The sequence below is a fragment of the Lacrimispora indolis DSM 755 genome (assembly GCF_000526995.1).
GTDB classification, from domain to species: Bacteria; Bacillota; Clostridia; order Lachnospirales; family Lachnospiraceae; genus Lacrimispora; species Lacrimispora indolis.
The window spans coordinates 519,043-576,713 of the sequence record NZ_AZUI01000001.1 but is presented as its reverse complement, the minus strand read 5'-3'; the positions used below and the strand labels follow the sequence as shown (position 1 = coordinate 576,713).

At 46.6% G+C, this 57,671-nt stretch carries 49 protein-coding genes (2 of these 49 only partly in view); 44 read left to right on the top strand and 5 right to left on the bottom strand.

Going from position 1 to position 57,671, the window contains the following annotated elements; all coding sequences use genetic code 11:
- The 10 genes from K401_RS0102745 to fsa form a co-directional block, all read left to right on the top strand.
- Nucleotides 1-2,623: the 3' portion of an alpha-mannosidase gene (locus K401_RS0102745; RefSeq protein ID WP_024291535.1), read on the top strand. The gene continues 518 nt to the left of window position 1, outside the view; only the last 2,623 of its 3,141 coding nucleotides appear in the window; its start codon lies off the left edge, out of view; it ends in the stop codon at nucleotides 2,621-2,623.
- A 209-nt stretch (nucleotides 2,624-2,832) separates the two neighbouring features.
- Nucleotides 2,833-3,528, top strand: coding sequence for a FadR/GntR family transcriptional regulator (locus K401_RS0102740; RefSeq protein WP_024291534.1), 696 nt, complete (start codon nucleotides 2,833-2,835; stop codon nucleotides 3,526-3,528).
- Nucleotides 3,529-3,883: 355 nt separating this feature from the next.
- A complete protein-coding gene (locus K401_RS0102735) occupies nucleotides 3,884-4,873 on the top strand; it encodes a sugar ABC transporter substrate-binding protein (RefSeq protein ID WP_024291533.1) in 990 nt (329 codons plus the stop codon).
- 51 nt (nucleotides 4,874-4,924) lie between these two features.
- Entirely contained in the window at nucleotides 4,925-6,433 is a 1,509-nt protein-coding gene (locus tag K401_RS0102730; protein ID WP_024291532.1) for a sugar ABC transporter ATP-binding protein, read from the top strand.
- Nucleotides 6,427-7,434: an ABC transporter permease gene (locus K401_RS0102725; protein WP_024291531.1), complete on the top strand. Its 1,008-nt coding sequence runs from the start codon at nucleotides 6,427-6,429 to the stop codon at nucleotides 7,432-7,434. The genes K401_RS0102730 and K401_RS0102725 overlap by 7 nt, the downstream gene beginning before the upstream one ends.
- Before the next feature lie 34 nt (nucleotides 7,435-7,468).
- Nucleotides 7,469-8,281 carry a transketolase gene (locus K401_RS0102720; protein ID WP_024291530.1) on the top strand — a complete coding sequence of 271 codons (813 nt, stop codon included), beginning with the start codon at nucleotides 7,469-7,471 and terminating at the stop codon, nucleotides 8,279-8,281.
- A gap of 4 nt (nucleotides 8,282-8,285) precedes the next feature.
- Nucleotides 8,286-9,221 (top strand): transketolase family protein, encoded by a 936-nt coding sequence (locus K401_RS0102715; protein ID WP_024291529.1) that lies wholly within the window; start codon nucleotides 8,286-8,288, stop codon nucleotides 9,219-9,221.
- Entirely contained in the window at nucleotides 9,218-9,856 is a 639-nt protein-coding gene (locus tag K401_RS0102710) for an RpiB/LacA/LacB family sugar-phosphate isomerase (RefSeq protein ID WP_024291528.1), read from the top strand. The genes K401_RS0102715 and K401_RS0102710 overlap by 4 nt, the downstream gene beginning before the upstream one ends.
- Before the next feature lie 10 nt (nucleotides 9,857-9,866).
- On the top strand, nucleotides 9,867-10,241 hold the full coding sequence (locus tag K401_RS0102705) for a VOC family protein (protein ID WP_024291527.1): 375 nt from the start codon (nucleotides 9,867-9,869) through the stop codon (nucleotides 10,239-10,241).
- A 33-nt stretch (nucleotides 10,242-10,274) separates the two neighbouring features.
- The gene (gene fsa / locus K401_RS0102700; RefSeq protein WP_024291526.1) at nucleotides 10,275-10,928 is read left to right on the top strand and encodes a fructose-6-phosphate aldolase; all 654 of its coding nucleotides are present in this window, start codon (nucleotides 10,275-10,277) and stop codon (nucleotides 10,926-10,928) included.
- A gap of 128 nt (nucleotides 10,929-11,056) precedes the next feature.
- Here fsa and K401_RS0102695 read toward each other — a convergent pair whose 3' ends face one another.
- Nucleotides 11,057-11,617 carry a cyclase family protein gene (locus K401_RS0102695; RefSeq protein ID WP_024291525.1) on the bottom strand — a complete coding sequence of 187 codons (561 nt, stop codon included), beginning with the start codon at nucleotides 11,615-11,617 and terminating at the stop codon, nucleotides 11,057-11,059.
- A 382-nt stretch (nucleotides 11,618-11,999) separates the two neighbouring features.
- Here K401_RS0102695 and K401_RS0102690 point away from each other — a divergent pair, with 382 nt between their 5' ends.
- The 31 genes from K401_RS0102690 to K401_RS0102525 all read left to right on the top strand — a co-directional run bounded on the left by K401_RS0102690 (nucleotide 12,000) and on the right by K401_RS0102525 (nucleotide 48,678).
- Nucleotides 12,000-12,263 carry a type II toxin-antitoxin system RelB/DinJ family antitoxin gene (locus K401_RS0102690; protein WP_024291524.1) on the top strand — a complete coding sequence of 88 codons (264 nt, stop codon included), beginning with the start codon at nucleotides 12,000-12,002 and terminating at the stop codon, nucleotides 12,261-12,263.
- Nucleotides 12,260-12,523 carry a Txe/YoeB family addiction module toxin gene (locus K401_RS0102685; RefSeq protein ID WP_024291523.1) on the top strand — a complete coding sequence of 88 codons (264 nt, stop codon included), beginning with the start codon at nucleotides 12,260-12,262 and terminating at the stop codon, nucleotides 12,521-12,523. The genes K401_RS0102690 and K401_RS0102685 overlap by 4 nt, the downstream gene beginning before the upstream one ends.
- Nucleotides 12,524-12,710: 187 nt before the next feature.
- Complete coding sequence (locus K401_RS0102680; protein WP_024291522.1) at nucleotides 12,711-13,727, top strand: LacI family DNA-binding transcriptional regulator; 1,017 nt, start codon at nucleotides 12,711-12,713, stop codon at nucleotides 13,725-13,727.
- 285 nt (nucleotides 13,728-14,012) lie between these two features.
- Nucleotides 14,013-15,326 carry an ABC transporter substrate-binding protein gene (locus K401_RS0102675; protein WP_024291521.1) on the top strand — a complete coding sequence of 438 codons (1,314 nt, stop codon included), beginning with the start codon at nucleotides 14,013-14,015 and terminating at the stop codon, nucleotides 15,324-15,326.
- Between the two features lie 89 nt (nucleotides 15,327-15,415).
- Entirely contained in the window at nucleotides 15,416-16,456 is a 1,041-nt protein-coding gene (locus tag K401_RS0102670; RefSeq protein WP_024291520.1) for a carbohydrate ABC transporter permease, read from the top strand.
- A 20-nt stretch (nucleotides 16,457-16,476) separates the two neighbouring features.
- Nucleotides 16,477-17,307 carry a carbohydrate ABC transporter permease gene (locus K401_RS0102665; RefSeq protein WP_438830320.1) on the top strand — a complete coding sequence of 277 codons (831 nt, stop codon included), beginning with the start codon at nucleotides 16,477-16,479 and terminating at the stop codon, nucleotides 17,305-17,307.
- 27 nt (nucleotides 17,308-17,334) lie between these two features.
- Nucleotides 17,335-19,032: a glycoside hydrolase family 13 protein gene (locus K401_RS0102660; RefSeq protein WP_024291518.1), complete on the top strand. Its 1,698-nt coding sequence runs from the start codon at nucleotides 17,335-17,337 to the stop codon at nucleotides 19,030-19,032.
- 55 nt (nucleotides 19,033-19,087) lie between these two features.
- Nucleotides 19,088-20,758: a glycoside hydrolase family 13 protein gene (locus K401_RS0102655; protein ID WP_024291517.1), complete on the top strand. Its 1,671-nt coding sequence runs from the start codon at nucleotides 19,088-19,090 to the stop codon at nucleotides 20,756-20,758.
- A 224-nt stretch (nucleotides 20,759-20,982) separates the two neighbouring features.
- Entirely contained in the window at nucleotides 20,983-21,633 is a 651-nt protein-coding gene (locus tag K401_RS0102650; protein ID WP_024291516.1) for a MarR family winged helix-turn-helix transcriptional regulator, read from the top strand.
- A gap of 134 nt (nucleotides 21,634-21,767) precedes the next feature.
- On the top strand, nucleotides 21,768-22,208 hold the full coding sequence (locus K401_RS0102645; protein ID WP_024291515.1) for a hypothetical protein: 441 nt from the start codon (nucleotides 21,768-21,770) through the stop codon (nucleotides 22,206-22,208).
- 27 nt (nucleotides 22,209-22,235) lie between these two features.
- Nucleotides 22,236-24,401 (top strand): protein translocase subunit SecDF, encoded by a 2,166-nt coding sequence (locus K401_RS0102640; protein ID WP_027352207.1) that lies wholly within the window; start codon nucleotides 22,236-22,238, stop codon nucleotides 24,399-24,401.
- Nucleotides 24,402-24,713: 312 nt separating this feature from the next.
- Nucleotides 24,714-24,869 carry a rubredoxin gene (rd, locus tag K401_RS0102635; protein ID WP_024291514.1) on the top strand — a complete coding sequence of 52 codons (156 nt, stop codon included), beginning with the start codon at nucleotides 24,714-24,716 and terminating at the stop codon, nucleotides 24,867-24,869.
- Nucleotides 24,870-24,914: 45 nt separating this feature from the next.
- A complete protein-coding gene (locus tag K401_RS0102630; RefSeq protein ID WP_024291513.1) occupies nucleotides 24,915-25,427 on the top strand; it encodes a ferritin in 513 nt (170 codons plus the stop codon).
- Between the two features lie 246 nt (nucleotides 25,428-25,673).
- Nucleotides 25,674-26,603: an AraC family transcriptional regulator gene (locus K401_RS0102625; protein WP_024291512.1), complete on the top strand. Its 930-nt coding sequence runs from the start codon at nucleotides 25,674-25,676 to the stop codon at nucleotides 26,601-26,603.
- Between the two features lie 147 nt (nucleotides 26,604-26,750).
- A complete protein-coding gene (locus K401_RS0102615; RefSeq protein ID WP_024291511.1) occupies nucleotides 26,751-28,058 on the top strand; it encodes an ABC transporter substrate-binding protein in 1,308 nt (435 codons plus the stop codon).
- Nucleotides 28,059-28,082: 24 nt separating this feature from the next.
- Nucleotides 28,083-28,976: a carbohydrate ABC transporter permease gene (locus tag K401_RS0102610; RefSeq protein WP_024291510.1), complete on the top strand. Its 894-nt coding sequence runs from the start codon at nucleotides 28,083-28,085 to the stop codon at nucleotides 28,974-28,976.
- The gene (locus tag K401_RS0102605; RefSeq protein ID WP_024291509.1) at nucleotides 28,969-29,775 is read left to right on the top strand and encodes a carbohydrate ABC transporter permease; all 807 of its coding nucleotides are present in this window, start codon (nucleotides 28,969-28,971) and stop codon (nucleotides 29,773-29,775) included. Before K401_RS0102610 ends, K401_RS0102605 begins: the two co-directional genes overlap by 8 nt.
- Before the next feature lie 191 nt (nucleotides 29,776-29,966).
- Complete coding sequence (locus tag K401_RS0102600; protein ID WP_024291508.1) at nucleotides 29,967-32,003, top strand: beta-galactosidase; 2,037 nt, start codon at nucleotides 29,967-29,969, stop codon at nucleotides 32,001-32,003.
- A gap of 219 nt (nucleotides 32,004-32,222) precedes the next feature.
- On the top strand, nucleotides 32,223-34,085 hold the full coding sequence (locus K401_RS0102595) for a sigma-54-dependent Fis family transcriptional regulator (protein WP_024291507.1): 1,863 nt from the start codon (nucleotides 32,223-32,225) through the stop codon (nucleotides 34,083-34,085).
- A gap of 187 nt (nucleotides 34,086-34,272) precedes the next feature.
- Entirely contained in the window at nucleotides 34,273-35,163 is an 891-nt protein-coding gene (gene garR / locus K401_RS0102590) for a 2-hydroxy-3-oxopropionate reductase (RefSeq protein ID WP_024291506.1), read from the top strand.
- Between the two features lie 45 nt (nucleotides 35,164-35,208).
- The gene (locus K401_RS0102585; RefSeq protein ID WP_024291505.1) at nucleotides 35,209-36,108 is read left to right on the top strand and encodes a dihydrodipicolinate synthase family protein; all 900 of its coding nucleotides are present in this window, start codon (nucleotides 35,209-35,211) and stop codon (nucleotides 36,106-36,108) included.
- Nucleotides 36,109-36,192: 84 nt separating this feature from the next.
- Nucleotides 36,193-37,335 (top strand): glycerate kinase family protein, encoded by a 1,143-nt coding sequence (locus K401_RS0102580; protein ID WP_024291504.1) that lies wholly within the window; start codon nucleotides 36,193-36,195, stop codon nucleotides 37,333-37,335.
- Nucleotides 37,336-37,384: 49 nt separating this feature from the next.
- On the top strand, nucleotides 37,385-38,239 hold the full coding sequence (locus K401_RS0102575; RefSeq protein ID WP_024291503.1) for an aldo/keto reductase: 855 nt from the start codon (nucleotides 37,385-37,387) through the stop codon (nucleotides 38,237-38,239).
- Nucleotides 38,240-38,284: 45 nt separating this feature from the next.
- Nucleotides 38,285-40,183 (top strand): PrpR N-terminal domain-containing protein, encoded by a 1,899-nt coding sequence (locus K401_RS0102570; protein WP_024291502.1) that lies wholly within the window; start codon nucleotides 38,285-38,287, stop codon nucleotides 40,181-40,183.
- Between the two features lie 190 nt (nucleotides 40,184-40,373).
- On the top strand, nucleotides 40,374-41,702 hold the full coding sequence (locus K401_RS0102560) for an enolase C-terminal domain-like protein (protein WP_024291501.1): 1,329 nt from the start codon (nucleotides 40,374-40,376) through the stop codon (nucleotides 41,700-41,702).
- Between the two features lie 137 nt (nucleotides 41,703-41,839).
- Complete coding sequence (locus tag K401_RS0102550) at nucleotides 41,840-43,198, top strand: enolase C-terminal domain-like protein (RefSeq protein ID WP_330363127.1); 1,359 nt, start codon at nucleotides 41,840-41,842, stop codon at nucleotides 43,196-43,198.
- A gap of 61 nt (nucleotides 43,199-43,259) precedes the next feature.
- Nucleotides 43,260-44,849 (top strand): ABC transporter substrate-binding protein, encoded by a 1,590-nt coding sequence (locus tag K401_RS0102545; RefSeq protein ID WP_024291499.1) that lies wholly within the window; start codon nucleotides 43,260-43,262, stop codon nucleotides 44,847-44,849.
- 37 nt (nucleotides 44,850-44,886) lie between these two features.
- Nucleotides 44,887-45,807, top strand: coding sequence for an ABC transporter permease (locus tag K401_RS0102540; protein WP_024291498.1), 921 nt, complete (start codon nucleotides 44,887-44,889; stop codon nucleotides 45,805-45,807).
- An 11-nt stretch (nucleotides 45,808-45,818) separates the two neighbouring features.
- Nucleotides 45,819-46,673 carry an ABC transporter permease gene (locus tag K401_RS0102535; RefSeq protein WP_024291497.1) on the top strand — a complete coding sequence of 285 codons (855 nt, stop codon included), beginning with the start codon at nucleotides 45,819-45,821 and terminating at the stop codon, nucleotides 46,671-46,673.
- Between the two features lie 20 nt (nucleotides 46,674-46,693).
- Nucleotides 46,694-47,665, top strand: coding sequence for an ABC transporter ATP-binding protein (locus K401_RS0102530; protein ID WP_024291496.1), 972 nt, complete (start codon nucleotides 46,694-46,696; stop codon nucleotides 47,663-47,665).
- The gene (locus K401_RS0102525) at nucleotides 47,662-48,678 is read left to right on the top strand and encodes an ABC transporter ATP-binding protein (protein ID WP_024291495.1); all 1,017 of its coding nucleotides are present in this window, start codon (nucleotides 47,662-47,664) and stop codon (nucleotides 48,676-48,678) included. Before K401_RS0102530 ends, K401_RS0102525 begins: the two co-directional genes overlap by 4 nt.
- 50 nt (nucleotides 48,679-48,728) lie before the next feature.
- Here the strand turns inward: K401_RS0102525 and K401_RS0102520 are convergent, their stop codons facing one another.
- The 4 genes from K401_RS0102520 to xdh form a co-directional block, all read right to left on the bottom strand.
- Nucleotides 48,729-49,622 carry a LysR family transcriptional regulator gene (locus K401_RS0102520; RefSeq protein WP_024291494.1) on the bottom strand — a complete coding sequence of 298 codons (894 nt, stop codon included), beginning with the start codon at nucleotides 49,620-49,622 and terminating at the stop codon, nucleotides 48,729-48,731.
- A 221-nt stretch (nucleotides 49,623-49,843) separates the two neighbouring features.
- Nucleotides 49,844-51,046, bottom strand: coding sequence for an FprA family A-type flavoprotein (locus tag K401_RS0102515; protein ID WP_024291493.1), 1,203 nt, complete (start codon nucleotides 51,044-51,046; stop codon nucleotides 49,844-49,846).
- Nucleotides 51,047-51,140: 94 nt separating this feature from the next.
- Entirely contained in the window at nucleotides 51,141-52,169 is a 1,029-nt protein-coding gene (locus K401_RS0102510) for an XdhC family protein (RefSeq protein ID WP_034620353.1), read from the bottom strand.
- Between the two features lie 112 nt (nucleotides 52,170-52,281).
- Nucleotides 52,282-54,900: a selenium-dependent xanthine dehydrogenase gene (gene xdh, locus K401_RS0102505; protein ID WP_024291491.1), complete on the bottom strand. Its 2,619-nt coding sequence runs from the start codon at nucleotides 54,898-54,900 to the stop codon at nucleotides 52,282-52,284.
- Nucleotides 54,901-55,413: 513 nt separating this feature from the next.
- Here xdh and K401_RS0102495 point away from each other — a divergent pair.
- The 3 genes from K401_RS0102495 to K401_RS0102485 form a co-directional block, all read left to right on the top strand.
- A complete protein-coding gene (locus K401_RS0102495) occupies nucleotides 55,414-55,881 on the top strand; it encodes a 2-thiouracil desulfurase family protein (RefSeq protein WP_024291490.1) in 468 nt (155 codons plus the stop codon).
- A gap of 50 nt (nucleotides 55,882-55,931) precedes the next feature.
- The gene (locus K401_RS0102490) at nucleotides 55,932-56,513 is read left to right on the top strand and encodes a hydrolase (RefSeq protein WP_024291489.1); all 582 of its coding nucleotides are present in this window, start codon (nucleotides 55,932-55,934) and stop codon (nucleotides 56,511-56,513) included.
- Between the two features lie 121 nt (nucleotides 56,514-56,634).
- Nucleotides 56,635-57,671, top strand: partial view of an aspartate kinase gene (locus tag K401_RS0102485; protein ID WP_024291488.1) — the 5' portion only. Its footprint extends 283 nt past the window's final position; only the first 1,037 of its 1,320 coding nucleotides appear in the window; its start codon is at nucleotides 56,635-56,637; the stop codon falls past the right edge of the window.

Sequence of the window (57,671 nt, the reverse complement as noted above, 5' to 3'; positions counted from 1 at the left end):
GGCCAGACTCCTTCCTGACAGTGACAGCGCTTATCTTTCCATCATTCACGCGGTCAATGAATCCTTAAACCTCCTGGATTTAAGAAAGGAGTATTCTCAGGAATATTATGAAAGCCTGAAAAGGGCCGGGAAGTACATGAGAGAAGAATTTTATGACAAATACTGCGGGAATGAGGGGGAAACGGTTTACTGCGTAGGCCATACCCATATTGACGTGGCCTGGCTGTGGACCCTTGCGGTTACGGAGGATAAGGCTGTAAGAAGCTTTTCCACGGTGCTGGAGCTGATGAAGCGTTACCCGGAATACCTTTTCATGTCAAGCCAGCCCCAGCTTTATAAGTATGTAAAGAAACATGCTCCTGAAATTTATGAGGAGATCCGGCAGCGGGTCGCGGAAGGAAGATGGGAGACGGAAGGCGGCATGTTTGTGGAAGCGGACTGCAATTTATCTTCAGGAGAATCTCTTGTGCGCCAGTTCCTTCACGGCAAGGAATTTTTCAGGGAAGAATTCGGGAAAGACAATGAGATTTTGTGGCTTCCCGATGTATTCGGATATTCCGCAGCCCTTCCCCAGATCATGAAAAAATGCGGCATCAAATATTTTATGACAACAAAGATCAGCTGGAATGAATTCAACAAAATGCCCTATGATACCTTTGAATGGGAAGGAATTGACGGGACCAGGATCCTGACTCATTTCAGCCCGAGCCGTGACTATAATAAGGCGGCTGAAGAAGGGGGTACGGAGACCGAGCATTTCACCACCTATAACGCATACATAAACCCCTCCCAAGTAAAAGGCGCCTGGGCCAGATACAGCCAGAAGTATTTAAATGATGAGGTCTTAATGTCCTTTGGCTACGGAGACGGCGGAGGCGGACCAACCAAAGACATGCTGGAAAACCAGCGGAGGCTGGAAAAGGGGATTCCAGGCTGCCCAAGGACCCAGATGACCACTTCCAGAGCATTTTTTGAAAAACTGGATCAAGAGGTGAGAGGGAAAAAATACCTGCCTTCCTGGGTGGGAGAATTGTACTTGGAATACCACAGGGGCACTTATACCTCCATGGCAAGAAATAAGAAGTACAACCGGAAATCAGAGTTTTTATTTGAGAATGCAGAATTTTACTCCATGCTTGACGGCGTATTAAACCAGAATCCCTATCCGGTCGAGGCAATTGAGGAGGCATGGGAAGTGATCTTAAGAAACCAGTTCCATGATATCCTTCCCGGATCTTCCATTAAGGAGGTCTATGAGGACTCCAAAAAGGAATATGAAGCAATTGGAGCGGTCGGAACAGAATTGGTTGGCAATGCACTTTCCAATGTGGCGGAACGTATTGCAGCCCATAAAGAGAGCCTTGTGGTATTTAACCCCAACAGCTTTGAAGGGGAAGGAGCCGTATCCTTTAAGGCTCCGGAGCATATGGAAAACCTGGCGGTAATGTCTGGAGAGCTTATGCTGCCTGCACAAAAGGCGGATGATGGTTCCTGGCTGTTTTGTGCTTCCCAGATTCCTTCTAAGGGCTACAAGACCTTTGAACTGCGGGAAGGGCGATGTGATACGGGCTTAAAGGCAGATGAGAGACATCTGGAAAATGAGCTGATCCGTGTAACCTTCCATGAGAATGGACAGATTTCTTCTATTTATGATAAGCAGAATGAACGGGAAGTGCTGAAAGAAAACAAGTGCGCCAACGTGCTTATGACTTATGAAGACAGACCTCATAACTATGATGCCTGGGATGTGAACAATTATTATGTGGAAAAATCCTGGGAGATCACCGATGTAAGCGCTATGGAACTTGTGGAAAACGGCCCGGTCCGCGCTACTTTATGTGTAAAGAGAAAATATCTGGATTCCACCATTGAACAGTATATCTCCCTGTTATACAACAGCCCTGAAATCATTATACGTAATGAAATCGACTGGAAGGAAAACCACATCTTCTTAAAGTCCATTTTCCCGGTGGATATCCATACGGACGAAGCCACCTTTGAGATCCAATATGGAAATGTAAAGAGGAAAACCCATTACAATACCATGTGGGATTATGCAAAATTCGAGGTATGCATGCATAAGTGGATCGATGTTTCCGAGGATGATTACGGAGTCAGCATGATGAATGACTGCAAGTACGGCTGCCACGTCCATAACGGAGAAATGGGCATCTCCATGCTAAAGTCAGCGACCTATCCAAACCCGGATGCTGACAAGGAACACCACAGCTTTGTATTTTCCATCTATCCCCATAAGGGCGACTGGAAAAAGGCAAAGACAATTCAAAAGGCCTATCACTTAAACAACCCTATGACAGCTCTTTTGAAAGAGACAGAGGGAGGGCAGCTGCCCGGAGAATTTTCTCTGGTAAAAGCGGATGCCGGCAACGTTGTCATTGAGGTTGTGAAGCAGTCCCGAAAAGGGAATGAAATGATTCTTCGCTTTTATGAGACAAACAACCGGCGTACCAGCGGGTATATGACCTTTGGCATGGACATTCAGAGAATTACGGAATGCAGCATGCTGGAGGAGGATGAAAACCAGGTGGATTGTCAGGACAGAACAGCTTCTTTTGTGATTCACCCTTATGAGATCAAAACATGGAAGGTTACGTTCCGGTAATCTTTTTCAGGCTGAAGCAGCAGACTTTTTCAAGTCTCTGCTTTAGCCTTTTTCAATAAATTCTTGTTGACGGATTGTCTGATGGGTATGAAAAAAATAGAAAAAATCATGTTTATGTTTGCAGTTTTCTTCAAATGTGATACAATGATTGTATGACATCATGAAATATTAATGCGAAAGATGAATATGAAGAAGAGGGAGTGAGACATATGGGAGAGGTTTCCAGGATTCCTATCGTGCAGCAGGTGGTAAACAGTATGAAGGAATATCTTGCAGCAGACGGAATAGATGTTGGACAAAAATTACCTACGGAAAAAGAATGGTGTGAGAAGCTGACTGTGGGACGCGGTACGGTCAGAGAAGCTTTCCGCATTTTAGAGGCCCGGGGACTGGTGGAGATCAAACCTGGACGGGGGGCATTCCTGGTCAGTAAAAAAGAGCTTGGACAGGAAGAACTGGCGGAATGGTTCCTTAAAAATGAAGTGGAATTAAAGGATTATATTGAGGTCCGGAGTGCCGTAGAGCCTTTATGCGCCAGGATCGTGGCAAAGCGGGCCACTGACGGGGAGCTTGAACAGATTGAACGGATCCATTTCCGGTTTATCCGGGCAGTAGAGGAAGAGGACATTGCCGGAATGGCAAAATACGATGAAAAGCTGCATCGGCAGATCGTGGAAGCCAGCAAAAACAAGATGCTGATTTTTATGAGCAAAAAGATCGACGAATGCATCCGGGATTTCCGGTTAAAAACGTTCCAGGTGCCCCAGAATGCCCGGAACGCCATAAAAGCCCATAACAATATTGTAGAAGCTTTAAAAGCACGGGACGAAGAGGTGTCAGAGCTTTATGCAAAGAGACATATCTCTCTGATCAACACGGATCTGGATGTGATCATTAAGCGGTAGGCAATCGAAAGAGCAGCAGCAGAACGAAAGGAAGGAGATCGTTCTGCTGCTGCTCTTTTGATTGGAAAAGCTGGAAAATAGAAGAGTGGTAATACAATTTTGAAAGGGGTGTGTAGGACAGTCTTTTGTTAAATTTGCATAATTTTAAAAATTCTATTGACAAAATTCGATAAAAAATGTATTATTTAGTTGCGATATTGTATGACAGCAGACAAAAATGCAAACCCGGGAAGGCAAATAAGAATGATATCATACAATGGTTTAAACATTTGTAACAAAAACTAGGGTATAAAAACAGAAACAAATTCAAAAGTATGCTACAAAAGAATGAAAAAATGTTGAGAGGTGGATTATTATGAGAAAAGTTACTGCAATTGTATTATCAGCCATGATGGCATTGTCTTTAAGCGCTTGCGGTTCTTCTGCAAAGGAAACTACTGCAGTGGAAACCACATCAGCCGTTGCAGGAGTTGAAACAACCGCGGGGAAAACAGAGGATACAAAAGAACCGATTAAAATCGGCGTTTCTGCACCGGATTTGACCAATGTGTTCTTCATCCAGATCAAGGATGCGATGCAGGCGGCCTTGACCGGACCGGAAGATGAACTGATCATTCAGGATGCAGGGGGCGACCAGAATAAGCAGATGAATGACGTAGCTGATATGATCAATCAGGGCGTTGATGTAATTTGTATCTCTGCAATCAACTCAGAAGGAGTACGTGCCACTCTGGAAGCATGTAAGGAAGCTGACATACCAGTCATCGCATTCAACACATCGGTTAAGAATCCGGAACTGGTTCAATGTACCGTTGTTTCTGATAATAAGGAAGCCGGAAAGCTGTGTGCCCAGGCTCTGGCAGACTCTTTAGGCGGAAAAGGAAAAGTAGTAGAGATTACATATAGTACCACAGAGGTTTGCTATGACCGTCAGTTAGGTTTTGAAGAGGAATTAAAGAAGTATCCTGACATTGAGATCATCCAGACCAAGGACGTGGAGAAGCCAAAGTCCGATTATTCCCAGCCGATCATGGTAGACTTTATCAACGCAAACCCGGTAATCGACGGAGTATTTACCATCAATGATCCAACAGCCCGCGGCGCCATCGCAGCCCTGAAGGAAGCCGGCCGCTTAGATGCCACCAAGGTTGTTTCCGTAGACGGTTCTGACGAAGGAAAAGGCTTTATCCGCGCCGATGAAATGGTAGCATCCGCAGCACAGGATCCGGCAGGAATCGGCACAACCTGTATCGAAACTGCTTACCGCCTTCTTTCCGGACAGACCATTGAAGAAAAGGTCGTTGTACCAATGTCTATCATTACAAAGGAGAACGTAGATCAGTAATCCGCAAAGTGCTGACCGCAGCGAAGAATGCAGAACAGGAGTGTTAAAAACATGTCAAATGAATATGTTTTTGAAATGAAAGATATTACCAAAGCGTTTGGTCGCAACGTTGTACTTGACGGAGTCAGTATTTCCATAAAGCCCGGAGAAGTCCGGGCTCTTATGGGGGAGAATGGTGCGGGAAAATCCACCCTGATGAAGATCCTGGGCGGCATTTTCAGCGCTGATTCGGGTACCATCTACATGGACGGAAAGGAAGCTTCCATAAAAACTGTAGACGATGCCCGCAGGTATGGTGTCAGTTTTATTCATCAGGAAATCACCAACATTCCTGAGATGATGATTGCAGAAAATATTTTTCTTGGCCGGGAACCGAAAAACTGTTTGAAAATGGTGGATTACCGGAAAATGAAGCACGAGGCGCAGAAAGCTCTTGATGCACTGGGGCTGGATCTGGATGCTGGAATGCTGATACGGGGGTTATCCGTGGCACAGCAGCAGATGATAGAAATTGCACGAGCGGTTAATGAGGGGGCAAAAATCCTGATTCTGGACGAACCCACAGCATCTTTGTCAAAAAGCGAGACAGACAATCTGTTTGCACAGATCGACCGTTTAAAAAAAGCCGGAGTTGCGATGATCTACATCTCTCATCGTATGGAAGAGACCTTTAAGGTCTGCGATTCGGTAACGGTACTCCGTGACGGTAAGTTTATAGGAACCAGAGATACAAAGGAAACAACAGAAAATGAATTGATCAGCATGATGGTAGGCCGTGAATTTAACAACATGTATGGTAACAAACGTGTCATCGGCGGGGACGTCATCATGGAAGTGAAACATTTAACAACCGACAAGGTATCCGATATCAGTTTTACATTGAGAAAAGGGGAAATACTTGGATTCTCAGGATTGGTAGGGGCGGGGCGTACCGAGCTGGCACTGGCAATATTCGGCATTGACACCGTCCAGTCAGGAGAGATCTGGCTGGAAGGGAAAAAACTTGCCATCAGCAGGCCAAAGGATGCAATAAACGCAGGCATAGCACTGGTGCCGGAAGAGCGTAAGGAACAGGGGCTTTTCCTTGGTCACAGCATTGCAACCAATCTGACATTCCAGGTGCTTTCTGAATTTATACATCAGTTACAAGTGGACAAGAAAAAGGAATCCAGGATCGTGGACGAGTTCAAGCAGAAGCTTTCTATTAAAATGGCCTCCATTGAACAGTCGGCAGGAGAGCTTTCCGGAGGCAATCAGCAGAAGATCGTAATATCCAAATGGCTGGCAGCAAAGCCAAAGGTACTTATTTTGGATGAGCCGACAAGAGGGATCGATGTAGGCGCAAAGGCAGAAATATATAAGCTGATGCACAGCCTTGCCGGTGAAGGCGTTTCCATAATCATGATTTCTTCAGAGCTTCCTGAAATCATCAACAACTCCAGCCGGATTGCCATCATGCGTGAAGGACGCCTGGCCGGAATTCTGGACCAGCAGGAAACAGAAGCTTCACAGGAAAAGATCATGTCATTTGCAGTGGGAGGAGAACATACAACATGTTAAGCAAGAAAAATCAATCAGAGACATTTAAGATACAAGCACCAAGCCTCTGGAACACCAATCCCTTTATGATCTGGCTGAAACGCAATATGGCGGCCATGATCGCACTGGTATTCCTGTGTATTGTTTTATCAATTACAACCGATACGTTTCTTGTTAAAAATAACCTGCTCAGCGTATTGCGCCAGGTATGCGTAAATGGTTTCATTGCATTTGGCATTACATGCGTATTGATCTGCGGCGGCATTGATTTGTCCGTAGGCTCCGTTGTAGCGGCTGCCGGCGTAATTGCCGTGCGCTGCGGCAATGCGGGACTGCCGGTCACCCTTTGCTTTCTGATCCCCCTGTTATTTGGTGCGGTCATTGGCCTTTTCAATGGATATGTTATTTCCCACACAACTCTGCCGCCATTTATCGTAACCTTATCCATGCAGATCATCGTCCGCGGTGTCAGCTACATATTAACAGGCGGTCAGCCGGCACAGTCCAATAACGAAGCATTTAACAACATGGGTGTAGGAAGCTTCCTGGGAATTCCCATTCCGGTTGTATTTGTAATCGTGGCATTTGTAATCCTTTATTTCATTATGAACCGTACCTCCTTTGGACGTCACGTCTATGCCACCGGAGGAAACAAGGAAGCAGCCAAATACGCAGGTGTTGATACCAAATGGATCCAGGTAAGGGTATTCATCATCAGCGGTGTAATGGCAGCCTTAGCCGGTGTGGTTCTGGCAGCAAGACTTTATTCCGGTCAGCCATCGGTAGGAGAAGGCTTTGAGCGTGATGCAATCGCAGCTTCCGTACTTGGCGGTACAAGCTTTAACGGCGGTATCGGTACAATGGGAGGAACCGTTATCGGTGTTCTGATCATCGGTGTTCTTAACAACGGTATGAACCTGCTTAAGATAAACAGCTATTGGCAGTTTGTAGTAAAGGGATGCGTAATCCTTGGGGCCGTATACGTGGATTACATAAAAAAGAGAGGTTCCCTGAAAAAGTAATATTACATAATTAAGACGGAGGCATAAGAACATGATGGACATTGTGGAATTAAAAAAGAAATGCAATGATATCCGCAAGGATATTATTAATATGACAGCGGATGCAGCCAGCGGCCATCCAGGCGGTTCTTTATCAGCAGTAGAGCTGATGGCGGCGCTGTTTTATACACAGATGCGGGTGGATCCAAAGGATCCGGACAACGAGGACAGGGATCGTTTCGTACTGAGCAAGGGACATGCAGCTCCCTGCTATTATGCGGTATTAGGTGAGATGGGCTTTTTCGATAAGGGGGAATTCAAAAACTTCCGCCAGCTCCACAGCATTCTTCAGGGGCATCCGGATGCAAAGAAGGTTCCGGGAATCGATGCTTCCACCGGTTCTTTAGGACAGGGAATCTCAATTGCAGTTGGCATGGCACTTGGAGCAAAGGCTCAGAACAAGGATACAAAAGTATTTACCCTTCTTGGTGACGGAGAACTGCAGGAAGGACAGGTTTGGGAGGCGTGCATGGCAGCGGCCAACTATCACCTGGACAATCTCACCATTATCATTGACAACAACGGCCTCCAGATCGACGGAGCCAATGATCAGGTTATGTCTCTCGGTGATTTATCCTCCAAATTCAAAGCATTTGGATTCAATGTACTGGAACTGCCGGACGGCAACAATTTAGAAGAAGTGCTGGCAGCTTACTCCATCAGCACCATGGAAGGAAGGCCCAAGTGCATCCTGGCACACACTGTTAAAGGAAAAGGTGTTTCCTTTATGGAAAACCAGGTAGGCTGGCACGGTAAGGCACCAAGCGAAGCAGAAAGACAGCAGGCATTAAAGGAACTGGAGGATTGATGACATGAGTGAAATGAAAGCAATTAGAGTGGCATACGGTGAGGCATTGGCTGAACTTGGCGAGGCAAATGAAAAGGTTGTTGTAATGGATGCGGATCTGGCCCATGCCACCATGACTGCCACCTTTGCAGAAAAGTTCCCGAAACGGTTTTTTAATGCGGGCATAGCAGAAGCGAATATGGTTGATATGAGTGCAGGCCTTTCTACCATGGGATATATCCCTTTTTGCAGCACCTTTGCCATATTCGGGGCAGGGCGGGCTTATGAGCAGGTAAGAAACGGCGTAGCTTATCCAAATTTCAATGTAAAGCTTGGCATGACCCATTCCGGCATCACCCTTGGGGAAGACGGGGGAAGCCATCAGGCCATTGAAGATATGGCTCTTATGCGGGTAATTCCCGGTATGACCGTTGTGGTTCCCTGTGATGCCAGGGAAACGCACCGCGCCGTAAAGGCTGTTGCAGATATGAAAGGACCGGCTTATCTTCGTCTGGCAAGACTTCCAAGCCCGGTATTTGAAGAGGATATGCCGTTTGTGATCGGAAAGGCAAACGTATTAAAAGAAGGTACGGATGCAGTGGTATTTGCCTGCGGCATCATGGTATCTACTGTGCTGGAATGTGCAAAAAAGCTTGAGGCAGAAGGAAAATCTGTTACGGTTGTCAATATGCATACCATTAAGCCTATTGACAGGGAGTGCATTTTAAAATATGCTGTTAAGTGCAGCAATGTGATCACAGTGGAGGAACACAGCATTATCGGCGGTCTTGGAGATGCCGTTGGCGAAGTTCTTCTGGAAAACAAGTGTAACGTAACTTTTAAGAAGATCGGTGTACAGGACCGATTCGGCCAGTCCGGAAAGCCGGAAGAGCTTCTGGAGGAATACGGACTGAGTGAGAAACAGGTATATAATCAAATAAAAGGAGTGTTGGAAGCATGAGAATCGCATTGATTAATGAGAACAGCCAGGCGGCTAAGAACGGATTGATTTACAACAGCTTAAAGAAGGTTGCGGATACAAAGGGCTATGAGGTGGACAACTATGGCATGTATTCTGCAGAGGACAGCAATTCCCTGACTTATGTACAGAACGGAATCCTGGCGGCTATCCTGTTAAATTCCGGTGCAGCGGATTATGTGGTTACCGGATGCGGAACCGGCGAAGGCGCCATGCTGGCATTAAACAGCTTCCCCGGCGTGATCTGCGGCCATGTGTGCGATCCAAGCGACGGCTACATGTTTGCGCAGATCAATGACGGCAATGCTATTGCAATGCCATTTGCAAAGGGCTTTGGCTGGGGAGCAGAGCTGAATCTGGAATATACATTTGAAAAGTTATTCTCCGAAGCAAGCGGACAGGGCTACCCAAGGGAGAGGGCCGTTCCGGAGCAGAGAAATAAAAAGATCTTAGATGTGGTAAGAGAGAATAACTTAAAAGACATCCTTACCTGCTTAAAGGGACTTGACCAGGAACTGGTAAAGGGCGCCGTGGGCGGCGAGAAGTTTGGAGAGCTGTTCTTTGCAAACTGCAAGGATGAAGCCATTGCAGAATACGTAAAGGGCCTGCTGGCATAGGAGGTTCCTTATGCTGAAACATAAACCATCGGGAGTTGCCCATGTGGCAATTCCCACAGATGAACCGGAAGCAACCGTAGCTTTTTATGAGAGTCTGGGCTTTACCAGACTGGTGGATGGAGGAATCAGGGGAATGCTGAAGTGTGGAACCTGTGTCATTGAATACTACCCCAGACGCCAGGACGCAAAGCCCATCGGAAACATCGATCACATTGCCTTAACCTGCGAAAATCTGGATGAAGCATATGAGGAAATCTCAGCTCAGGGACATAAGCTTTTGTCGGACGGAATAGAATCCAACCAGATGTTTGCACCTCTCACCAACCGTTTCTTTCTTTTTCAGGGTCCTAATGGGGAAAAGATTGAATTTTGCAAAGTTGGCTAATTTTGAATAAATAAAATTTTAAGGAGAATTGCCATGAGATTTTTTATCGATACAGCAAATACGGAAGAAATAAAGAAAGCAAACGACATGGGCATCATCTGCGGCGTTACCACCAATCCTTCCCTGATCGCAAAGGAAGGCCGTGACTTTGCCCAGGTCATCAAGGAAATCACTTCCATCGTAGACGGACCCATCAGCGGGGAAGTAAAGGCAACCACAGTGGATGCGGAAGGCATGATCGCAGAAGGCCGTGAAATCGCAGCGATCCATCCCAATATGGTTGTAAAGATCCCCATGACCGTGGAAGGACTGAAAGCCGTTAAGGTATTGACCGGAGAAGGAATCAAGACCAATGTGACGCTGGTGTTTTCAGCTGCCCAGGCGCTTTTGGCCGCCCGCGCAGGCGCTTCCTATGTTTCTCCGTTTTTAGGCCGTCTGGATGATATCTCCATGCCCGGCATTGATCTGATTTGTGATATCATGGATATTTTTAAAGAACATGGAATTGAAACGGAAATCATTGCTGCAAGCGTCCGCAACCCGGTCCATGTGATCGACTGCGCAAAGGCAGGGGCTGATATCGCTACAGTGCCGTACGGTGTGCTGGTGCAGATGACAAAACACCCGCTGACCGACCAGGGAATCGAGAAATTCAAGGCAGATTATAAAGCGGTATTCGGTGAGTAATCAGTTGTTTTGGGCGAAGTCTTTTCAGACTTCGCCCTTTTTGCGATTCCCATGCCCCATGGTGATCCGGTATCAGAGATCGAATGAAGTGCTTCCATTTTTGAAAAACATAAAATCTCAATCAAATTTTACCGGAACTTTGCAACGACCCGGCAGGGAAGCCCTGTCATTTCCGCATAGTTCAAAGGGTAGGTACAGGCGATAAAACGGGTGTTATGCTGGATCACCTTTTTTAAATTGCACAAATTCTCAATGATGAAAACTCCCCTGTCAGCACAATACTGGTCCTTTGGTGTGTGTTCGGCTCCTCTGCGGATGCCTGCAAAATCAATTCCGATTATGGAGATTCCCTTTTCTAAAAGCCTGTCAATCAGTTCATGGGACAGCTGGGGATGCTGGGTAAAATAGACCTTTCCGCCATATCCGTTTTTTTCCATAAATCCTGTGTAAAAGGCTACGAACATATCTGTTTCCACTTCATTCATATCAATGTCAGAGGCTTCAATATCGCGTCCGCTTACGCCGCTCACATCAAAAACAATTCCTTTCCGTTCTGTATAATCCAGGGGAAATTCTTTATTCATCACATCAAAGTGGGTTCCCAAATGTCCTGACAATGATTTTCTTTCGTTTCCCTGGGCATCAGCGATCATGTCAGGAGTGATTTTTAAAGTAATATCGATCAGCATAATGATTACCTCCTCATTCATATTTGTGGTTATCATATCATACCTTGGGGCAGGTTTCTATTGTCTTTGGGGCGTAGTGCTGTTTTTTTACCCTGCATTGATTTAAAATGAATTGCAGCTGGGGATAGAATGATAGATTATAAACATAATGTATAAAAAGATAAAATTCGTAATTATCATATTTTAATACAGTGGAAAAAGTTTGCAGCTCACATTCACTGTAACAATAAATGAATTTTATATAAACAATATTTTTCTGGGAAAAACAGAAACCTAAAAAGTTAGTCGATAATTTGTGATAAAAAACATATACTATGACAATACAATGTATTGACAATGTATTGCTATTTTCATATAATAATAGTGAAGGGAGAGTGAAATTATGGCACAGACACTTGTGAGTATACGCATGGATGAAGAACTCAAAAAGAGTATGGAACAGATTTGCTCTGAATTGGGAATAAATATGACGACGGCTTTCACTATTTTTGCAAAGAAGATGAGCCGCGAAAAAAGAATACCTTTTGATGTATCGATCGACCCTTTTTTCTCTGACAGTAACATGGCGCATTTGCGGCGGGGCGTGGAAGCTTTAAACGCTGGAAAAGGCGTGGAGCATGATATAATCGAGGCAGGGGACGAATGAGAAAAGTGTGGTTTGAAGAAGCGTGGAAAGATTATATCTACTGGCAGGCCCAGGACAAAAAGATATTAAAGCGAATTAATTCCATACTGAAGGATATTGAGAGAGGAGGCGGCTTTGAGGGCATTGGGAAGCCAGAGCCCCTTAAAGGTGACTTAAGCGGATTCTGGAGCCGCCGCATTGATCATGCAAACAGGCTTGTTTACCGGATAAGCAGCGAAGTCATAGAAATCGTATCCTGTATGGGGCACTATGAGGATTAAAGGAGAAGGCAGGAAACTGCCTTTTCTTTTTTTGTTTATAAAGCATCAATAAAACCCCACCAATATATAAAACTGATAAGGATCATGTTTATAACTTGCATAATTAAAAAAGTAGTAATAAAATAGTTTAGAGGAATTCGTAATGGTATCTGGTCATGGCCATTACTGTAAATTTAAGGAGAATGGTATGATTACAATTAAGAAAATGGCAGAAATGCTTGGAACCAGCACCACTACGGTATCAAATGTCATTCATGGAAAGACAGGTGAGGTTTCTCCTGCCATGGTGGAAAAGGTAAAGCGGCTGATAGAGGAATATGATTATGTTCCCAACATCAATGCCAGGAATCTTGCCAGAAACAAATCAGGAATCATCGGACTTGCCATGAAGACAATTCGTGAGAAGTACGATAATTTTATGACGGATCCCTTTGCTGGGGAACTGACCGGTGCTGTTGAAAGCTTTGTCCGGGCAAAGGGATACTTTACCATGCTGTACATCTCCTCCGATATTACGGAGATCATAAATTCCGTTGCCAGCTGGAATGCAGACGGCCTTATATTGATGGGAATGCAGACAGAGGATGCCATTCTTCTGAAACAAAAGGTAAAAAAACCCATGGTTTTTGTGGACAGCTATTTTGGGGATTCATTTTTTGAATATGTCAATGTAGGGATCGAAGATCAGAAGGGCAGCTATGAAATAACAGATTATCTGATTCAGAAAGGCCACCGGAAAATCGCCTTTCTTGCAGATAACTGTTTAGGAGTAGACTACCATCGGTTCAAAGGGTATCGGGCTGCGATGGCAGAGGCAGGGATCCCTTATGAGGAGGAAAATTTTATCATGCTGGAGCCGGGCAGTCCGGATATGCCTTCGCTTTTATCCAATGTGTACCGCAGAGCAGGAGATTTTACTGCTTTTGTATGTGCCTCTGATTTTTATGCGGCCAACATCATAAATTATTTACAGGATCATGGGATAAGGGTACCGGAGGATTTATCTGTGGTGGGATTCGATGACAATATTTACAGCAATATGGTGAGGCCGGCGCTGACTACGGTTCACCAGGATGTCACACAGAAAAGCGGGATTGCGGTTGAAAAGCTGTTTCATATGATCCGTAAGGAGGATTATGGAGACAAGTTTGAGCAGCTTACTGTTTATCTTGTGGAAAGAAACTCAGTAAAGGAAATAAAATAGCACCATAATATGAAAGGATGCCTTGAAACGGTTGTTACAGACCGGTCAAGGCGCCTTTTTTTATATTGCCTTAAACGCATAAGTTGTGAAGGGCCGCCTGATCCACAAATATTAGCTTGTGAAACATGAAAAAACTCTATATTTCATGAAAAAAAATAAAAAAACACTTGCTAGAGCGGCTGTAGGATGATAATATAATGTACGAATAACTTATGCGCATAAGTTACAATGACAAGGGATAGTATTTACATATTAATAGTAAAATTAATATATGGAGGGAGTATTATGAAGAAGAAACTACTGGCTATGGCATTAGCAGGAGCAATGGTTTTGGGAACAATGACGGGATGCGGAAGCAGTGCCGGCAATGCAGACAGCACAGCTTCCAGTGAAGGAAAGTCAGAAGCTGCAACCGGCAAGAACGGAGAGGCAATTCGTCTTGTAAACGGAAAGATCGAAATTGACGGTCCCTTAAAAGCCTTTGCAAAACAGTATCAGGAAAAGACCGGACAGGAAGTGGTAATCGAATCCCTGGGCGGCGGCGTGGATATTAACGGCGCTTTAAAGAATTATCTGGCAGCAGGAAATATGCCTGATATTTTCGTATTCGGAGGAGAAGGGGATTATCAGACATGGAAGGATTACATGGTGGATTTAAGCGGAGAAGAATGGGCTTCCCAGACTGATTTCGGCTTTAAGTCGGCTGATGATAAAACCGTTGGTTTCCCATATGCGGTGGAAGGATATGGAATTACATATAACAAGGACATTCTGGACGCTGCCGGAATTGATCCTGCTTCCCTGACAAACTATGATGGGTTTAAAAAGGCGTTTGAGACCATTGACGGCAAGAAGGAAGAGCTGGGAATCACTGCGGTTTGCTCTGTAGCTGCGGAATCCGGGCAAATGTACTGGTCAACAGGAAATCACTTGTTTGGTTATTACTTATCCGGCGGTTTAAAAAGAGGAGATGCTAAATACATTGATATGTTAAAAGCCGGCACAGTGGACAAGGAACGTCTGGGACAGTTTGCAGATTTCATGAAACTGCTTTTTGATTATTCCGATAAAAGCACTCTGATTTCAGGAACCTACGATGACCAGCTGGCTTTGTGGGCTCAGGGAAAGACTGCATTCATAACTCAGGGAAACTGGATTGATCCCTCTCTTCCTGATTATCAGGTGACGTTTGGCTGCGGAATAGCTCCTCTGGCCTTTACCAAAGAGGAAATGAAGGGCGTGCTTGCCGATTGCCCATCCTGGTGGTCCGTTTACAACAAAGGAAATAACATTGACGCAGCAAAAGCATTTTTAAAAGAGCTTGCAACCTCAGCTGACGGCCAGAAAAGTCTTGTGACCGACTGCGGAATGATTTCTCCCTATACCACCTGTACGGTAAGCCCTGAGACACCTCTTGCCAAGAGCTTAAAAACATATGTGGATGCAGGCAACACTTATTCCTGGGAATGGACGAAGATGCCGGAAGGAATGGCAATGAATGCCACGGGAGCTGTTTTTGAATTATATGCAAAAGGAGAGATCGACAGAGATACGTTTGTTACCATGATGGAAACCGCGATTGCCGATTATGTGAAATAGTAGTTAGGGATGAGGCGGCTTTTATAAGCCGCCTTAACTGTTAGGGGCTGCCGCTGCGGAAGACAGAGGAAGAGGTAAGGAGAGTATATATGGATGGAAATACAAAAAAGCTTGTATTCATTTTGCCGGTACTGCTTGGTGTGCTGACGGTAATTTACACACTTTATTTAGATTTGTTCCACAGGGATATGGCGATCAGGGGATTTCTTCTGGTCCTTGGACTTCTTATGATCATTGCCGGATTGTACTTTATTCCAGGGAAGAGGCACCGGATGATCGTAAACGGATTATTTTTGCTGCCCCTTCTGGGCGCTTTTGGAATAACAGTCATGATTCCCTTTTTATTCGGCATCTTTTATTCCTTTACAAATTGGAATGGGATCGGGTTTACAAAGGTTGTGGGGCTGGCAAATTACGTGGATATGTTCCGGTCTCCTGACTACTTATATTCTCTTGCGATCACCTTCTTATTTACCGTGATCAATATGATCTTCGTAAATTTCACGGCGTTTGCTCTGGCGCTTTTGTGTACCTCAGGGGCAAGAGGAAGAAACTTTTACCGGGCGTCATTTTTCCTTCCAAACCTGATCGGAGGCATTGTTCTGGGATATGTATGGCAGTTTATTTTTAATAAAGTGTTCCCCGCTCTTTTTGAAGGTAGCCTTTCCATGCTGACGGATCCCAATCTGGCTTTTTTGGCCATACTGATCGTCAGCACCTGGCAGTATGCCGGTTATATTATGATGATCTATGTGACGGGGCTACAATCAGTTCCAAGGGATGTGCTGGAAGCCTCAGGTGTTGACGGAGCAAACGCTTTAAAGACCCTGTTTCATATTAAGCTGCCAATGATAGCCAATACCTTTACGGTTTGCATTTTCCTCACTCTGGTTAATTCCTTTAAGCAGTTTGATTTAAACTTTGCCATTACAAACGGAGCGCCCAGCAGGATCTTGGGGGCAAAGGCCATTGCCTCCACCGAGTTTTTGGCCCTTAACATTTATAATACGGCCATTGCAAAGAACCAGTATGCCCAGGGACAGACAAAAGCGGTTGTGTTCTTCATCATTTTGGCAATCGTGTCTCTGACCCAGGTGACCATCAGCAAAAGGAGGGAGATTGAACTGTGAGCAGAAAATTAAGAGGAACCATCGTTGAACTGACCGCCCTTGTTTTATCTCTTCTGGTTTTATCCCCCTTTGTCCTGGTGGTATTCAATGCAGCCAAGAAAAGCGCGGCTATTGTCATAAGCCCCATTGCGCCGCCTGAAAACTGGGGGCAGATGTTTATTAACCTGCAGAACGTGATCCATAACCAGAATTTCAGTTATTGGAAATCTTTTTTCAGTTCCTTGTTCATAACCGTTGTCAGCCTGGGGCTTTTAACCCTCTTCTCCAGTATGGCAGCCTGGGTATTGGTCCGAAATAAGACGAAGTGGTCCAGTGTTATTTTCATGACATTTGTTGCGGCCATGGTAATTCCCTTTCAGGTGGTCATGCTCCCTCTCTTATCTACATTCCGGGAGCTGTCTGCCTTTACCGGAATCCGGCTTCTCAGCAGCTATACGGGAATTATCATCGCTTACTTAGGCTTTGGCGGTTCCATGTCCGTCTTTATCCTTCATGGCTTTATAAAAGGGGTTCCAAGGGAACTGGAAGAGGCTGCATGGATTGACGGCTGCAGCCCGGAGGGAACCTTTTTCAGGGTCGTATTCCCTCTTTTAAAGCCGGTTCAGATGACGGTTCTCATATTAAATGGAATCTGGATATGGAACGATTATCTTCTGCCTTCACTCATGCTTGGATTAAACGGCAGGATCAAGACGCTGCCGGTGGCGGTGAGCAGCTTTGTAGGTTCTTACGTAAAACAGTGGGATTTAATACTGGCTGCCGCCTTTCTGGCTATGATACCGGTTATCATTCTCTTCCTGCTGGCACAGAAACAGATCATTCAGGGCATGGTAGAAGGTGCAATCAAATAAATCACTAAGAAAGGACAGAATAGTAAAATGGAACGAAAATGGTGGAAGGAAGCAGTGGTGTATCAGATTTATCCCAGAAGCTTTATGGATAGCAACGGAGATGGAGTAGGAGATTTAAAGGGGATCACAGAGAAGCTGGATTACCTAAAGCTGTTAGGAATTGATGTGATATGGCTTTCTCCCATCTACCAGTCCCCCAATGATGACAATGGATATGACATCAGTGATTACCAGGAGATTATGGAAGAGTTCGGATCCATGAAAGATTTTGATGAACTGCTTCAGGAGGCCCATCAAAGAGGCATAAAGCTCATCATGGATCTGGTGGTAAACCATACGTCCGATGAGCATAAGTGGTTCGTGGAAAGCAGAACCGGCAAGGATAATCCTTACCGGGATTATTACATATGGCGGGAAGGGAAGGAAGACGGAAGCTGTCCTAACAACTGGGGCTCCTGCTTCGGCGGTCCTGCATGGGAATATGACAGTGAGACGGAGATGTATTATCTTCACCTGTTTTCCAGGAAGCAGCCGGATTTAAACTGGGATAATCCCAAGGTGAGAGACGAAATATATGAAATGATGGACTGGTGGTGTCAGAAAGGCATTGACGGCTTCCGAATGGATGTGATCAATTTAATATCAAAAGATCCCCGGCTTCCCGACGGCGAGTTAACGGATGGGCTGTACGGTGATTTTTCTCCATATGCATCCAGCGGTCCCAATGTTCATACTTATTTAAAGGAAATGAACCGCAGGGTATTGTCAAAGTATGACTTAATGACCGTTGGGGAGGCCTTTGGCGTTACCCTTGAGGAAGCAAAAAGATACTCCGGCGAAAAGGAACAGGAGCTTAATATGGTATTCCATTTTGAGCATGTGTCAATAAACGGTGAAATCGGGAAGTGGACGGATAAAAGGCCTGATCTGCTGGAATTAAAACGGATTTTTTCCAAATGGCAGACAGGGCTTGAGGAGGGTGCCTGGAACAGCCTGTATTGGGATAATCACGATCAGCCCAGAGCCGTTTCACAGTTTGGAGATGACAGTGAAAAATACAGGGAACTTTCGGCCAAGATGCTTGCCACGTGCCTCCACCTGCTGAAGGGGACTCCCTACATTTATCAGGGAGAGGAGCTGGGGATGACGAATTTTCCTTTCCAGGATATATCTCAGTTTAAGGATATAGAAAGCTTAAATATCTATGAGCAGCTGGTGGGCGCAGGGCTGGTGAGCCATGAGAAAATGATGAGCTGCTTAAGATTTAAAAGCAGGGACAATGCAAGGACTCCCATGCAGTGGAATGATGAACTCCATGCAGGGTTCACATCAGGCCTCCCCTGGATCCAGGTAAATCCAAACTATAAGGAAATCAATGCTGAAAAGGAATTGGCGGACGAAAATTCTGTATTCCATTATTATAAGAAGCTGATCCAACTGAGGAAACACCATGACATCATCGTGTATGGCGAATACGAGCCTTTGATGGAGGAGGATTCCAGGGTATTTGCCTTTATCAGGAAGCTGGGAGAGGAAAAACTGCTTGTATTATGTAACTTTACGGATGAGGAATTACAGGTTTCTATACCTGAGGAATTTTATGGGGAGGATGTGGAACGCCTGATCAGCAATTATGAGCAGCCGGCCAGGGAGAACAAAAACAGGCTTCTTCCTTATGAAGCGGTTGTATATATCATGTATGAAGGCAGAAAGATGCTTATATAACCTGAGACAATATTTAAAGAAAAAATTGACAGATGACTGGATGGAGAATGCGGATATGAAGAAACAATGGTGGCATGACAAGATAGCGTATCAGATTTATCCTAAGAGCTTTAAGGATACCAATGAGGATGGAATCGGGGATATAAAGGGTGTGACAGAGAAACTGGATTATTTAAAGGAGCTGGGCATTGACATCATATGGCTTTCACCCATCTATGCTTCTCCCCTTGCAGACCAGGGGTATGATATTTCAGATTATTATAACATTGATCCAAGGTTCGGAACCATGGAAGAGCTTGAAGAGCTGATAAAGGAAGCCAAAAAGAGAGAGATGTATATTCTCATGGATCTGGTGGTCAACCACTGCTCCGATGAACATGAATGGTTTAAGAAAGCAATGGAAGACCCTGACGGAGAGTATGGAAAGTATTTTTATATTATGGAAGGAAAGGATGGAAAAGAGCCCAGCAACATCCGGTCCTACTTTGGCGGAAGCGCCTGGGAGCGAATAGGGGATATGGACCGGTATTATCTTCACCTCTTCCATAAGAAGCAGCCGGACCTTAACTGGGAAAATCCTGTGGTGAGAAAGGAAATCTATGCCATGATCAACTGGTGGCTGGAAAAGGGGATTGCAGGCTTCCGCATCGACGCCATCATAAACATTAAAAAGGCCCTTCCATTCCACGACTATGAACCTGACCGGGAAGATGGGCTGGCAACCTGTAAAAAGATGCTGGAAGAGGCTGCAGGAGTGATGGACTTCTTAAAGGAGATGAATGATTCCACCTTTAAGAAATACCATGCAGTTACTGTTGGTGAAGTTTTTAACGAAAAAAAGGAAGACCTTCCGGATTTCATCGGAGAGGAAGGCTGCTTTTCCTCCATGTTCGATTTTAATGAAACTATATTCGGAGCCAGTGAAAAAGGCTGGTTTGATAACCAGACCATTACCCCTGATGATTACCGGGACTGCTGTTTCGGCAGCCAGCTCAGGGCGGAAGGAATCGGATTTTTATCCAATATCATTGAAAACCACGATGAACCCAGGGGAGTCAGCCGGTACATACCGGAAGGGGAATGCAGCGATACCTCCAAGAAGCTTCTGGCAACCGTCTATTTTCTCTTAAAGGGTCTGCCCTTTATTTACCAGGGACAGGAAATCGGAATGGAGAATGTGCCCTTCCGGTCCATTGACGATGTGGATGACATTTCCACCCTGGACGAATACAAGGTGGCCCTGAAACATGGAATCCCGGAAGATGAGGCATTTAAGACCGTGTGCCGTTACAGCAGGGATAATGCCAGAGTGCCTTTCCAGTGGGATGACAGCCAAAACGCGGGATTTACGGAAGGAACTCCCTGGATCATGGTCAATCCGGAATATGAGAAGATCAACTTAAAGCTTCAAAAAGACGATCCTGATTCCGTATTCAGTTATTACAAAAAGCTCATTGCCCTTAGAAAACAGGAAGAATATAAGGATACCTTTGTTTATGGGACAATGGTACCTGTTTATCAGGACAGAACCAGGATCATGGCCTACTTCCGTAAAGGGGAGAACCAGGATATCCTGGTGATCGGCAACTTTCAGACAGAACCTCAGACGGTTGAGCTGCCCGGGGAATACAGCCGGGTGTTATTAAATAACCATGATGAGATTTCCTGTGAGGGGAAAAAACTTGATTTAAAAGGTTATCAGGTACTGGTATTGGAACTGGGCTGACCGGAGAAAAAACCAGGACTCCTTTCAGGCCGGAGCAGCAAGCTTTTATAAGCAGCTGTCCCGGCCTTTTTTCTTCAAATCCATATTAAAGAAAAGGATTCCCTAAAAAACAGCTTGAAATAACCGGTTCAAAAAAATATAATAATAGGATCAACGGAATAGCCGGAAACACGGCTCTTGATTTCATGAAGATAAAGTCAGAGCATACATATGGAGGAACCGGAATGAAGAAAGAGATACTTGCAGGAGAACACTGTCCATACTGCAAAAGGCATTGTTCTTTAAAATCCCCTCATTGCGGAAAGGGGAAAGCATTGGCAGAGAAAAAGTTAAAGGAAGAGAAGAAGTTAAAGGAAGAGAAGGAGCTTAAGGCAGAAAGAAAGTTAAAGGAAAAGCTGCCGTTTAAGGAGACCGATGGGGCAAAGACCGGAACTGGGGAGGGACCGGTCATAAATTCAGAAACAGAGGAATGGAAGAATATCCAGTCTGAAATCAGGCTGGTGTGCCTTTATCAAAGGAGCTGCAAGCTGTTGTCTGATAAGAAGGCAGGAAAACAGGGAGGTAAGGCAGTGCGGCTTTCCATATTGGCGGCACTGGCGGAAAAGGATGGCCTGACACAAAAGGAGCTTAAGGAAAATTCCGGGCTGGATTCCGGGGAACTGGAAGAGGCTTTGCAAAAGCTGGAGAAAAAGGGGTATGTCGGCAGGAAGCCGGCTGAAGGAAGCGATGTGAGGGTCTCTCTTACCGGTAAAGGGCTTGAGTCAGCCAAAGAATATATAAGGGACTGGAAGAAGGAAAATGACTGTATTTTTTCCCGGCTTACGGAAGAAGAAAAAGGCTTTTTGGAACATATCCTGAAAAAAATCATGAAGTGAACCAGCTTCGACATGAATCTGTTATTTTCCAGAAGACCAGGGTTGTGTTTCGTATAAATTTGTAGTACAATGCAACAGGATATCATCCGATTATTATGCTTTTTTATCATGCGGCTGCCGCAGGAGGGGTACCATTGAGATATTATGTAAAGAAAACCAGGGCTGTCAGCCGGACGCTGGCATTCTTATTTTGCATTGTCTTATTTTTAGGAGAACTGAATGTGCTGGGCATGGACTGGAATCCGGGACAGGCCCGTTTGGTTTTAACGCAAGCCCAACCAAAGGGATATGCCCATCCGAAAAGAAATGATGCGGTCGCTGAAATTCCGGGAGTTGTGGAGGAAGAGGCTGCCGGTGAAAATTTGGTCGACGCCTGGGGCAGGTCCTTATATGGCATCTTACCGTTAAAGTATATAGCGGCCAGGGAATTCTTCCTGTTTGTCCCGCTTATTTTATGGTCAGAACGAACCGTGCTGATGAAGGAAGGGTATACCGGCAGAGAATATCTGATCAGGTACATTCATGATTCAGACGGTGAAAAAGGTGTAAGGGCAGGAGTTTTAAAGGTAAGTTAATAAATTAACAAGAAAAGAGGATAACCTATGAAGCCAGGAAAGAAAATACTTGCCGCGATTTTTGTGGTAATTGCGGCTCTCATTTATGTTGCGGTATTCGGAGCCGGAGAAAGTGTTAAGGGCGTATTTGATATGCGTTTCGGCATCGACATCCGCGGAGGAGTGGAGGCGATCTTTGAACCCCAGGGGCTTGACCGCAATCCAACGGAAAAGGAGCTTGAAACAGCGAGGGAAGTTATTGAAACCCGAATGGATAACCAGAACATCGTGGACCGTGAAGTGACCGTGGATACCAACGGAGGATATATCATCGTTCAGTTCCCATGGAAATCCGGTGAAACCAACTTTAATCCGGAGGATGCCATTGCAGAATTGGGAGAGATGGCTGAGCTTACATTCCAGGATCCTGATGGAAATGTGCTGATTCAGGGTAAGGATGTGCAGAATGCAGCGCCGGAGACAGCCAATACCAACGGGATCAAGACCTATCAGGTGGCTCTCAGCTTTAATGCCAATGGCGCAAAGCTGTTTGAGGAGGCAACAGGAAATCTCATCGGAAAGCGGATGAGCATATACATGGATAAGGATCTCATCTCCAGCCCCACTGTTCAGACCAAGATATCAGGCGGACAGGCAGTGATTACAGGGATGAAGGATTATGACGAGGCAAAGAATCTGGCAGAAAAGATCAATGCAGGTTCTCTTCCGTTTTCTCTTAAAACCACCAATTTCTCTACCATAAGCCCGTCCTTGGGAAATAATGCTTTAACAATTATGGTGTATGCAGGAATTGCTGCATTTGTCGTGATCTGTCTGTTCATGATCGCATTTTATAAGCTGCCGGGCGTCATTGCCTGCATCACTCTGGTTTTGCAGATGGTTCTGCAGCTGCTTGCCATCTCCGTTCCCCAGTATACCCTGACCCTTCCGGGTATTGCAGGTATTATACTGACCCTGGGTATGGCAGTTGATACGAATATTATTATTTCAGAGCGTATATCCGATGAGCTGAAAAAGGGCATTTCCGTAAAAGGTGCGGTATTGACCGGATATAAAAATGCCTTTTCATCTGTTTTAGACGGAAATGTAACCACTGCCATTGTTGCCATAATCCTGATGTTTTTAGGATCAGGCACCATGCTGAGCTTTGGTTATACCTTATTGATCGGTATGATCGTAAACCTTTTGGTGGGTGTTTCCGTTTCCAAGCAGCTTTTATTATCCTTTGTTCAGTATGATCCGTGGCGCGATGAAAAATGGTTCCGGATCAGAAAAGATAAAAAGACCATACCATTTTATCAGAAAAAGTTTATTTTTGGGATTATCTCCGGAGCGGTTATTCTTTCCGGAATCATCGGCTGTTTTGTTTTTGGCGTAAAGCTGGATACCCAGTTTACGGGAGGTGCGGTATTAAGCTATTCCGTAACAGAGGATGCGGATACAGGTAAGATCCAGGCGGCAATTGAAAAGCAGACAAGCCGGCCGGTTACGGTTCAGATCAAAGAAGATAACATGACAGGGCTTAAGAGGCTTTCCATCACACTTGCAGGAAATTCCGGAATGTCTCCGGAAGACCAGAAGCAGGTGACCGATGCCATCAACACCACCCTGGATGCGGCAGATGCAAAGCTGTCGGAGACTTTTGTGGTTGAGCCTTATATCGGGGCAAAGGCAATGAAGAACGCAGGCCTTGCCATTCTATTATCCCTGGTGTTTATTGTTGTATATGTATGGATCCGGTTTTCAACCATTTCCGGCCTTCCGGCAGGAGTTACTGCCATGATTGCCCTGCTCCATGATGTGATTGTGGTGTTCTTTGTATTCGTGCTGTTCCGGATCCCGTTAAACGATGCCTTTGTGGCGGTAGTCCTCACGATTATCGGTTATTCCATCAACGATACCATCGTTATTTATGACCGAATCCGTGAGAACAGAAAGAAGGATTCTAAAATGCCGGTTGATGAACTGGTAAATCTCAGCACTACCCAGACCCTTGGAAGATCCATCAATACGTCCTGTACCACAGGGATCTGTGTGCTCATCATTTTGGCTGCTTCGGTCTATTTCCAGATCGGGTCCATTTTAGAGTTTTCTCTTCCCATGTTCTTTGGTATCCTGACCGGATGCTATTCCTCCATTTGCGTGGCAGGTACGCTTTGGGCCATGTGGGAAAAGAAGAAAGAAAAAAAGTAAAAGCTTACTGGTAAGCCCGTAGAGGCCGCAGCTTCATCCCTGAATGTTCAGAGACGGAGCAGCGGCCTTTTTGTGCGAAAAGGAGCGCATGAAATAAGGTTTTTTTCAGGTGTAAAGCAGGGGAATTATAATCCTGCAGGATCTATCCTAAAATGTAAAATTGATAGCAATAAGTCTTTGAATATGCGTATGCAAACAGATTTGACTGGGTTATTATCAGACGTTATATGAAATAAAATATTTTTATTACACCATTGAATAATTTACCAAAAGATGTTAGAATATGATATATCATTTTTACGGAGGTGTTATATGCAGAAATATGAGTGTCCATGTGGTTATATTTATGATCCGGAATTAGGTGATCCGGACAATGGAGTTGAACCAGGCACTGCCTGGGAGGATGTCCCTGATGATTGGACATGCCCTGTCTGTGGTTTAGAAAAGGATGCATTTAATGCAATCTGATAGGTAAGGAGTAAATAGAAAAAAGGTTAAAGGAGGGTGAAGATTTTGTTAAATAAAGATATTGTTGCGAAGATAAACAAACAGATCAATTTTGAGCTGTATTCGGCTTACATTTATCTGGATATATCCAACTATTATGCGGACAGTAATTTAAACGGCTTTGCAAACTGGTTTAAGATCCAGACTCAGGAAGAGCGGGATCATGCCATGCTCTTTATGGATTATTTGCTTAACAATGGTGAAAAGGTTGTATTGGAAGATATTAAGGCTCCCGATTTTGTTTACACGGATTTCCGCCAGCCGGCTACGACTGCCTATGACCATGAGGTAAAGGTAACAGCCTCCATTCATGATATTTATGGAGCCGCTTACGAATTAAAAGATTTCCGTACCATGCAGTTCCTTGACTGGTTCGTAAAAGAACAGAATGAAGAGGAGAAAAATACGGATGATATCATAAAAAGATATGATTTATTCGGAAATGATGCAAAGGGATTGTATTTGCTGGATACAGAGCTGGGGGCAAGAGTTTATGCGCCGCCTTCACTTGTGCTTTAATCTCCACAGTGTCATAACCATAATTCTAAAGAAGAGCATTCTCTGCCATGATGGGAACGATTGTTTTCCGGCAGGGAATGTTCTTTCGTTATTATTGTCCATGTTTTTTGGACAGAAACCACCCGCTTCAGAGCCTGCCCCTTGATCGGGCACCGAGTGTAACGGTATAACCGCAGGGGGCTTTCATTTTACGGCACAGGCTTAGGCTTTCATAAAAGTTACCTGGACAAAGGAGGAAAGACGTTAGTGGCAAAACAAAGGGAGAGGGTGGAATTCCGCTACTATGGGATTCCGGAGACAGAATCGGTCCTGGCTCTTTTAGGTGAGGACTGGATCAGGGAGTATGGAAAGGAGATCAAGTACCTTCATTTTCATGATCTCATGGAAATCGGATACTGTCACTGGGGAGACGGGGAAGTGATGCTGGGACAGGAGCAGGTTCCTTTTTCCGGCCATTCCATAATGATTGTACCCCCAAGGCTTCCCCATACTACCAACAGTGTGGAAGGGACAAAAGGATATTGGGAGTGGATATACATTGATATGGAAAAAACCGTATGTGAAGTATATGGATATGATCCGATGCTTCAAAGAACCATATTAAAGAGGCTTCACCGGACAGGCTATCTTTTGCCGGGAGATGAAAATCCTGCTCTTTCCATACTGGTCCTGGGGATCATGGAGGAAGTCCGACATAAAAAGCCTTATTACAAGGAAAGCATACGGGGATATCTCTATGCCTTTATGGCAGAGCTTTTGCGTCTTTCCGATGATGAGGAACGGATCAGGAAGGGGAGGAGCCGTGACGCCGTCCTTACAGGGGCCCTGGATTATGTTGCAGCCCATTATGCTAAGGAAATAAAAATAAACGATTTAGCAGAGGCCTGCAGCATGAGCGAAAGTCATTTCCGTCGTGTTTTTGAGGAGGGGATGAACATGAAACCTTTGGATTATGTCAATCTTGTCCGGGTACAAAATGCCTGCGAACTGCTGAAGAAAACAGATAAATCCATGGAGGAAGTTGGTGCGGAATCTGGATTTGCCTCTATTTCCGCGTTTAATCGGAATTTCAGGAAATTACTGGATATTTCTCCCTACCAATGGAAAAAGTCGGAAGAGAATTATGAAGGAAAGCTGCTGAATTATAAAATCAGCGCACAAAGAGGCTGGGACTAAGGAAGAAATGATTGAATATGCGCATTTTTCAATTGAATATAAAAACTTTAAATCAAAAAAGTTGGTATAATGTGATTATCAGAAATCTTTCGAAAGAAAAAGAGAATCAAATGAGTCAATTTTTTATGAAAGAGGAGGAGTTTTGAAATGAAGAAGAGAATTGCATCCATATTACTGGCCGGAGCCATGGCGGCTTCCTTAACAGCCTGCGGGACTTCCGGCGGCACAGGACAGAAGGCAGGAGATGAGGCCAAGGCCGCAAACGAGCTGACTGTCTGGTGCTGGGATCCGGCGTTTAATATTTACGCCATGGAGGAAGCTGCAAAGGTATACCAGAAAGACCATCCGGATTTTAAGCTGAACGTGGTGGAAACCCCTTGGGCTGACGTTCAGACCAAGCTGACAACAGCGGCTACTTCCAAAAACCTGGATACACTTCCGGATATTCTGCTGATGCAGGACAATGCATTCCAGAAGAATGTAATCAGCTATCCCGATGCATTTAAGGATTTAACCGGAAGCGGAATTGATTTTTCCCAGTTTCCAAAGGCCAAGACAGCTTACTCTGTTGTTGGAGAAAAAAATTACGGTGTTCCCTTTGACAACGGAGCAGCCATTGCTGCTTACCGTACCGATGTGTTAAAGGAGGCCGGATTCACGGAGGAGGATTTTACGGACATTACCTGGAGCAAGTATCAGTCCATGGGCGAGGAGATTTTAGCTAAGACAGGAAAGCCTCTGTTATCCTGTACGGCAGGAGAGTCTGACTTAATCATGATCATGCTTCAGTCAGCAGGCGGCAGCCTTTTTGATGAGGCTGGAAATCCAAGCATGGTTGGAAATGATAAGCTGAAAAAGGTTATGGAAACCTATGTTTCCCTTGTTAAGAGCGGTGTTCTTGTAGAAGTCAATGACTGGGATCAGTATGTGGGAACTATGACAAACAGCACTGTGGCAGGAACCATAAACGGCTGCTGGATCATGGCAAGCATTCAGACCGCAGAGGACCAGTCCGGCAAATGGGCGATTACCAATATCCCTATGCTTGAGGGAGTAGACGGTGCATCCAATTATTCCAACAACGGCGGTTCCAGCTGGGCCGTGACTGCGGGAAGCAAGAATCCGGAGCTGGCGGCGGATTTCCTGTCAAAGACCTTTGCAGGAAGCGTTCCATTCTATGAGACCATCCTTCCAAAATCAGGAGCACTGGCAACCTATCTTCCGGCAGCGGACAGCAAGGTTTATGGAGAGCCTCAGGAATTCTTCGGCGGAAAGCCGGTTTATGCCCAGATCACGGAGTTTGCGTCAAAGGTTCCTTCTAATAATACAGGTGTTTATTATTATGAGGCCCGTGATGCGGTAGCAACTGCAATTACCAATGTGGTTTCAGGAGCAGACATTGAAGCGGAAATCAAGACCGCAGAAGACACGGTCAAGTTTGCTATGGGTAAATAAAAATAAGAGGGAGGAGGCATTTTAGTGGGAAATTCAAAGAAAAAGCTGTCATTAGGCCGGAAGCAGAGCCTGGCAGGCTGGGTATTTTTAACGCCTGCGGTCATTCTGATTGCAGTTATGAGCTTTCTGCCCATGATTCAGGCGCTGTTCTTATCCTTTCAGACGGGGATCGGTGCGGCAATGAAGTGGACGGGCGGGACCAATTATGTAAGAATGTTCAAAGATCCTGTTTTTATGCAGGCCCTGAAAAACAATTTTATTTACCTGATCATACAGGTTCCCATCATGCTGATATCAGCGCTGATCCTGGCTTCCCTGCTGAACAATAAGGATCTTCGGTTCAAGGGTCTTTTCCGAACAGCGATTTTTCTGCCCTGTGCCACCTCCCTGGTATCCTATGCGGTCATTTTCCGTTCCCTGTTTGCAGTGGACGGGCTGGTCAACATCATCCTCATAAAGCTTGGGCTGCTGTCCACAGGATACAATTTCCTGGGTCATCCTAACTCTGCCAGGATCGTGATCATCCTGGCCCTGATCTGGAGATGGACCGGCTATAACATGGTGTTTTATCTTTCCGGTTTGCAGAACATTGAGTATTCCGTGTACGAGGCGGCTAAAATTGACGGAGCCTCCCCGCTCCAGTCTTTCTTCCGGATCACCATTCCGCTTTTAAGACCAACCATCCTGCTGACAGCTATTATGTCAACCAACGGTACCCTGCAGCTGTTTGATGAGTCCGTGAACTTAACCAACGGCGGACCGGCCAATTCCACCATCACCATGTCCCACTATATTTATAATGTATCGTTTAAGTACGTGCCAAACTTCGGGTATGCGGCTTCCATGTCCTACTTAATCCTGATCCTGGTGGCAGTTCTTGCATATATACAGATGAAGGTAGGTGATAAGCGTGACTAAAGGGAAAAAGTTTCTTGCATATGCATTTTTGACCATTGTCTCTCTCATCTCGGTATTTCCTTTGTATTGGATGATGGTTGCGGCCACCAATAAAAGCGTGGATGTGTCCAGAGGGACCCTGGTGTTCGGCACAGCGCTTTTTGACAACATAAAAAAGCTGTTTGATTCCCAGAATGTTGTCACTGCCCTTGGGAATTCCTTTAAGTATTCCATCATCATGACCCTGATCTCCCTCCTGGTATGTTCCATTGCAGGGTATGGGTTTGAGGTATTTCATGACAAGGCAAAGGACCGTGTCATGAGCGTGATCCTGCTGGCCATGATGGTTCCCTTTGCGGCAACCATGATCCCCTTATACCGGATGTTTTCAAGTGCAAGGCTGTTAAACAGCACCCTGGGATTTATCCTGCCTACCATATCCACCCCGTTTCTGATCATGATGTTCCGCCAGAGCGCCAGGTCCTTTCCGTCGGATATTATGGAAGCGGCAAGGCTTGACGGGTTAACGGAATTCCAGATTTTTTACCGGATGTTTCTTCCGACCATGCGCTCTACCTATGCAGCGGCCATGACCATTACCTTTATGAGTGCCTGGAACAGTTATCTTTGGCCCAAGGTGATCATGTCCGATGCCAGCAGCATTACCATGCCCATGCTGGTGGCCAACTTAACGGAAGGATACGTGACCGATTATGGAATCCTTATGCTGGCCGTACTGGTCTGCACCATTCCTACTGTAATCGTTTTCTTCCTTCTGCAGAGAAGCTTTGCAGAAGGCATCACAGGAGCAGTCAAATAAAAACGCGATCATAGCAGATGCTGTGGCCGATTTCCATATCCGGAAGCCGGCCGCGGCATTTTTATGAAAACACCGTCTCTATGTCCAAAAGGCATGGACAGTAATAAGGAAACACCCTGCGGGTATACCTGTATGTCCAAAAGGCATGGACGGTAATAAGGAAACAGTGATAACGAAAGGAATAGAAAAGTATGAAAAACCTTGGCATTTGGCACGGCGGGGATTACAGCCCTGAGCAGTGGCTTGATGAGCCTGAGATCTTAAAAAAGGATCTGGAATATATGAAAAAGGCCGGAATCAATACGGTAACCATGGGAATGTTCGCCTGGTCCTTCCTGGAGCCGGAGGAGGGAGTATTTGACCTTTCCTGGCTAAAGGAACGGGTAGATATTCTCTATAAAAACGGGATATCCACCATCATGGGAACTCCATCCGGCGCCCGTCCCAAATGGATGGCTGACCGGTACCAGGAGGTGCTGCGGGTGGATGACACAGGAAGACGCCAGCGCTTTGGGGGACGGCACAACCATTGCTGCACCTCTCCTGTGTACAGGGAGAAAATAAAGACGGTCAATGAAAAGCTGGCGGAGCAGTTCGCCTCTCATCCCGGAGTACGTATGTGGCATATCTCCAATGAATACGGCGGGGAATGCCACTGTCCCTTGTGTCAGGACGCCTTCCGGAAATGGCTGGAAAAAAGGTACGGAACCATTGAACGCTTAAACCGAAGCTGGTGCACAGCCTTCTGGAGCCACGGCTATCAGTCCTTTGATCAGGTGGAGAGCCCCTCTTCCATAGGAGAGACCATGGTCCATGGCTTAAATCTGGACTGGAAGCGGTTTGTGACGGATCAGACCATGGATTTTGCCCGGTGGGAGGCCGCCTCTTTGCGGGAAGCCGGTGCAAAACAGCCTGTCACCACCAATTTCATGTATGACTATCAGGGACTTAATTACCGGAAGCTTTCTCAGGCAGTGGACGTAATTTCCTGGGACACCTATCCTTTATGGCATAAGGAAAAGGAAATCCTTACGGCCAGGGACAACGGAATGCAGCATGATTTTATGAGAAGCTTAAAGAAGAAGCCTTTTCTCCTCATGGAATCCTGCCCAAGCAGCACAAACTGGCAGGGAGTCAGTAAGCTGAAAAAACCAGGACTTTTAAGACTGGCCTCCTGGCAGGCCGTTGCCCATGGGTCGGACAGCGTCTTGTATTTTCAGATACGCCAAAGTCCGGGAAGCTGGGAAAAATTTCACGGGGCTGTCATCGACCATTACGGAAAAACAGACACCAGGGTGTTTGAAGAGGTCAGCCTCATAGGAAAAGAGCTTGCATTTCTGGGAGAATTGGCCGGAACCGGAGTACGGCCCCAGGCGGCCCTGATCTATGACGTGGAAAACCGGTGGGCAATGGAGGACGCACAAGGTCCCAGAAATAAAGGGCTATATTATCATGAGACCTGTGTAAAGATTTACAGCGCCATTAAAAAGATGGGATTTAACGTGGATGTAATTACTATGGAGGACAGTCTGGAGGATTACCGGCTTGTGGCGGCTCCCATGCTTTACCTATACCGCAGCAAAATTGAGGAGAAAATGGAACGGTTTGTCCGAAGCGGCGGACAACTGGTCACTACCTATTGGTCCGGAATTGTGGATGAATCAGACAGATGCTTTTCCGGTGGGGTTCCCCATGGGCTGAGAGAGGTGGTGGGGCTTCGCAGCACGGAAATCGATGGTCTTTATGACTGGGAGCGCAATTATATGGTTCCTGCATCCGGGGAAAAAGGGGAACGGTATGAGTGCCGCAATCTCTGTGATCTGGTGAGGCTTGACGGAGCAGAGGCTCTTATGGTATATGAAAATGATTTTTATAAGGGATATCCGGCCCTTACAAGAAATCACTATGGAAAGGGAATGGCCTATTATGTATGCGCCGATGGAGAACAGGATTTTTATGATGATTTATTCTGGAAGGTGGCCTGTGAAGCCGGAATCAAACCTCTTGTGGAAGGGCTGATCCCGGAAGAGGTTGAAGTGACTTCCAGGGAATCGGATCAGTATGAGTATCTGTTTTTGCAGAATTTCAGCCGGCAACCTGCTGTGCTGGAACAGAAGCTTTTAGACAGCCTGTCAGATGGAAGGGGGCTGCTTGGGGAGATTTCGGGAAAAGGCGAAATAGAACCATATGGAACGGTGATCATAAGAAGAGATCTGCACCGGAGCTGAGGCAGCTTTTTGACTCTTTTGGTTTATTTCTTAATTGCCAGGCATGTTAGTTTATGCTAAACTTTTCTTAGAAAACACCCTGCGGGTATCCCTTTACACCCGATGCCCGATAAAGCGGGGAAGGCACTAAAGCGGGGTAGGCTCTGTCCAAAAAGCGTGGACAGTAATAAGGAAACAATTATGTTTAAAGGGCGCGGCGTTCGCTTAAGAGGAATTCACATGGGAAAAATTGCATTGCTTGTATCCAGGGAAGAAATGCTGCATCAGACGCACAATATTCTCCAGGAAAAAAAATACGAGATCAGTGATATGCGGGTAATTAAAACGGAAGATGCTGTTTCCGAGGCAAGGCATTCCATCGGGGCCGGGGCTTCCATTATCATTGCCAGAGGGCTTCAGGCCTCCTTAATCAAGCAGTATACGGATATTCCGGTGGTGGAAATCGTTATCACTGCCCAGGAAATGGCCCTTCTGGTCAATAAGGCAAAACAGATTTTAAAGAAAGAAAATCCTGTCATCGGCGTTGTGGGGTTCCGGAATATGTTCTGCGATATGTCCTATTTTGATATCATTTATGGAATTGAAATGAGGACCTATTTTGCAGATAAAAGTCATTTGCTTGAGGATATGACAAAACAGGCTATAGGGGATGGGGTGGACTTGATCATTGGAGGAGATACGGCAGTGGGAATAGCCGGAGAGGCCGGGATCCCGTCCCTGTTTTTATCCAATACCGAGGATTCCTTAAGAAATGCCTTGTCAATGGCCGAAAGCATGGATTATGCCATGGGAGTGGAGAAGCGCAGTGCAGCGCAGATGGAAACGCTTTTGGACCATTCCTTCAGCGGCGTTGTAAGGCTTGACGCTTCCGGGTTCATTCTGGATTTAAATCCAATTATGGAAAATATTCTGGGGCTGAAAAAAGATGAGGTATTAGGAAAGGCTGCCTGTGAGGTATTTCCGGAGCTTGGAAAAGACTATGGGAAGGAATCCTATTCCCTGTTTATGGAGATCAACCGCACCTCTGTTTTTGCCGTTGTGGCCCCGGTGGTCATTGACCAAAGGGCAGAGGGAGCCATTCTCACCTGCCACCGCATGAAAAAACGCCGGCTGGCGGAATCGGATTCCAGGGAAAAGGGCCATTTAAGAGGCTTCATTGCCCTGGGGGAATTTGAGGATATTCTTCAGGAATCCCAGGCAATGGAGGAATGCATACGCCTGGCGAAGCTGTATGCACTTTCGGAAAAAGCGGTCTTGATTGAAGGGGAGGCTGGAACAGAAAAGCGCCTACTGGCCCAAAGCATCCACAACGCAAGCCTGCAAAAGGGAGGCCCGTTTGTGGCATTGTCCTGTGATGGGCTGGGGGATGAAGGGCAGCTTGACATGATCTTTGGAGATAAGGGAGCGGTCGCCCAGGCAAAGGGAGGCACTCTTTTGCTGGAAGAGGTGCAGTGTCTAACAAGAGCCAATCAATACCGTCTATGCCAGCTGATCCGGTATAAAAGCCGTCTTGGTAAAGACGGGGCTAGGTATCCTGGGGCTGATGTAAGGGTTATGGTCACCACTGATGTGCCTTTGTCAGACTTAGCCGGAGATGGGGCAATACGGGAAGATCTCTATTATCTTCTGAGTGGTTTGACGGTGCGTATCCCTCCTTTAAGGGAACGGAAAGAGGATTTGGAGCGGAAGCTGACGGAAAGCATCAGAGACTGCTGCGAACATTATTCCAGATTTCATGTACTGACTCATGGCGCCAGGAAGCTGCTGCTTGATTACCCCTGGGAGGGAAATTTATTTCAGGTGGAGAGCTTTTGCGAACGCCTGATCCTTACGGCCAAAAAGCGAAGTCTTGATGAAGGCTTTGCAGAACAGGTTTTAGGGGAACTGTATCCCCGGCCCTTAAAGGCGGGCTGGGAAGAAGAGGGAGAGGAAAATGACCGGATCATGCCTGTTCCGGAAGAAGCAGAAAGGATTGCAGAGGCTCTTTTAAGGTTTGGAGGTAACAGGGAGGAGACGGCAAAAGCCCTGGGTATCAGCAAGGCGACCCTGTGGAGAAAAAGAAAGAAGTATCATCTGGAATAGTAGATTGAAATAATAATGAAACGAATTTGAGATAAAATTGAAATAATATGAGGTTTGTACAGGAAACAGCTTTACATTAGGTTAATCCGCCCATAGTAATATCCTTCCATTTTTTCTATAATCAAGACAGTGATGGGAAAGTCCATCGGTTGCTGAAAGACAGTATAGGAAAGAAAGGAAGAATCATATGAAAATCGGATTTATTGGATTGGGAATCATGGGAAGGCCTATGGCAAAGAACCTGGTAAAGGCAGGACATGAGCTGGTTGTTTTTGATTATAACAAGGAGGCTGTGGCAGATTTAATTTCCTGCGGTGCAACGGAAGCGGCAAATGGTAAGGAAGCGGCTTCTCAAAGTGAGGTGGTCATCACCATGGTGCCCAACTCTCCCCATGTAAGAGCAGCAGTTTTAGGAGAGAACGGAGTTGCAGAAGGAGCAAAGCCAGGCACCGTTGTCATTGACATGAGTTCCATTGACCCTACGGAAAGCAGGGCCATCGGTGCTGAGCTGGAAAAGCAGGGAATTGAGATGCTTGATGCGCCCGTATCCGGCGGAGAGCCAAAGGCCATTGACGGAACCTTATCCGTGATGGTGGGCGGCAAAAAAGAATTATTTGATAAATATTATGATATGCTCATGGTAATGGCCGGCTCCGTGGTATATGTAGGCGGACTTGGCTCCGGAAATGTGGCCAAGCTGGCAAACCAGATGGTGGTTGCCGTGAATATTGCGGCAGTATCCGAGGCTCTTACCTTTGCAAAAAAAGCCGGAACTGATCCGGAACTGGTATATCAGGCTATCCGCGGCGGCCTGGCAGGCTCCACGGTTATGGATGCAAAAGCGCCCATGATCCTTAACAGAAACTTTAATCCGGGCTTTCGCATTGAGCTGCATATTAAGGACTTGAACAATGCGTTAAATGCTGCCCATGCCGTCAGTTCACCGGCTCCATTGACCGGGCAGTTAATGGAAATCATGCAGGGGCTTAAAGCGGATGGCTTTGAAAAGGAGGATCACTCCAGCATCGTCAAATATTATGAGAAGATTGCCAATACAACTGTAAAACCTGGGAAATAAAACCTGGGAGTATAAATGAGCAAAAAATGTGAAGCTGGAGGAACCATGAATACAGATTTTATAAAAGGAGTTATTGTCCCAATTCTCACTCCCATTGATGAGAATGAGAGGATCGATGAAGCAAAATTAAGGGATCAGGTGGATTACGTTATTAACGGAGGCGTTCTGGGAATCCTGGCCTTTGGAAGCAACGGAGAATTTTATGTGGTGGAAGAAGACGAGATGGAGCGGGGCTTAACCATCATGATCCATCAGTCCGCCGGCAGAGTTCCCGTATACTTTGGCATTGGCGCCATCAGTACGAAAAAGTGCTGCCGCCTGGCAAAGATGGCGGTGGAAAACGGAGCAGCTGGAATTTCTGTTTTGCAGCCAATGTTTTTAAAACCAACGGAGGAAGAGCTGTATCTGCATTTTAAAACCATTGCAGAAGCTGTTCCCCAAATACCTGTCCTTCTTTATAACAACCCTGCCCGGGTGGGATACACTCTGTCCGGAAATCTGGTGGAGCGTCTGGCTCAAGAGGTCCCCAATATTGTGGGTATGAAGGACACCAGCGGGGACATTACCCAGACAGCGGAATTCATCCGAAGGACCCGCCATAAGGGCTTTAAGGTTTTTGGAGGAAAGGATACCCTTCTGTATGCTTCCATGTGTCACGGTGCAGTAGGAGGCGTGTGTACTGCGGCTAATTTTATGCCGGAGCTGATTACGGATGTTTACAATAAATACGCTGCAGGCGATTTAAGCGGTTCCCTGGAAGCCCAGTTTAAGCTGAATCCGGTCCGTTTGTCCATGGACCCTGCAAGCTTTCCCGTAGCTGCAAAGGATATGGCAAATCTAAGGGGCAGAAATGTAGGGCTTCCCTATAAGCCCAATCTTGCGACCCCGGAAGGCCCTGTATTAGCCCGTATTAAAAAGGAAATGGAGACAGCAGGGCTTCTCTAATTCATAGGATCAGTAGACAGGCGGGCGGCTGTGAAAGGACGCCGGCCTGTTTTGCACATACATAACAGAAAGGGGTATCATATTATGAAATTTTTATTTGCATCTGATTCCTTTAAAGGCTCCTTATCATCTGAAAAAATCGTGGAAATCCTGACGGAATCCGCGAAATGCATATTTCCTGACTGCCAGTGCCGGGGCGTATCCGTTGCCGACGGAGGCGAGGGGACCGTGGAAGCGGTGGTTCATGCCATGGGAGGAAGCCTCCGTTGTGTTTCTGTTCACGGGCCATTGATGGAAGAGACAACCGCAACCTATGGGGTATTCCAGAACAGCCATGCAGTCATTGAGATGGCTGCAGCCTCCGGCCTTCCCATGGTTCCGGCTGAAAAGAGAAATCCTCTTCATACCACTACCTATGGAACAGGAGAACTGATAAAGGATGCCCTGGACCAGGGATACCGCAATATTTCCATTGCCATTGGAGGAAGCGCCACAAATGACGGAGGAATGGGAGCCATGTCAGCCCTTGGGGTGCGATTCCTTGATAAGGAAGGAAATGTTCTGACCGGATTCGGTGAGGATCTTGGAAAGGTTCACAGCATTGATGGAAAGGGACTTCATCCGGCTGCAGCAGAAACAGAGTTTACGGTGATGTGCGATGTGACCAATCCTCTTACAGGACTGAACGGAGCCACCTATACCTTTGGTAAGCAAAAAGGGGGCACCCCGGAAATCCTTGAAAGACTGGAAAAGGATATGGAGGCATACGCAGGAAAACTGCTGGATCTTACGGGCATTGATGTCAATCAGATTCCCGGCTCAGGAGCAGCAGGCGGTCTTGGGGCTGCCTTAAAGGTCTTTCTTCATGCAAATATGAAGTCAGGAATTGAAACAGTCCTGGATCTCATTGAATTTGATTCGCTGCTGGAGGGAGTGGACTTAGTCATCACAGGGGAAGGCCGTATGGACTGGCAGTCTGCCTTTGGAAAGGTGCCCAGCGGAATCGGAATGCGCTGCAAGGCAAAGGGGATTCCGGCTCTTGCAATTGTAGGCGGGCTGGGAGAAGGCGCAGAGAAGATCTATGAGTTTGGCATTGAAAGCATCATGACAACCATACAGGGAGCCATGTCTGTGGAGGAAGCCATAGAACGGGCCGAAGAATTATACCGGAGCGCGGCCGACCGGACCTTCCACATGCTGCGCACAGGAAGGAAGCTGAATCCGTAAAAGGCTGCAGGCAGGAAGCATTGATAAAGAAGGATTGGAGGAGTGGCAGATGGAGAAAATGGTAGCATTACCCGATGGAACCCTGGTGCCGGCAATCGGACAGGGCACCTGGCTCCTTGGGGAGCAGAGGGGAAAACACGAGAAAGAGGCAGAGGCTCTTAAGGCGGGAATTGATGCAGGGATGACATTGATCGATACGGCTGAAATGTATGGAAACGGAAAATCTGAAGAACTGATCGGAGAAGCCATATCCGGCTATGACAGGAGCGGTCTGTTTCTGGTATCCAAGGTCTATCCTCACAATGCAGGAAGAAAGCATATATTTAAGAGCTGTATTGAGACTATGAAACGCCTGAATACGGATTATCTGGACTTGTATCTGCTTCACTGGCGGGGAAGCATCCCTCTGGAAGAGACGGTGGAGTGCATGGAGCAGTTGAAAAAGGAGGGAAAGATCCTGGGCTGGGGCGTATCCAACTTTGATACCCATGACATGGAAGAGCTGTGGAGGGTTCCGGGGGGAAAACAATGTGCGGTCAACCAGGTGCTTTACCACCTTGCGTCCAGAGGCATTGAATATGATCTTCTTCCCTGGATGAGGCAGCATAAGGTTCCTGTTATGGCTTACTGCCCCCTGGCCCAGGCAGGAGATTTAAAACAAGGGCTTTATGAGAACCAGGTTTTATCTGCGATCGGGGCTGCCCATGGGTGCAGCATTTCCCAGGTGCTGCTGGCCTTTGCCATCCGAAACGGTGATATCATTGCCATACCCAGAACCGGAAAAAAGGAACATGCCATGGACAATGCAAAAGCAGGGGAACTGGAACTGACCGAAAAAGAATTTTCGGAGCTTGACCGGGCCTTTCCTGCGCCAGGTAAAAAGGTGTACTTAGACATTGTGTGAAAAGCCTGTCAAAGGGCTTATTGGGGATAGGAAGTGGGGACAGCTATGGAACAGATCGGGATCCTTCTGCCCAGGCAGACCATTCTGGAGTTTGCGGAAAATGTGCTGAAAAGAGAGGGAATTGAAGTACAGGTCTTAAAGGTAGTGGAAAATGCAAATGCTGTGGTGGAGGCACAGGAAGCCCTGGCAGCAGGAGTGCGCATTATTATTGCCAGGGGCCTTCAGGCCACCCTCATTAAAGAGAATACCAACATCCCTGTAGTGGAAATGCCTGTCACCATCAGGGAAATCGGTATGATGATACGGAAGGCAAAGGGGATGCTGAAAAAAGAGCATCCCTTAATCGGTATTGTTGCATTTAAAAATATGTTTGACAGCCTGGACCACTTAGACGAATTATTTGACTGCACTCTCCGTTTTTATGAGCTGAAGGCTCTGGAGGAGACACGCATGAAAGTGAGCCAGGCGATTGCAGACGGGGTGGATTTAATCATCGGGGGAGTGAAAGCCAATCAGACGGCTTTTGAGATCGGTTTTCCAAGCCTGTTTGTGGAAACAGGAGAGGAATCCATCCGCAGTGCTCTTGGTTTGGCCATCCACATGATAGACTTAGCAAAGATGGAAAAACAAAATGAGGCCCAGATCGAGACCTTACTGGATACTTCCTTCAGCGGAATCATTAAAATCAACGCTTACAAAGAAATTGTGACCGTGAACCGGGTGATCGAGCAGATAATGGGAAAACCTGCTTCAGAAGTGGTGGGATTTCCCATTGATAAGGTGATCAGGGGGATAGATACGGAAGGCATCGAAGGAATTTTAAGGGGAAGTGAGGAGCTTTATTCCACCTCATTTTCCATTGGAGACCAGCCCCTGATGGTGGTGGGAGCGCCGATTCAGTATGACGGACATTTCAGCGGGGCCATTCTGACCTGCCATAAGATGAAGGGAATAGAAAGAAGGGATCCTGAGGCGGCAGGGGCCAAGCTGGCTAACGGATACATTGCCAGCCGCAATTTCGGCCATATCCTGCGGGAATCTCCGGAAATGAAGCGGTGCATCAAGCTGGCCAGATCCTATGCCGTATCCAAAAGCCCTGTGGTGATTTTCGGCGAGACAGGAACGGAAAAAGAGATACTGGCAGAAGCTCTCCACAACAACAGCCCCCAAAAGGGAGGCCCTTTTTTAAATATTAACTGCGGCTCCTTATCCCCTCAGGAGCAGAGAGAAGTCATCTTCGGCTTTTCAGAGGAAAGCAGGAAAGGGGCCTGGGAGAAGGCTGCTTATGGAACGGTCCTGCTTCAGGAAGTGGATAGGCTGTCCTTAGAGACCCAATATCTCCTTTATAAGGCTGTCCATGATAAGCTGTTCTGGTGCAACAATTCCATGGTAAAACGGGCCCTTCCGGTGCGGCTTATGGTCACCACCTCAAAGGAGCTGACCCTGCTGGTGAAGAACGGCCTGTTCCGGGAAGATTTATATTTCCTTCTTTCTTCCCTTAAGATCGAGCTGCCTCCCCTTCGCAAGACCAGGGAAGACATTTCCAGACTGGTCCGCCTGTATCTGGATCGGTTCAATGCTGCCTATTCTAAATATGTGGAAATCAGTGCGGCCGCTTTAAAGGCCATGGAGGAGTATTGTTGGGAAGGTAATTTACTTCAGCTGGAGGTTTTTTGCGAACGCCTGATTCTCTCGGCTCACCGCAGACGGGTGGAGGAAGGGATGGTGAAAGATCTTTTACAGGAGCTTTATCCCCTGGTAAGAGAGCAAAACGGAAGAATTCAGACCATAGTGCTAAAGAATCCTGATGCAGTCCGCATTGCGGCGCTGCTGGATAAGCATCAGGGCAACCGGGCCATGGCGGCGGAGGAACTTCAGATCAGCACCACCACCTTGTGGAGGAAGATGAAACGGTATGGGATCGGAAGTAAATATGAGCTGTAACAGGAGGGAACTTCTGTTTATTGAAAGAGATTGCAATTTTTTTGCAATCTTTTTTTCATTATTGGAAGGAAAAATAAAGGCTACAAGAGAAGGGGAATAAGGTTGGTATTTCTGTCAATAGATGGAGTCCTGAAATAAGGTTATAATTCACCATAAGGTTAAAAAGGGATGAAGAAAAGGAGATATCACAATGACACCAATCATCACAAAAATGGAAGTTTATCCTGTAGCCGGAAAAGACTGCATGGAACTGAATTTAAGCGGAGCCCATGCGCCGTTTTTTACCAGAAATATCGTAGTTCTTCATGGGGACAACGGCGAGACAGGCGTGGGGGAAGTGCCGGGAGGGGAGAAAATCACCCGTGCTTTATCAGAGTGCGTTTCTCTTGTAGAGGGCACGAAAATAGGGGAATATAAAAGCACATTGTTAAGGGTAAAGGCTTACCTTGAAACAAGGGGAGAAGAGGATGTAAGGGGAAATCAGACCTTTGATCTGCGCACAGGAGTCCATGTGCTGACGGCCATTGAAGCGCCCTGCCTGGATCTTCTTGGAAAATATCTGGGCGTGCCGGCGTGTGAGCTTTTAGGGGACGGGAAACAGAGGGACCGGGTAGAGATGCTGGGGTATTTGTTCTTTACCGGAGACCGGAATAAAACAGACCTGCCTTATGATTCGGAGCCTGATGCAGAATGGGAATGGTACCGTCTCCGCCATGAAGAAGCCCTGACAGGGGAAAAGATCGTTGCAGCTGCAAGGGCTGCCAAGGAAAAATACGGGTTTAAGGATTTTAAATTAAAGGGGGGCGTTTTATCCGGAAGGGAAGAGATGGAAGTGATCCGGGAGCTGAAAAAGGCATTTCCAGAAGCACGCATTGACTTAGACCCTAACGGCGCCTGGCTCCTTACGGATGCGGTTGAGTATGTGAAGGGAATGGAGGGGATCCTGACCTACTGTGAGGATCCCTGCGGGGCAGAAGGTGGATATTCAGGAAGAGAAATTGTCAGCGAATTCCGCCGCAGGACAGGGTTTCCTACTGCAACCAACATGATTGCGACGGACTGGCGGGAGGTGGGACACGCCCTGGAGTGCCAGGCTGTTGATATCATCCTCGCTGACCCTCATTTCTGGACCATGAGCGGTTCTGTGCGGGTGGCCCAGATGTGCCATGAGTTTGGCTATACCTGGGGCTCTCATTCCAACAATCATTTCGATATTTCACTGGCAATGTTCACCCAGGTGGGGGCGGCGGTTCCGGGGAGATACAACGCCTTAGATACCCACTGGATCTGGCAGGAGGGCTTGGAGAGGCTGACAAAGGAGCCTCTTTTAATCATAGACGGCTGCGTGGAGGTTCCTAAGAAGCCTGGCCTTGGCATTGAGGTGGATATGGAACAGGTGAAAAAGGCTCATCAGCTGTATCTGGATCACTGCCTGGGAGGAAGAGACGATTCTGTGGTCATGCAGTACTTGATTCCCGGCTGGAAATTTGACCCCAAAAGGCCCTGTCTTGTCCGGTAATGGAAACAGGCATGAAAAATTCTAATGATACAATCGGTATTAGCAATTGGATTTATCAGGTTTTCGTTGGTATAATGCATATATCAATGGGCCAGTTGAGAATAAAAATGAGCAATATCGCCAAACGGAGGGATTAAATGGATATGGTACAAAAAGGTACACCAGTTGTAACAGAGATGCAGGTCATTCCTGTTGCAGGGTATGACAGCATGCTGATGACGTTAAGCGGAGCCCATGCTCCCTGGTTTACCAGAAACCTGGTGATTTTAAAGGACAGCGCAGGAAATACGGGAATCGGAGAAATTCACGGGGGAGATTACACTTGTGAAGCATTAAAAAGCTGCGTTCCCCTTGTGGTGGGCCAGTCAATCGGAAAATACCGAACAATATTAAATAACATTCATAAGGCGGCCAGGCGGGTAAAAGAGGATGACGGAGAAGGAATACAGACCTTGGACATCAGCAAGCTGAAATTTGTGGTAAAAGCAGAATGGGCCATTGAGTGCGCGTTTTTGGACTTACTGGGAAAACACTTAGGGCTTCCCATGTGCGAACTGCTGGGAGACGGAAAGCAGAGGGATAAAGTGGAGACCCTGGGTTACCTCTTCTATGTCAGTGATAAGGAGAAGGCCCGGGAAGGCCTTGATTATCTGGATGAAAGAGACAGCAATGATCCCTGGTTTAAGCTTCGCCGCCAGGAGATGCTGACACCGGAGCGGATCGTGGAACAGGCCCAGGTGCTTCATGAAAGGTATGGATTTGGAAACTTCAAGCTAAAGGGCGGCGTTTTAGCAGGGGAAGAGGAGATGGAGGCGATCTGTGCCCTTAAAAAGTCTTTCCCAAAGGGGCGGATCAACATTGATCCCAACGGAGCCTGGAGCCTAGAAAAAGCCATTGAGATCTGTAAGCCCATGGAAGGAATACTGACTTACATCGAAGACCCCTGCGGTCCGGAAGCAGGATATTCCGGCAGGGAAGTAATGGCGGAATTTAAGAATGCGGTAAACCTTCCCGTAGCAACCAACATGATTGCAACGGACTGGAGGCAGTTTTACCATTCCGCTGCCTTGAAATCTGTGGATATCGTGCTGGCTGATCCTCATTTCTGGGGATTTGGGGGAAGTGTCCGCATGGCTCAGATCTTAAATGACTGGGGTATGACCTGGGGCAGCCATTCCAACAATCATTTTGACATCACCCTGGCAGCCTTTGCCCATACGGCAGCGGCAGCGCCTGGTAAGCCGACCGCTCTTGACACTCACTGGATCTGGCAGGATGGGCAGAATCTGCTGGAAGATACGCCGGTCATTCAGGACGGATATTTAGAAGTTCCGGGGAAGCCTGGCCTGGGAGTCACCTTGAATATGAAACGGGTCATGGAAGCCAATGAGCTGTATAACAGTCTTCCCTCTCATGACAGAGATGACGCCATGGCAATGCAGTATCTCATATCCGGCTGGAAGTATGACTGCAAAAGGCCGGCACTGGTAAGGTAAGCTATTTGCTTTTCGAGAGAAAAGCGGAAAAATATATACATATAAAATGGAGGGGTATTTCATGAAAAAAAAGAATTTGAAAAAAAGAGTACTTTGTCTGGCGCTCTGCTTAAGTATGGCACTGATGAGTGGCTGCGGGGGAGGTGGAGGCGCAGCTTCCGGCGGAACCAATGGTTCCCAGAAGGCGGCAGCAGAATCCAGATTTGTGTTTGCGGGACCCAATAACATCACCCAATGGGATCCGCTGAATGAGAACAAGACAAATGCTTATATGCTGTCCAAACTCACCTATAACACCCTGGTGAATCCTTACGGGGAAAATAACTCCATACAGCCGGAACTGGCTACAGAATGGAGCGTATCTGAAGATGGGCTTGAGTGGACCTTTAAGCTGAGAGAAGGTGTGAAGTTCCACAACGGAGAAGATTTCAACGCGGATTCGGTGGTGGCGACCTTAAAACGGCTGATTGATAATCCCACTCTGGTCCATGCGGCTTTCTGGCCCTCACTGGAAGGCGTGGAAGCCAAAGACACCTATACGGCTGTGATTGAGCTGAAGGAACCATGGGGAGCGTTGTTGAACCAGCTGATTGATACTCCCATGTTTCCTCCCAAGGCACTGGCAGAAAAAGGGGATGCCCTCTTTGAGTTTAACGAGACAAACAAACCAATCGGAACCGGTCCCTGGATCGCCGACAAATGGACGCCCGGACAGGATGCGGAATTCATCCGCAACGAGGATTACTGGGATTGGGGCGATGACAAGAGCAACGTTGACCGGATCATATACCGTCCGGTCATTGAAGATACCACACGTGTTTCCGGCATCCAGACAGGCGATTTGGATATGATCGATGCAGTGCCCGTGGAACAGGCTGACATGCTTTCCGGTGTAAAAGGGGTAAAGGTGGAAAAGATTTTAGGTTCTGCCATTGTTCATCTGGGATTCCGATGTGCAGACGGACGGATCTTTGAAGACTTAAATGCCAGACAGGCAGTGAATCACGCATTAAACAGAGAGCTTCTGGTGCAGTCCATTGCAGGAGGCGGATCGGCAAGTGACTGGCCCTGTCCGGAAGGAGTCCTGGGATATGATAAGGAAAATGCCAAGATTCCGGAATATAACGTAGACATGGCAAAAGACTTACTTTCTAAAACTTCCTATGCAGGAGAAGAAATATCCTTTATCGCACCGACCGGAGTATTTGCAAGGAATAAAGAAGTGGCTCAGGCAGTTCTGGCAATGCTTACGGACGCCGGATTTAAGGTGAATTTAGAAATCATGGAAAATGCGGCTTTCCAGGAGCGGCGGGCTGCGGGAAATTATGATTTATACATTCAAAGATATCCCTATCCGGCAGGCGATCCGGACTCTGTCATCACCCAGAGATGGTTAAACGATGCCCATAAGTCAGGGTATGTAAACGAAGAGATGAATGAAAAGATCATGGAACAGAAACGGGAAAGCGATCCGGTGAAACGGGAACAGCTTTTAAAGGAAGTATTTGCCATTGAGTGGGCCCAGGCAGCACCTCATCTGTCTCTTTACCAGCAGGTGACGACCCTTGCATACCGGGAAGGCATTACAGGCTTAAAGGTCCGGATCGACAATGTATTTGACTATTCCAGAGTGTCAAAAGCCGCAAAATAGTGGGTAAAGGGCACACATCTTGAAAGGGGATACGGTTTTGCTGAAATTTATATTGAAACGTTTGGGATATACGGTTTTTGTCCTGTTTGGGGTATCCATCTTAACCTTCGGGCTTTTAAAGCTTACACCAGGGTCCCCGGCCCGTCTGATGCTTTCCGATGATGCCACAGAGGAACAGATCAGAGAAAAGGAAATAGAAATGGGCTTAGACCGTCCGCTGACCATACAGTATGTCAGTTACATAACAGGAGTTGTAAAGGGAGATTTAGGAGATTCCTTATTTTATAAAATGCCTAATTCCACCCTGATCTTTCAGAGGTTGCCGGCTACCGCGTATTTAACGCTGGTAGCCATGGGAATCGCTTTGCTCATCAGCATCCCCATGGGGATTATAGCGGGAGTGAAGCGGGGATCTGTCATAGACTTGTTTGCCATGATATTTGCCCTTCTGGGGCAGTCCATATCAGGTGTGGTATTAGGACTTATCTTTATTCTGTTTTTTGCGGTCAAGCTCGGTTGGCTGCCGGCCATGGGATACGGAGGCTTTGCATTTGTCATCATGCCGGCCACCTCTCTGGCCATGCAGATGGCGGCTCTCATTACCCGTATGCTGCGGTCCGGCATGGTGGATGTGCTCCAGGAGGACTACATTACAGCAACCTATGCAAAGGGAATCAGCAACCGGGAAATTACAATGAAATATGCCTTAAGAAATGCAATTCTTCCGGTTATTACGGTGGTGGGCCTTCAGGTGGGGACATTCCTGGGGGGAGCTGTGGTAACGGAACAGATATTTGGCTGGCCGGGAATCGGCACCCTGACGGTCCAGGCCATCGGGCTTCGGGATTTCCCACTGGTGCAGTCCATTCTTTTGGTAATATCTGCATGCTTTGTACTGGTCAACCTGCTGGTGGATATTATTTATACCATTGTTGACCCGCGTATGGACTTTAACTAAGGGGGATTGGAATGAGCAGACAAGAATTATTCAGAAGAATGCGCAAAAGTAATTTTTTCGTCATAGGAGCAGTATTGGTCTCCTTTATTATTTTCATATCGTTGATTTCTCCCTGGGCAGCGCCTCACGATCCCATTGGCTCGGACTTAACTCTCCGGTTAAAGATGCCTGACGGTCTATCCAAAGGCTGGAGCGGTTATATTTTGGGAACAGATCCTCTTGGACAGGATATTTTATCCAGGCTCATGGTGGGGAGCAGGGTTTCTCTGTGGATCTCTTTTTCCGTGGTCATTGCAACGGCCATCATCGGCACCATTCTTGGAATTATATCCGGATTTTTCGGAGGGATCATTGATACGGTCATCATGAGATTCAGTGATATTCAGGTGTCCATTCCCCCCATGATCCTGGCCGTTGCGGTTATGGCGGTACTGGGAAACACCACCAACAATCTGATCCTGGTCCTGGTGTTTACAAGATGGGTGCAGTATGCCAGAGTGGTGCGGAGCAATGTTATGGGAATCCGGAATATGGAGTACATTCACGCCTCCCAGGTTTTGGGTTCCTCCAAGAGAAGGATCATGTTCACCCAGATTCTTCCCAATGTTCTGACACAGCTGATCATTGTCATGAGCCAGGAATTTGGCCGCACCATCCTGACTGAGTCTTCCTTAAGCTTCTTAGGTCTCGGTGTTCCTGCCCCTGCCCCTTCCTGGGGAGTTATGATTGCAGACGGAAGAGAGTATCTGGCAACGGCTCCTTGGGTGGTGGTTGCACCTGGAGCAGCGCTTATGATCGCAGTGCTTGCATTTAACTTTTTAGGCGACGGTGTGCGTGACGTACTGGACCCGAAGAATAAGAATTAACCACGAAAGGGAGAATCCAGATGGAAAAATTAATTGAGATCAAAGATTTCTCAGTAAAATTCGAGACGGGCCGTGCCGTAGCATATGCACTGAACGGGGTTAATCTTACAATCGGCAGGGGAGAAGCTCTTGGTCTGGTTGGAGAATCAGGCGCCGGTAAGACGACCACAGCCCTGGGAATGCTCAACTTAATTCCCCAGCCGGCCGGCAAGGTTACGGGCGGAGATATCCTGTATGAGGGAAAATCTGTATTTAAAATGTCCCAGAAAGAGCTTATGGACATGAGAGGCGACAAGGTAGCCATGATATTCCAGAATCCTCTTACGTCTTTAAATCCTGTATTTACCGTAGGGGAACAGATCGGCATGGTTTTGCAGAAACATAAGAATTTAAGCAAAAAAGAGGCCGTCAATGAGGCCGGCAAGCTGTTAGAAGTGGTGGGTATAGCCAAATACCGGGTCAATGATTTCCCCCACCAGTTTTCCGGAGGAATGAGGCAAAGGGTGGGCATTGCCGCAGCCCTGGCCTGCAACCCTTCCCTTCTGATCGCAGATGAGCCTACCACGGCTTTGGACGTTACCATACAGGCCCAGATCCTGGAGCTGATGAAGGAGCTTTTGGTCAAGTATGACAGCTCCCTGCTGATGATCACCCATAACCTGGGAATTATAGCGGAGATCTGCAACAATGTTGCAGTCATGTATGCTGGAATCATTGTGGAGTATGGTTCTGTGGAGGAGGTATTCACCAATCCCTCTCATCCCTATACCATCGGCTTGTTCGGCTCCATTCCCAAGCTGACTGGACCAAGGGAAAGGCTTGCTTCCATTCCGGGAACAGTGGCAAACCCGGAAAAGCTTCCCTCAGGCTGTCCTTTCCATGAACGGTGCGGGGAGGCGTCGGGCCGGTGTTCGGAACATTCGCCCAGAATGTTTCAGATCGGTGAAAATCATTATGTGGCGTGCCACAAAGCCGGGGAGGTGAAAAGATGAAACCTCTGATTCAGGTTAAAAAGCTTAAAAAATATTTTGAAATCAAGGGAAAGGGCCAGCTTCATGCTGTGGATGACATTTCCTTTGATATCTACCCGGGAGAGACCCTTGGTCTGGTAGGAGAGTCCGGATGCGGAAAAAGCACGGTTGGAAATGTGATCATGAGACTCCATAAGCCAACGGGAGGAGAACTGATTTACGGGGAAAGGGATGTATTTAAAGCATCGGGAAAGCAGGAAATGCTGGAGATGTGTTCCAAAATACAGATTATTTTCCAGGATCCCTATTCTTCCTTAAACCCCCGGAAAACCATCCGATCCATATTAAAAGAGGCTTATAAGATCCATAAGATCGGCTCTGATAAGGAAATGAATGAGAAAATAGAAGCCCTGTGTGATGACTGCGGGATTTCCAAGGATCTGCTGAACAAATATCCTCATGAGCTGGACGGAGGAAAACGCCAGATCGTGGGAATTGCCAGGGCATTGTCCTTATCACCGGAATTCATTGTCTGTGATGAACCGGTATCCTCCCTTGACGTATCCATTCAGGCAACCATCATCAATCTGCTCATGGATTTACAGAAAAAAAGAGGCTTGTCCTATCTCTTTATTTCTCATGACTTATCGGTTGTGCGCCATATTTCAAACCGTATTGCCGTCATGTATCTGGGCCAGATCATTGAAAGCGCGGAAACCGACGATATCTTTCAGAATGCCGTACATCCTTATACCATAGCTCTTTTATCGGCCATTCCAAAGGTGGAGATCGGCAAAAAGGTGTCCCGCATCGTTTTAAAAGGGGATGTGCCAAGCCCGCTCAATCCGCCGGAAGGCTGCCGGTTCGCACCAAGATGCTGGATGGCAAAGGATATATGCAAAAAAGAAACCCCTGTCCTCCAGGAAACAGGAGAAAAGGGTCACTGCGTTGCCTGTCATTTCTGGGAAGAATCCAGGAAAACAGCTGAGAAGGAACAGGCTGCAATGGAAAAGGCGGAAATGCTGCCAACATAATTTTTAATAAAATGCCCTGTGGCCTTGGAAAATTCCAGCCATAGGGCGTTTTATTGGAAATAATTTTTTATATTTTCGCAGAAGCTGGCTCCGGCCTGATTTAAGATCCAGTTTTTTCTGGTCACAAGGGCATTGAACCTGGTGAGCCGGGGAGAAACGGAATAATAGGCCACCCGCTCCCGTTCGCTGGCGCAGGATTCTCCGATAAAGGTGACCCCGATCCCCATGGCAACCATGCTTCTGGTTGTGGATATGCTGTTGGTTTCGCATACGGTTCGTGGGATCCAGTTGGCCTTTTCAAACACGGCATCAGTAAGATAGCGCAGAGTGGAGCCCTTTTTGGAAAGCAGGATGTTTTCATCTCCGAAATTCTCTTCAAATTCTTTGATTTTTATGGGACTGCCCGGATTTTTTCTCCGGTAAGGATGGCCGGCCGGAATGGAAAACAATACTTCTTCCTCCCGTAGTATGGTGACCTGATCAGGGGAAAAAGGCTCTGTGGTATTGAGCGCCATGATTCCGCAGTCAATGCTTTCTTCCAATAAAAGCTTTGTGAGATCTGGCAGACCGGTTTCTGAAATCTCAATGGTAACCTCGGGATAGCGGGTTTTAAAGGCAGGAATGATCTCCACCAGCATTCTCAGACCGAATTGGGAGGTGACTCCGACCGTAATGTGGCCCCGGTTATCCAGGTTTTGTATGTTTTGGTAAAGGACATTTTTGATGGATATTACCTTTTCGGCGGCCTGGATATAAAGCTGGCCTGCAGGGGTCAGGGATAAGCGGCCTTTGCTCCGGTAAAAAAGAGGCGTGCCAAGCTCGCTTTCCAGCTTGGAAAGATACTGGCTTAAGGTGGATTGGGAGACAAACAGCTCTTCAGCGGCTTTTGTCATATTTTGTTTTTGGGCAATGGTCAGAATATAACTGAGATAGCGGGTATCCATGGCAAATTCTCCTCTTCATGGCGGAAAGGTTCAGGGTGTGGGTTACATAGATGGTCGCTGAATAAAATTATACCATAACCCTTATGGAATGACAATTCTGTATCTAAATCCATGTTTTATATGAATCCCTGTCTGTTAAAGGAGTTTGATGGCACGGAGGCATGAAAAAGAGCAAGGTACTTAGCTGTTCCCAGCCATCCCTTGCTCTTTCCTGTTTGATATTATTTTAATGAGTCTGCAATGGCATTAGCCATAGCAGCAATTTCAGACAGCTGGTCCTCTTTTACAGATGATTTGATGGTAATGGTCTGATCCAGTATGGTCATGTTTTTCATTCCTGTAAGGATTTCCGTCATCTTTTTGCCTGCCATGACACCCCAGGAACCGTTTTCCATAAGGGAAACTGTGCGGTTCTGTACGTTATGGGCCTTCATATCCAGAAGCAGATGCTCCATGCTGGTGAAGATTCCACCGTTATAGGTGGCTGAAGCAAATACCAGATGGCTGCAGCGGAAGGCCTCTGAAATAAGCACTGACGGATGGGTGTTGGATACGTCATACATGACGATGTTGCGGATGCCCCGTTCGGACAGGCGGCATGCCAGGATGTTGGCTGCATTCTCCGTGTTTCCGTAAATGGAACCGTAAGCGATCATAACGGCGTTTTCTTCCGGTGTATAGCTGCTCCATTTGAAATACTTGTCCATATACCAGCAGATGTCAGAACGCCATACAGGCCCGTGGAGAGGACAAAGGATCTGTATGTCTAAATCCTTGATCTTCTTTAAAAGGGTCTGGGTGGACGGACCGTATTTTCCTACAATATTGGAATAGTATCTTCTGGCTTCATCAAGCCATTCCCGTTCAAAATTCACTTCATCGGCAAACAGGTTTCCGTTCATGGCGCCAAAGGTGCCAAAGGCATCGGCGGAGAAAAGAATCTTGTCCGTGGTATCGTAAGTAACCATCACTTCCGGCCAGTGGACCATGGGAGCCATATAAAAGGTAAAGGTGTGTTTGCCGGAGGAGAAGGTATCCCCTTCTTTTATGATAACAGCACGGCTGTCAACGCCGAATTCATAAAACTGGTTGATAATGGGGACTGTCTTGGCATTGCAGATGATCTTTACGTCTGGATACCTTCTGACCATTTCCCCTAAAGTGGCACAGTGATCTGGCTCCATGTGGTTTACAATGATGTAATCCAGATTCCGCCCACCAAGGACTGCTTCCACATTTTCCATGAACTGTCCGGTTATTGCCCGGTCAACAGTATCAAAAAGAACGGTTTTTTCGTCCAGCAGGACATAAGAGTTATAAGATATCCCTTTCGGTATGGGATAGGCGTTTTCGAACAGGGCCAGACGGCGGTCACTTCCTCCAACCCAGAACAAGTCGTCTTTGATATTTTTTACACAATACATGGTGCTGCCTTCCTTTCTTTCGTTCGTGCATTCTAGTCCATCGTATGCAGTATACTATATTTTCAGGAAAATGTCATTGTGTTTTTTAACCGGATCAATCTAAAACAGGTTCAATATAAACTTCCACGATTCCGCCGCACACCATTCCTTCGTCTTCAGCGTTGCCGGGAGTCATGTCAACCTTCTTTAATACCGGCGTTTTATCCCTTGCAGTTTCCCTTGCAATGGCGCACACCTCAGCTTCCACACAGCCGCCTCCAATGGTTCCGATGGTGCTTCCGTCAAGCATCACGATCATTTTTGAGCCCACATCCCTGGGGGCGGAACCTTTTCTGGAAACAATGGTAACAAGTGACTTTGGCATGTCCGATAATTCCAAAGAGGTGAGCCCTCCAAGGATTTCCTTTGGATATCCAAAGGTTTTTTTGCTTTCGTTTTTGACCTGGATGATCTCCGCCATAATGGCTACGGCGATTTCTTCTGGGGTCTGGGCATTGATTTTTAACCCAATGGGAGTATAGACCTGGTCTAACAGTTCCCGGCTTATTCCTTCGTTCTCCAGGAAATCCTTTACCAGCTTTACTCTGGCTCTGCTGCCGATCATGCCGATGTAGGCATTTTTCTTGACAATGATCTGGGATAAGCAGTCCTGGTCGTGGCGGTGTCCCCTGGTGACGATGATAAAGTAATGGCCTGTACTTCCCTGGATCTCTTCCAGGGCTTCCCGGAAGGGCTTGCAGATAACCGTATCAGCACCTTCTTTTCTTGCGGTATTGGCAAAGGATACCCTGTCATCAATCACCGTAACGTGAAATCCCAGCATTTTTCCGATTCTGATAATGGGGATGGAAATATGTCCGGCCCCGCATACCACCATGTATTTTTCTCCTGTTACAAATTCGCAGAACAGAGTGCTGTTCTGAGATTTAATGATCTGGGTTTTGTCAAGGCCTTTTAAATCCTCAGAAAAGGGGTCAAAAACCTTTTCATCCCCCTGTCTGCAGATAAATTCCCCATTGGACCACAGGGCTTTGGATCCCATTCCCTGTCCTTCGATGATTGTCAGGCTGATCAAACTCTTGTTTTTATCAGCATTTGTTAATTCTTCATAAAATCCTGCCATTATATGATTGCCCCCTTTTGCTGTTGTGTTTTTGAAAGAAAAAAGGGCGGGATTCTCTCCGCCCTTTTTTGGGTATTCTGCCTGTAAAGGGATCTTTGCTGTTGGGATCCTTTTATTTTGCTGGTTTTGGTTTACGGTAGAAGGTATTATCCAAAGGAAGTTTGTAACGGTATACGCCATCCTTCTTATAATAAGCATTCTGTAAAGCAGGTGCTCCCATAACACATACGATCTCACCCACACCCTTTGCTCCAAATGCTACATCAGATGGATTCTTTTCAATGAACCGTACGTCAATGGGCGGCATCTGAGGTGCTTTAAAGAGACCTAACGTACCTAACTTGGCCTGAGGAATGCCATCCTTTAACGGGAAATCCTCTGTCAGTCCATAACCAAGTCCCATAGCAACTCCGCCTTCTACCTGTCCTTCTGCGGCAAGAGGGTTGATGGCCTTACCGATGTCATGGGCTGCAATGACATTCACAACTTTTCCTTCCGTGTCAATAACAAAAAGCTGTGTTGCATATCCGTAAGCAATGTGGCTCACCGGATTTGGTTTGTCACTGCCCATAGGGTCTGTTTTATAATCAAATTCACCGTAGTATTCCTTACCTTCTAAGTCGCTTAAGGATTTTCCTGCATCCAAATCTTCTTTCAGCTTTCTGGCTGCTGTGTGGATCGCTTCTCCTGTAAATACGGTCTGACGGGATGCGGTGGTAGTTCCGGAGTCGGGTGTGTATTTTGTATCCGGATGTCCTACCTCTACCAGCTCCGGTGCAAGACCTGTAGTATGACAGACCATCTGTAAGGTTATGGTCTGGAGTCCCTGGCCGATAGCGGCAGCAGAAGAGCCTGTAACAACCTTTCCGTCACGGATTCTTAAGATACAGCGGCCTACGTCTGCAAGACCCACGCCAATGCCTGCATTCTTCATGGCAGATGCAATTCCTACGAAATAATTGGGATCTGCTTCATATTTTTCAAAATCTTCTTTCACTGCTTCCAGGGTTTCTGCCATACCTGTGCCCTCATCAGCGATCTGTCCGTTAGGCAGGGACTGACCCGGTCTGATGGCGTTGCGGTAACGGATCTCCCAGCCGGATATTCCCACCTGTTCTGCCAACTGGTTGACGAGAGCTTCCGTAGACATACAGGACTGGGTTACGCCGAATCCCCGGAATGCACCTGCAGGAGGATTGTTGGTATAGTAAGCATCTCCTTCAATGTCCACGTTCTGGTAGTTATAAGGTCCGCCGGCATGAGTGCAGGCTCTTTGAAGTACCGGGCCGCCTAGAGAAGCATAGGCTCCCGTATCGGAGATAAGCCTGGCCTTTAATCCCTGTATGATGCCGCTTTCATCACAGCCGATCTTACAGTAGATTTCCATGGCGTGGCGCTTTGGATGATAATTAATGCTTTCCTGGCGGGAGAAGGATACTTTTACCGGTCTCTTGGATAAGTATGCGCAAAGTGCAGCCTGGTGCTGTACGCTCATATCTTCCTTTCCGCCGAAGCCGCCGCCTACGTAAGCGCTCTGGATTCTTACTTTCTCCATTGGAATGCCAAGATATGCACTTAATTCGTGATGTTCGTCATAAATTCCCTGTGCTCCGGTAATTACCCTTACACCGTCACCCTCAGGAATGCCAACAGCAGTTTCCGGCTCCATGAAGGCGTGCTCTGTTGCAGGAACATAGAAAGTGCCTTCCGCTACATACTTGGAATTGGCAATGGCTGTTTCCGCGTCACCGCGTTTTACCACTTCATGGGCGAGACGGTTGTTTTCCGGAATTCTGAATTTGCCAAATTGCATGAAGCCTTCGCCGTGAACCTGATGGGCGCCGGGAACCATGGCTTCCCTTGGGGAACGGATTGGTTCTAATTCTTCGTAATCAACTTCTACTGCTTTAACTGCCGCAACTGCCTGTTCCATGGTTTCGGCTACAACCATGGCAAGGGTATCGCCGCAGCATTTTGTTTCTTCGCCCACATCAATCATGCCGGGCCAGTCATGTGCCAGATGGCCGATATATCTGTCCCCCGGAATGTCCTTTGCCGTATAGATGGCCACAACGCCGGGCATGGCAAGCGCTTTGCTTGTATCGATGCCGTTAATTTTGGCGTGTGCATATTTGCTGAATAAGTTCTTTCCGTAAAGCATGCCTTCCATATAATAATCATCTGCATATTTGGCAGTACCCAGAGTTTTTGCCTCTGCATCCACACGGCAGGTTCTTTCTCCCACCTTGCCGGTCTGCTTTAATTCAGGTATCTCTGTATTTTCTCTAAGCATTTTTGCTGCCAGTAAAATGCCGTCTTCTATTTTCGTATAGCCTGTACAGCGACAGATATTTGTACGGATCGCCTGCTTTACATCCTCCCTGGTTGGATTGGGATTCTGGTCAATAAGGCATTTGCCGCTGATCACCATGCCGGGAATGCAGAATCCGCACTGAACGGCTCCTGCTGCCGCAAAAGCATAGACAAAGACATCTCTTTCTCTCTGTGTAAACCCCTCGATGGTCTGAACCTTTTTCCCCTCAAGCCTGGATAATTTCTGTACGCAGGCGCGGACGGTCTTCCCATCCACAATTACGGTACATGTTCCGCAGGCACCTTCCTTACATCCGTTTTTAACGGAGGTGATACCAAGCCTGTAACGGAGAAAATCCATTAACGCTAAATCTTCTTCTGATTGGTAATCCTTACCGTTGACATTTACTACAAACATGACAATACCTCTCTCTCTTTATACTTAGCTGATATTATATAATTCCGCGCATTAATTTTAACAATACTGTTTTATATAATTTTGTTAAAAAATGGCGTTTTTATTTCTTCTCCCACAACCATATTAACATATAAATCATCCAAAAACAATTCTTATTCCATGAAAATATAAAAAATTTTTAGCTATACACAAAAAAAGTTAGAACATGCGTTTTTCCGCTTAAATAAAGGACTTTGGCCTCTTCATTTATAGAAAATATCTATAAGTGGACCTTGAAATTCAAGGTGGTTATTAGTGTTTTCGAACCGGCTTTTTATATGCTGGAAAAATATTTTAAACTTTAAAAATATTGCAAATTTTGTTGCATATGGTATAATGAAAAAAGACTAAGATACGATGTCCTCTGGGCTTTTGCCTGGAGGATGTTTTTTTACACAAAAGGTGTGGAATATTTTATACCAGAGAAAGAAACGTGAATTTTTAATGGTAAGAAACTGCAAAAGGAGGCGGAAGATGAGCGGGGAAAAAGAAAACATTCTGGTGAGCGCCTGTCTGCTGGGAGTCAACTGCCGCTATGACGGCGGAAACGGCAAGCGGGAGGATTTGATCGCCCTTATGGAGAAATACAACTTCATACCGGTCTGCCCGGAGCAGCTTGGGGGCCTGGAAACGCCCAGGGAGCCTGCGGAGCAGATTGGCGGCGGTGAGACAGGGAACCCACATGGGATCCGTGTGGTGGACCGGTCAGGAAAAGATGTGACGGACTGCTTTGTAAAGGGAGCAAAAGAGACACTTAAGCTGGCCAGGCTTTACGGCTGCAAGCGGGCTGTTTTAAAGGAACGGAGCCCATCCTGCGGCCATGGGTATATTTATGACGGGACGTTTTCAGGGACAAAGGTTTTGGGAAGCGGTGTGACCGCAAGGCTTTTGGAGGAAAACGGAATCCTTGTATCAGGAGAAACCAGCATAGGGTCCTTTTAAAGGAACCGAAAGGCTTAACATTTATAAATATAAAAGAAAGAGGAGGCACTATGAAAACAGCAATTACAAGACAACAGGCACTGGAATTACTTATGAAATATAATAAGGAGCCGTTTCACTTACTTCACGGACTGACGGTGGAAGGGGTAATGCGCTGGTACGCAGGAGAAATGGGATTTGGGTCAGAGGAAGAATTCTGGGGAATCGCAGGCCTTCTTCATGATGTGGATTTTGAGCAGTACCCGGAGGAGCACTGCAAGAAAGCACCGGAGCTTCTTTCTGAGATTAAGGCGGAGGAAGAGCTGGTCCACGCCATATGCAGCCATGGCTACGGCATCTGTTCCGATGTAAAGCCGGAGCATGTGATGGAAAAGATCATGTTTGCGGCGGATGAACTGACCGGTCTTATCGGAGCGGCAGCCAGGATGCGCCCTTCAAAAAGTGTCATGGATCTGGAAGTATCCAGCTTAAAGAAAAAATATAAGGACAAGCGGTTTGCGGCAGGCTGTTCCAGAGATGTGATCGCAACAGGAGCAGAGAATCTGGGGTGGACGCTTGATGAGCTGTTTGAAAAGACCATTCTGGCCATGCGCTCCTGCGAGGATAAAATAAACCAGGAAATGGAAGCGTAATTTTATGCATAAAAATGGAAAAATATACACGAACCGCGAAAAATACTTGACAGCGGGTGGCAATTAGGATATTATTTCCGTTAAATATGTATAATAACCTGTATCAGAGGAGAAAAGCGCTATGAAAAAAGTTGTGAAATTCGGAGGAAGCTCTTTAGCCAGCGCAAAGCAATTTAAAAAAGTTGGCGACATCATCCGCGGGGATAAGAGCAGACGGTTTGTAGTGCCGTCTGCACCCGGCAAACGGAATGATAAGGATGAAAAGGTTACGGATCTGTTATACCAGTGCTATGATGCGGCAGCAGATGGAAAAAGCTATAAAAAGATTCTGGAAAAAATCAAGGAACGTTATGTGGAGATCATCGATGGTCTTGACTTAAACTTAAATCTGGATCATGAGTTTGAGACCATTGAAGAAAATTTCCTTAAAAAAGCGGGCCGAGATTATGCGGCTTCCAGAGGAGAGTACTTAAACGGACTGGTGATGGCAGAGTATTTAGGCTACGAATTCATTGATGCGGCTGAAGCGATCTTCTTTGATGCAGACGGAACATTTAATGCGGAGCTTACCAACAAGGAGCTTAGTGAGCGGCTGGAGCATGTGGAACGGGCGGTAATCCCGGGCTTTTACGGATCAAAGCAGGACGGGACCATTAAGACCTTTTCCAGAGGCGGCTCTGATGTGACAGGTTCTATTGTTGCAAAGGCTATCCATGCGGATATGTATGAAAACTGGACGGATGTTTCCGGCTTCCTGGTGGCTGATCCCAGGATCATCAAGAACCCTGAGGTCATTGAGACCATTACATACCGGGAGTTAAGAGAGCTCGCTTATATGGGAGCCAGCGTCCTTCATGAAGATGCCATATTTCCGGTGAGAAAAGAAGGGATACCCATCAATATCAGGAACACCAATAAGCCTGATGATAAAGGGACCCTGATCGTGGAGAGCACCTGCAGGAAACCCCATTACACCATTACGGGAATTGCAGGAAAAAGAGGTTTTTGCTCCATTAACATTGAAAAAGCCATGATGAACGCTGAGGTTGGCTTTGGGAGAAAGGTTCTGGAGGTATTTGAAAAGTTCGGCATTTCCTTTGAGCATATGCCGTCAGGAATCGATACCATGACCGTATTTGTCCATCAGTCGGAGTTTGA

Excerpts from the sequence above, each read along its gene's own strand:
- K401_RS0102740 (WP_024291534.1), top strand. The coding sequence starts at position 2,833 with ATGGGAGAGGTTTCCAGGATTCCTATCGTGCAGCAGGTGGTAAACAGT.
- K401_RS0102735 (WP_024291533.1), top strand. The coding sequence starts at position 3,884 with ATGAGAAAAGTTACTGCAATTGTATTATCAGCCATGATGGCATTGTCT.
- K401_RS0102730 (WP_024291532.1), top strand. The coding sequence starts at position 4,925 with ATGTCAAATGAATATGTTTTTGAAATGAAAGATATTACCAAAGCGTTT.
- K401_RS0102725 (WP_024291531.1), top strand. The coding sequence starts at position 6,427 with ATGTTAAGCAAGAAAAATCAATCAGAGACATTTAAGATACAAGCACCA.
- K401_RS0102720 (WP_024291530.1), top strand. The coding sequence starts at position 7,469 with ATGGACATTGTGGAATTAAAAAAGAAATGCAATGATATCCGCAAGGAT.
- K401_RS0102715 (WP_024291529.1), top strand. The coding sequence starts at position 8,286 with ATGAGTGAAATGAAAGCAATTAGAGTGGCATACGGTGAGGCATTGGCT.
- K401_RS0102710 (WP_024291528.1), top strand. The coding sequence starts at position 9,218 with ATGAGAATCGCATTGATTAATGAGAACAGCCAGGCGGCTAAGAACGGA.
- K401_RS0102705 (WP_024291527.1), top strand. The coding sequence starts at position 9,867 with ATGCTGAAACATAAACCATCGGGAGTTGCCCATGTGGCAATTCCCACA.
- fsa (WP_024291526.1), top strand. The coding sequence starts at position 10,275 with ATGAGATTTTTTATCGATACAGCAAATACGGAAGAAATAAAGAAAGCA.
- K401_RS0102695 (WP_024291525.1), bottom strand. The coding sequence starts at position 11,617 with ATGCTGATCGATATTACTTTAAAAATCACTCCTGACATGATCGCTGAT.
- K401_RS0102690 (WP_024291524.1), top strand. The coding sequence starts at position 12,000 with ATGGCACAGACACTTGTGAGTATACGCATGGATGAAGAACTCAAAAAG.
- K401_RS0102685 (WP_024291523.1), top strand. The coding sequence starts at position 12,260 with ATGAGAAAAGTGTGGTTTGAAGAAGCGTGGAAAGATTATATCTACTGG.
- K401_RS0102680 (WP_024291522.1), top strand. The coding sequence starts at position 12,711 with ATGATTACAATTAAGAAAATGGCAGAAATGCTTGGAACCAGCACCACT.
- K401_RS0102675 (WP_024291521.1), top strand. The coding sequence starts at position 14,013 with ATGAAGAAGAAACTACTGGCTATGGCATTAGCAGGAGCAATGGTTTTG.
- K401_RS0102670 (WP_024291520.1), top strand. The coding sequence starts at position 15,416 with ATGGATGGAAATACAAAAAAGCTTGTATTCATTTTGCCGGTACTGCTT.
- K401_RS0102660 (WP_024291518.1), top strand. The coding sequence starts at position 17,335 with ATGGAACGAAAATGGTGGAAGGAAGCAGTGGTGTATCAGATTTATCCC.
- K401_RS0102655 (WP_024291517.1), top strand. The coding sequence starts at position 19,088 with ATGAAGAAACAATGGTGGCATGACAAGATAGCGTATCAGATTTATCCT.
- K401_RS0102650 (WP_024291516.1), top strand. The coding sequence starts at position 20,983 with ATGAAGAAAGAGATACTTGCAGGAGAACACTGTCCATACTGCAAAAGG.
- K401_RS0102640 (WP_027352207.1), top strand. The coding sequence starts at position 22,236 with ATGAAGCCAGGAAAGAAAATACTTGCCGCGATTTTTGTGGTAATTGCG.
- rd (WP_024291514.1), top strand. The coding sequence starts at position 24,714 with ATGCAGAAATATGAGTGTCCATGTGGTTATATTTATGATCCGGAATTA.
- K401_RS0102615 (WP_024291511.1), top strand. The coding sequence starts at position 26,751 with ATGAAGAAGAGAATTGCATCCATATTACTGGCCGGAGCCATGGCGGCT.
- K401_RS0102600 (WP_024291508.1), top strand. The coding sequence starts at position 29,967 with ATGAAAAACCTTGGCATTTGGCACGGCGGGGATTACAGCCCTGAGCAG.
- K401_RS0102595 (WP_024291507.1), top strand. The coding sequence starts at position 32,223 with ATGGGAAAAATTGCATTGCTTGTATCCAGGGAAGAAATGCTGCATCAG.
- garR (WP_024291506.1), top strand. The coding sequence starts at position 34,273 with ATGAAAATCGGATTTATTGGATTGGGAATCATGGGAAGGCCTATGGCA.
- K401_RS0102585 (WP_024291505.1), top strand. The coding sequence starts at position 35,209 with ATGAATACAGATTTTATAAAAGGAGTTATTGTCCCAATTCTCACTCCC.
- K401_RS0102580 (WP_024291504.1), top strand. The coding sequence starts at position 36,193 with ATGAAATTTTTATTTGCATCTGATTCCTTTAAAGGCTCCTTATCATCT.
- K401_RS0102575 (WP_024291503.1), top strand. The coding sequence starts at position 37,385 with ATGGAGAAAATGGTAGCATTACCCGATGGAACCCTGGTGCCGGCAATC.
- K401_RS0102570 (WP_024291502.1), top strand. The coding sequence starts at position 38,285 with ATGGAACAGATCGGGATCCTTCTGCCCAGGCAGACCATTCTGGAGTTT.
- K401_RS0102560 (WP_024291501.1), top strand. The coding sequence starts at position 40,374 with ATGACACCAATCATCACAAAAATGGAAGTTTATCCTGTAGCCGGAAAA.
- K401_RS0102550 (WP_330363127.1), top strand. The coding sequence starts at position 41,840 with ATGGATATGGTACAAAAAGGTACACCAGTTGTAACAGAGATGCAGGTC.
- K401_RS0102545 (WP_024291499.1), top strand. The coding sequence starts at position 43,260 with ATGAAAAAAAAGAATTTGAAAAAAAGAGTACTTTGTCTGGCGCTCTGC.
- K401_RS0102535 (WP_024291497.1), top strand. The coding sequence starts at position 45,819 with ATGAGCAGACAAGAATTATTCAGAAGAATGCGCAAAAGTAATTTTTTC.
- K401_RS0102530 (WP_024291496.1), top strand. The coding sequence starts at position 46,694 with ATGGAAAAATTAATTGAGATCAAAGATTTCTCAGTAAAATTCGAGACG.
- K401_RS0102525 (WP_024291495.1), top strand. The coding sequence starts at position 47,662 with ATGAAACCTCTGATTCAGGTTAAAAAGCTTAAAAAATATTTTGAAATC.
- K401_RS0102520 (WP_024291494.1), bottom strand. The coding sequence starts at position 49,622 with ATGGATACCCGCTATCTCAGTTATATTCTGACCATTGCCCAAAAACAA.
- K401_RS0102515 (WP_024291493.1), bottom strand. The coding sequence starts at position 51,046 with ATGTATTGTGTAAAAAATATCAAAGACGACTTGTTCTGGGTTGGAGGA.
- K401_RS0102510 (WP_034620353.1), bottom strand. The coding sequence starts at position 52,169 with ATGGCAGGATTTTATGAAGAATTAACAAATGCTGATAAAAACAAGAGT.
- xdh (WP_024291491.1), bottom strand. The coding sequence starts at position 54,900 with ATGTTTGTAGTAAATGTCAACGGTAAGGATTACCAATCAGAAGAAGAT.
- K401_RS0102495 (WP_024291490.1), top strand. The coding sequence starts at position 55,414 with ATGAGCGGGGAAAAAGAAAACATTCTGGTGAGCGCCTGTCTGCTGGGA.
- K401_RS0102490 (WP_024291489.1), top strand. The coding sequence starts at position 55,932 with ATGAAAACAGCAATTACAAGACAACAGGCACTGGAATTACTTATGAAA.